Here is a 55,848-nt window from a genome sequence, read left to right as displayed (position 1 = left end):
CTTCACCGCCAGCTGGATCACCACCGGGATCATCACCGCCACCAGCGGCGTGTTGTTCATGAAGGCCGAGGCCAGCGCGGTCGCGCCGATCAGCAGCACCACCGTCGTCTTCGGCCGGTCCCCCGCATGCCGCCCCAGCGCGCTGATCACTGCCTCGACCGCGCCGGTCCGGACCAGCCCGCCCATCACCAGGAACATCAGCGCGATGGTCCAGGGCGCGGGGTTGGACAGGACCTCGGTCGCCTCCTTCACCGGCAGGATGCCCAGCACCAGCATCGATGTCGCGCCGCCGATGGCGGTGACCTCGACCGGCGTGCGCTCCAGCACGAACAGCACGAACATCATCGCCAGGATCGCCATCGCGACCCAGGGCGCCGCCTCGGCGGAAACCGAAAGGCCGAACATCAGACCGCCCGCCGCAGGCTCATGGGGTCGCCTCCTGCAAACGCCCGCCGACCCGGATCATCCGCGCCTTCTGCGCCAGCCCGGTCCTGTCGTCGGTCTCGACAAAGACCCCCGACAGCGTCGCCTCGCCCGCCGCCGGCTCGAACCGGCCCTTCGCCATCCCGGTCAGGAAGCGGCGCAGGGGCTCCAGCTTCTCCATCCCGATGACGCTGTCATAATCGCCGCACATGCCGGCATCGGACTGATAGGCGGTGCCCTTGCCCAGGATCATCGTGTCGCTGGTCGGCACATGGGTATGCGTGCCCACCACCAGGCTCGCCATCCCGTCGCACCAATGCCCCATCCCCATCTTCTCGCTGGTCGCCTCGGCATGGAAATCGACCACCGCCGCCTGCACCACGCCGCCCAGCCTATGCGCCTTCAGCACCTGCTCCAGCGCGCTGAACGGATCATCGAACGGCCGCTTCATGAAGACCTGGCCCAGCGCCTGCGTCACCAGAACCTTGCGCCCCTGCGTCGCCTCGAAGACCCGGAACCCCTTGCCCGGCGCGACCTTCGAGAAGTTCAGCGGCCGCACGATCCGCGGCTCCTGCTCGATGAAGCTCAGCATGTCCTTCTGGTCGAAGGCATGGTCGCCCAGCGTCAGGCAATCCGCCCCCGCCGCCAGCAACTCCTTCGCATGGTCGCCGGTGATCCCGGCCCCCTGGCTTGCATTCTCGCCGTTCACCACGACGAAATCCAACCCCCAGGCCTGCCGGAGCCCCGGCAGCCTCTCGATCACCGCCGCCCGGCCCGAGCGGCCGACGACATCACCCAGAAAAAGCAGTCTCATGCGCTCCGATTAGGCGCGGGGCCGGGTCCGGGCAAGCGAATTGGCGGTCCGGTGGGAAGAAATTTCGCGGAAAAGCCCAAGCTCCCGTTTTTCGCCGCCCCCCTCGGGAAAACCGCCCGCAAAGAAGAATTTTCGCCGAAAATTCTTCGCTGCACCGCCGCGCCCGCCTTCCAGCCCACAACGCCGATTCGCCCCCATGGTCAATGCGGCCCGGCCCAAAACCCCTGCCAGCCCCCAGCCATACACATGGCAGACAGCGGGCAGACGGATCGCAGCCCAAAAATCCGCAGCCGGATCAACGGGTTACCACAGCGCACGCCGCCCCCCGTTCCCGAACCCCCGCCGCCGCATTATCTCTTCATTCATGACGACGCTCCCCCCAACCCTTTCCGACTGGTTCGCCGCCAAGGGCTGGACGCTCCACCCCCACCAGACCGAAATGCTGGCGCGGGCGCCGGACCCCGCCACCCTCCTCATCGCGCCGACCGGCGGCGGCAAGACCCTCGCCGGCTTCCTGCCCAGCCTCGCCGAACTCGGGCCGAACCCGCCCCCCGGCCTCCACACCCTCTACGTCTCGCCCCTCAAGGCCCTCACCGCCGACATCCGCCGCAACCTCGGCCGTCCCATCGAGGGCGCGGGCCTGAAGATCCGGGTCGAGGACCGCACCGGCGACACCTCCTACAGCCAGCGCCGCCGCCAGCGCGCCGACCCGCCGCATATTTTGCTGACCACCCCCGAAAGCCTGGCCCTCCTCCTCTCCTACGAGGACGCCCCCCGCATTTTCGCTGGATTACAAAGGGTTATCATCGACGAACTTCACGCCTTGGCCGAGTCGAAGCGCGGCGACCAGCTCGTCCTGCAACTCGCCCGCCTGCAAAGCCTCACCCCCGGCCTGCGCCGCGTCGGCCTCTCCGCCACCGTCGAGAACCCGCCCGCCCTCGCCCGCTTCCTCAGCCCCCGGACGACGATCCTCGAGGCCGACCCCGGCCCCGATCCCGACATTTCCATGCTGGAAACCGAGGCCCCGCCGCCCTGGTCCGGCGGCGGCGGCCGCTACGCCATCCCGGCGATCCTGAACGAGATCACCCGCCACAAGACCACCCTCATCTTCCACAACACCCGCGCCCAGGCGGAACTCTTCTTTCACGATCTCTGGCTACAGAACGCGCAGGACCTGCCCATCGGCATCCACCACGGCTCGCTTTCCCGCGAACAGCGCGAACGCGTCGAACAGGCGATGACCGCGGGCGCACTTAGGGCCGTCGTCTGTACCGGCTCGCTCGACCTCGGCATCGACTGGGGAGACGTGGACCTCGTGATCCAGGTCGGCGCGCCAAAGAACGTGAAACGCCTGGTGCAAAGGATCGGCCGTGCCAACCACCGCTACAACGCCCCGTCGAAGGCCCTCCTCGTCCCGGCGAACCGCTTCGAGGTCGTCGAGTGTCAGGCCGCCCTCGACGCCGTCCGCGACCACGACCTGGACGGCGAGCCGCGCGGCCCCGGACCGAAGGACGTGCTCTGCCAGCACATCCTCGCCACTGCCTGCGCCGGGCCGTTCGATGCCGAAAGCCTCTATGCCGAGGTCATCACCGCCGGCCCCTATACCCTTCTGACCAAACAGGAATTCGACGCCTGCCTCGATTTCGCCGCCACCGGCGGCTATGCGCTGAAAGCCTACGACCGCTGGCAGCGATTGAAGTTAACGAATGGTAAATGGCACCTGCGCGACCCCCGCGCCGCCGCCCTGATCCGCCAGAACCTCGGCACGATCATCGACATCGAGACCCTGAAGGTCCGCCTGCGCAACCAGGGCGCGCCGCTCGGCGAGGTCGAGGAAAGCTTCGCCGCCTCCCTCACCCCCGGCGACACCTTCCTGATCGGCGGCCAGGTCGTCCGCTACGAGAGCTTGCGCGAGATGACGGTCGAGGTCTCGAAAACCCCCGGCCGCGAGCCCAAGATCGCCGTCTTCTCCGGCACCAAATTCGCCACCTCCACCCTCCTCGCCGACCGGATTCTCCAGATCTTCCAACAGGAAAGCTGGCCCTCCCTCCCCGCCCACACCGCCGCCTGGCTAAGCCTCCAGCGCGAGGTCTCCCGCCTCCCCGATCCCCATTCCCTCCTCCTGGAAAGCTTCCCCCACGACGGCCGCGAGCATCTGGCGATCTACGGCTTCGCGGGCCGGAACGCCCAGCAGACGCTCGGCCTTCTCGTCACGAAACAGATGGAATCCCAGGGCCTTGCCCCCCTCGGCTTCGTCGCCACCGACTACGCCACGCTGATCTGGGGCCTCGAGCCCGTCACCGACCCGAAACCCCTCTTCGACCTCGCCACCCTGCGCGAGGGCCTCGACGCCTGGCTCGCCGGCAACGCCGTGATGAAACGCACCTTCCGCGACACCGCCATCATCGCCGGCCTGATCGAGCGCAGCCACCAGGGCCGGCGCAAGACCGGGCGGCAGGCCACCTTCTCCTCCGACATCCTCTACGACACGCTGCGCCGCTACGACCCCGATCACCTCCTGCTGCGGATCACCCGCGAGGAGGCCCTGCGCGGCCTGATCGACTTCTCCCGCATCGAACAGCTCCTCGCCCGCGCAGGCCCCCGCATCGACCTCAAACGCCTCCCCCGCGTCACCCCGCTTGCCGCACCCCTCTTCTTCGAACCCAGCCGCATCCCCGTCGAAGGCGCCGGCCGCGACCGCCTCGCCGCCGCCCAGGCCCAGGCCCTGATGGAAGCCGCCGGTCTCGCTTGAGCCTTTCATCTTTGCCCAAATATCCCCGCCGGAGGCTCGACCCTTGCCACCGCCCCGCCGCCACGGCATTCAGCACCCATGCACAAGCTCTTCTTCCACGGCCAGACGCTGCACCTGCTGCCCTCCGGCGCCCTCTACTGGCCCGCCCGCAAGACCCTGACGGTCTCCGACCTGCATCTCGGCAAGTCCGAACGCCTCGCCCGCCGCGGCGGATCGCTGCTGCCGCCCTACGAGACGCAGGCCACGCTGGAAAAGCTCGACCGCGACCTGGAAGCGACCGGGGCCGAAACCGTGATCTGCCTCGGCGACAGCTTCGACGACCTCGCCGCCGCCGACGGGATCGAGGAGGCCTCCCGCCTCTGGCTGGTCCGTCTCATGGCCGGAAAGGACTGGACCTGGATCACCGGCAACCACGACCCCGGTCCCATCGACCTTGGCGGCACCCACCGGGCCGAGCTGAAGGCCCTGCCCTTCACCTTCCGCCATATCGCCGAGCCGCAGGAAAGGGCCGAGATTTCAGGCCATTACCACCCGAAGGCCAGCCTTGCCGGCCAGTCGCGTCCCTGTTTCCTCGCCGATGCCGCCCGGCTGATCCTGCCCGCCTACGGCACCTATACCGGCGGGCTGCGCAGCAAGGACGCCAGCCTCGTCACCCTGATGGCAAAGGACGCGCTGGCCATCCTCACCGGCCCGCGCGTCCTTGCGATTCCCATGCCCCGTTGATCCCGGATCAAAAATTTTCGCGAAAATTTTTGGTCCGCCTCAAGCCGTCAGCCCTTCCGGTTCGGCCAGCCCGTTCGCCCGGCAGCAGGCGGTCAGCGTGTTGGCCAAGAGGCAGGCGATGGTCATCGGCCCCACCCCGCCCGGAACCGGCGTGATCGCCCCCGCCACCGCCGCCGCGCTGTCGTAATGGACGTCGCCGACCAGCCTGGCCTTGCCGTCGCGCTCGATCCGGTTGATGCCGACGTCGATCACCGTGGCGCCCGGCTTGACCATGTCGCCGGTGATCATTTCCGGCCGCCCCACCGCGGCCACGAGGATGTCCGCCCGCTTGCAGACCTCGGCCAGGTCCTTGGTCCGGCTGTGCGCGATCGTCACCGTGCAGCTGTCGCCCAGCAGAAGCTGCGCCATCGGCTTGCCGACGATGTTCGACCGGCCCACCACCACCGCATTCAGGCCCGCCAGCTTGCCATGATGGTCGCGCAGCATCATCAGGCAACCCAGCGGCGTGCAGGGCACCATCGACTTCTGCCCGGTCCCCAGAAGCCCGACGTTCGAAATGTGGAATCCGTCCACATCCTTGGCCGGCGCGATCCGGTTGATCACCAGTTCAGAGTTCAGATGCCCCGGCAGCGGCAACTGCACCAGAATTCCGTGCACCGCAGGGTCAGCGTTCAGCTGGTCGATCAGCGCCAGCAGCTCGGCCTCGGAGGTGTTCGCCTCCAGCCGATGTTCGAAAGATGCCATCCCGACCTCGATGGTCGAGGCATGCTTGTTCTTCACATAGACCTTCGAGGCCGGGTCCTCGCCCACCAGCACCACGGCGAGGCCGGGGGTCAGCCCGTTCTCCTCCTTCAGCCGCGCCACATGCTCTGCCACCTGCGCCCGCACATTCGCCGCGAAGGCCTTGCCGTCGATCACCTTGGCCGTCATCCCATACCCTCCGTTACACCGCCGCCGCAAAGGCGCTGCGGTAATGGTCCATCTGCATCGCCGTCGCCAGCACCGCGTTCTTCATCAGGATCGAGACCGTCACCGGCCCGACCCCGCCGGGGACCGGAGTGATCCAGCCCGCCACATCCTTGCAGCTGGCGAAATCCGCGTCGCCCACCGTCTTGCCATCGACCCGGTTGATCCCGATGTCGATCAGCGCCGCCCCCGGCTTCAGCATCTCGCCCCGCACGAGGCCGGGCTTGCCCACCGCCACGAAGACCGCATCCGCCGCGCGGGAGTGGACCGCAACCTGCCGGGTCATGTGGTGGCAGACCGTGACGGTCGCGCCCAGGCCCATCATCAGGAAGGCGATCGGCTTGCCGACGATCTCGGAATGACCGATCACACAGACGTCCAGCCCCTCCATCTTCAGGGGCAGGGTCTTCAGAATCTCCACCGCCGCGACCGCCGTGCAGGGGCCGAGCGTCAGGTCGTTGTAGACGATGTTGCCGATGGACGAAGGGTGCATCCCCTCCACGTCCTTCATCGGATGCACCGCCTTCTGCAGCGCCTTGACCGGAATATGCGCCGGAAGCGGCCGCTGGATGATGATGCCGTTGACGCGCGGGTCGGCGTTCAGGCCCGCCAACACGCCCTGCAACTGTTCCAGGCTGATGCTTTCGGGATAATTCCGCGCCTCGAAGCCGACGCCCGCCGCTTCGGCCGATTTCTGCTGGTTGCGGACGTAAAGCTCGGCCGCCGCCACGTCGCCGACCGAGATCGACACCAGTTTCGGGGCCCAGCCCAGCGCCGTCAGCCGCGCGGCCTCGGCCCTGGTTTCGTCACGCATCCGGGCCGCGATGGCCTTGCCGTCGATCAGGGTGGCAGTCATCGGGCCTTCATTCCTTCCGCAAAGAGTCCGGGCCCAGGCGGCTTTCCTCGCGCGCGATGGACCAGTCGATCAGCCGCCGCCAGAGCTTTTCCACCAGATCGGGCGGCAGGCCATGGGTTTCGGCGTGGTCGCGCACATTCTGCACCACCTCCTCGACCCGGCTTCCGATCCGTGCGGGCAGGTCGACCTCGGCCTTGATCTCGGCCGCACGGTCGATATAGCCCGCCCGTTCCGCGAACAGCCGGACGAGGCTCTCGTCCAGCCGGTCGATCTCGGCCCGGATCTCGGCCATGGTCGTGCAGTCGGCGGGCTTGCGCATCCTCGTCTCCCCTTCTGGCTGCCCCCGAGATACGGGGACAGCCGGGAAAGGGCAATGCGACCTTAGAACAGGCCTTCGACCTGGCCCGCGTCGTTCAGGCGGATCACTTCGGCCGACGGGACCTTGGGCAGGCCCGGCATGGTCATGATCTCACCGCAGATCACCACGATGAAGCCGGCACCGGCCGAGAGCCGCACTTCGCGGACCGGGATGGTGTGGCCCGTCGGCGCGCCGCGCAGGTTCGGGTCGGTCGAGAAGGAGTACTGGGTCTTGGCCATGCAGACCGGCAGATGGCCATAGCCCGCCGCCTCCCAGGCCTTCAGCTGGTCGCGAACCGACTTGTCGGCGATCACCTCGTCGGCGTGGTAGATGCGCTTGGCGATGGTCTCGACCTTCTGGAACAGGCCCATCTCGTCCGGGTAGAGCGGGGCGAAGTTCGAGGTCCCCGATTCGGCCAGCTTGACGACCGCATGGGCCAGATCCTCGACCCCGGCCGAGCCGTTGGCCCAGTGCTTGCACAGCACCGCCTCCGCGCCCTGTTCGGCGACATAGGCCTTCACCGCCGCCACTTCGGCATCGGTGTCGCTGTAGAAGTGGTTGATCGCCACGACCACCGGCACGCCGAAGGACTTCACGTTGGCGATGTGGCGGCCGAGGTTCGGGCAGCCCTTCTTGACCGCCTCGACGTTCTCGGCCCCGAGGTCGGCCTTGGCGACGCCGCCGTTCATCTTCATCGCGCGGACCGTGGCCACGATCACCGCCGCCGCTGGTTTCAGCCCGGCCTTGCGGCACTTGATGTCGAAGAACTTCTCGGCCCCGAGGTCGGCGCCGAAACCGGCTTCGGTCACGACATACTCACCCAGCTTCAGCGCGGTCTTGGTCGCGATGACCGAGTTGCAGCCATGGGCGATGTTGGCGAAGGGGCCGCCGTGCACGAAGGCCGGGTTGTTCTCCAGCGTCTGCACCAGGTTCGGCTGCATCGCGTCCTTGAGGAGCACGGTCATCGCGCCGTCGGCCTTGATGTCGCGGCAATAGATCGCCTTCTTGTCGCGGGTATAGGCCACGACGATGTCGCCCAGGCGCTTCTGCAGGTCTTCCAGGTCGTTCGAGAGGCAGAGGATCGCCATGACTTCCGAAGCCACGGTGATGTCAAAGCCGGTCTGGCGCGGGAAGCCGTTCGACACGCCGCCGAGGTTGACGACGATGTCGCGGAGCGCGCGGTCGTTCATGTCCATGACCCGGCGCCACACCACGCGGCGGGCGTCGATGTTCAACTCGTTGCCCCAGTAGATGTGGTTGTCGATCATCGCCGACAGCAGGTTGTGGGCGCTGGTAATCGCATGGAAGTCGCCGGTGAAGTGGAGGTTCATCTCCTCCATCGGCACGACCTGGGCCATGCCGCCGCCGGCCGCGCCGCCCTTCATCCCGAAGTTCGGGCCGAGGCTGGCTTCGCGGATGCAGATCACCGCCTTCTTGCCGATCCGGTTCAGCCCGTCGCCCAGGCCCACGGTGGTGGTGGTCTTGCCCTCGCCCGCCGGGGTCGGGTTGATCGCGGTCACCAGCACCAGCTTGCCATCGGGCTTGCCCGCGAGGCTCTTGATGAACTCCTGGCTCACCTTGGCCTTGTCGTGGCCATAGGGCAGCAGGTGCTCCGCCGGGATGCCCAGCTTGGAACCGATCTCCATGATCGGCTTCTTCTTCGCTTCGCGCGCAATCTCGATGTCGGTCTTGAAGGCCATATGCGTCTCCCAGGGGCTAACTTGTGCCGTTTGCGACGTGATACCGGGCCGAACCCGCTTTCCTGCGGCGGATTCCGACCTGAAATCCGCAAATTTCGCCGCAAGAGGTTTCCTATCGGAAACTCCCGCCCCCACAAGGCCAAAGCGCGCAATTCGATTAAAATTTGCCTGCTCTTTCGGGAAATGCTCCATGGGGGCGTGAAACCCTCCGGAGGGGCGCCGGAAGGGCTTTTTCAGGAAGAATGCGCCCAGGCCCTTTGCACCGGCACATGCAGCCTCAGCACGTCGCCCAGCCGCAGGATCCCCTCGCGTTCGACCCAGGCGGTGAACCCGCGCTTGCCCTCGGCCGCGCGCTTGAAGCCCTTGCCCTGGCCGGGCCGGGCCTTCTCGATCGTCACGGCGGGTTCCTGGCAGGGCAGGTTTTCCATGTCGACGACCAGCGTCACCCCGTCCGGCCCCTGCAACCGGCTGGAGGGCGGCAGATGCGTCAGGTCGGGGATCCCCTCCAGCACCAGAGAGGCGCCGACCCAGGCATAGTCCATCCGCTCCAGTCCCATGTCGCGGGCGACCTCGGCCATCTCCTCGGCGCTGACCACGCTCAGCTGGCGGGTGTTGCGGATCTCGGTGTCGCGCGGATGCTGCTTCAGCACGCGGCTGCAGGAAGGCCGCGTCAGCCCGGCATGAACCTCGCCCTCGAAGCCGGCGAAACCCAGCGGCATCACCTCCAACGGCACCGAGGTGATCACCAGCCTTTCCACCGGCACCGGCTGGAAGCCCAGCCAGGTGACGCGGGCGCTGTGGGTCGTGGGCATCAGGGGTGGCATCGGGAACGCTCCAGAATGAAGAAGACGCGGGTGAAGGGGAACAGTACGCGACCGTCCGGCAGGGACGGATAGGCGTCGGCCAGCGCGGCATCATATGCGGTGACATAGGTTTGCGCCTCGTCCGGCGACAGCGCCTGCACGAAGGGCCGCATCGCCGTGCTTTCGGTGAAGGCGCGCACCGCATGGCCCTGCGGCACCGGGTCGAGCATCTGGACATAGTCCGTCGTCCAGGCGGTGACCTCGCCCAAGGGTAGCAGCATCCGCGCGTAGTCCCCCGCCGGCAGCACGGGCGAGGGTGTGGCCGGGACGCGCCCCGGGAACAGCGCCTCCGCCACCTCTCGCAGCAGGCGGTGCGACGGGGCATCCCCCTGCCGCGGCATCTGCACCGCCAGCACGCCGCCGGGGGCCAGCATCGCCGCCAGCCGGGGCATCAGGGCGGCATGGTCGGGCAACCAGTTCAGCGCGGCGTTGGAGAAGATCAGCGCAGGGGGTGTATGGGCGGACCAGAGCCTGATGTCAGCCTGCGTCAGCCCGTCATACAGCCGGTTCCCCCGCTGCGTCAGACGCTCGCCTGCCTTCTCCAGCATCGCAGGCGAAGCATCGACGCCGATCAGATGGTGGTCCGGCTTGAACCGGGCGGCCAGCGCCGGCCCCACCGCCCCGTCGCCGCAGCCGAGGTCGATCACATCGCCGTTCGGCACCTCTCCCACCTGCGCCAGAAGGTCCAGCGCCGGGCGCAGCCGCAGGTCGCGGAACGCGCCGTAGCGGGCGGGGTCCCAGTCCTTCACAGCCATTTCTTCCACCGGAAGATCGCCCAGGGCACCAGCGCCGAAACCACCATCAGTCCCAGCGCCATCGGATAGCCCCAGGTCCATTTCAGCTCGGGCATGTGGACGAAGTTCATGCCGTAGATGCTGGCGATCAGCGTCGGCGGCAGGAAGACGAAGGCCACGACCGAGAAGATCTTGATCACGTCCGACTGCCGGATGTTGATCACCCCCAGCGTCGCATCCAGGAGGAACCGCACCTTCTCGGCCTGCGCCGCCGCCACCTCGCGCAGGCTGCGCAGGTCCTGCAATTGCGCCAGCGCAACCGGCATCTGGCGGGCATGCAGGCAGGGTCCCTCCTCGGTCTCGGGGGTCGAGGTCAGATAGGTCAGCAGGCGCAGGATCGTGGCCAGGCTTTCCGTCACCTTGCCGTTCATCGCCTCGGCCCGGCCGATCCGCTGCAGGACCGCGCCCAGGGTCTCGGCCTTGCCCGAGGGCCGGTGCGCCGCGAAGATCGCCTTCGACAGGATCTCGTGGCTGCGCGCCTCGCCCTCCAGGATGTCGGCCAGCCGGTCCACCACCGCCTCCAGCAGGCCCATCAGCGCATCCAGCCCCGTCTCCAGCGCCGTGTCGTGCCGCGCCGCCCAATCGGCGAAATAGCTCAGCGAGCGGGGGTGGTGGTAATGCACCGTCACCAGCCGGTCGGGCAGCACGGCGAAGGTCACGGGGCCGATCTCGGCCTCGCGCGCCTCGGGGCTGGCGATCACCTGCGCGGTCAGGAACAGCACGCCCCCCTCGCGGTAGATGCGGGACGAGACCTCGATCTCCTGCATGTCCTCGCGCGTGGGGATGTCCAGGCCCAGCGCCGCCTCGACCGCGTCCTCCTCGGCCTCGGTCGGGGCCTCCAGATCGACCCAGAGCGCCTCGGACAGGTGCCGCTGCGTGAGGTCCAGCGCCTCCAGCCGGGCGCCGCGCCTTGCATATGCCGTGATCATCCGCCGCCTCCCTGGCCCCGATGGCAGGTTGGGGGCAGGTTAGCGGCAGGGCCCGCAAAGCAAAAGGCCCCGCCGATGCGGGGCCTTCTCCTTGCCTAGAGTGGCGCGGGCTCGGGATCCGTCCCCGGCTTCGCGCGCCCCCGCGTCTTCGGGATCGCCGCGATCGAGGCCGACCCGCCGCCGGACGAGGGCTTGTCGGCGTTGTCGTCACCGCCCAGGGGCTCTCCGGCGATGACCTTGCGGATCTCGTCCCCGGTCAGCGTCTCGTATTCCAGCAGGCCCTTGGCCAGCCGTTCCCATTCGTCCTGCTTTTCCAGCAGGATGCGGCGGGCGGTCTCATAGCCCTCGTCGATGAACCGCTTCACTTCCTGCTCGATCAGCCGCTTGGTCTCGGCCGAAACCGAGAAGCCGCCGGTGTTGCCCTGATAGCCCTCGGCCGCCTCGGCATAGTCGATGTTGCCGACCACGTCCGACATGCCCCAGCGCAGGACCATGGCGCGGGCCAGGGCGCTGGCCTGCTGGATGTCGCCCGAGGGCCCGTTCGAGACCGAATCCGCGCCGTACTTGATGATCTCGGCCGCCTTGCCGGCCATGGTCATCGCGATCCGCTCCTCGCACTGGTCACGGTGCCAGTTCAGGCGATCCATTTCCGGCAGGCTCATCACCATGCCAAGCGCGCCGCCGCGCGGGATGATCGTGGCCTTGTAGACCGGATCGCACTTCGGCAGCGACATGCCGACGATGGCGTGGCCGGCCTCGTGATAGGCGGTCATCTCCTTCTGCTCGGGCGTCAGCACCATGGAGCGGCGTTCCGCCCCCATCATCACCTTGTCCTTGGCGTTCTCGAAATCCAGCATGGTGACAAAGCGCCGGCCCGCCCGCGCCGCCATCAGCGCGGCCTCGTTCACCAGGTTCATCAGGTCGGCGCCGGAGAAGCCGGGGCTGCCGCGCGCGATCGTCCGCAGGTCGACATCCGGCCCCAGCGGCACCTTGCGGGCATGGACCGAGAGGATCTTCTCGCGGCCCTTGATGTCGGGGTTCGGCACATGGATCTGCCGGTCGAAGCGGCCGGGACGCAAGAGCGCGGGGTCCAGCACGTCCTTGCGATTGGTGGCGGCGATGATGATCACGCCCTCGTTCGCCTCGAACCCGTCCATTTCCACCAGAAGCTGGTTCAGCGTCTGCTCGCGCTCGTCGTTGCCGCCGCCGATGCCGACGCCCCGAGCCCGCCCGACAGCGTCGATCTCGTCGATGAAGACGATGCAGGGCGCGTTCTTCTTCGCCTGCTCGAACATGTCGCGCACGCGGGAGGCACCGACGCCGACGAACATTTCCACGAAGTCCGAGCCGGAGATGGTGAAGAACGGCACCCCCGCCTCACCCGCGATGGCGCGGGCCAGCAAGGTCTTGCCGGTGCCCGGAGGGCCGACCAGCAGCGCGCCCTTGGGGATCTTGCCGCCGAGACGGCTGAACTTCTGCGGATTGCGCAGGAATTCGACGATCTCCTCGAGCTCTTCCTTGGCCTCGTCGATCCCGGCCACGTCGTCGAAGGTCACCCGGCCGTGTTTTTCGGTCAGGAGCTTGGCCCGCGACTTGCCGAAACCCATCGCGCCGCCCCGACCGCCGCCCTGCATCCGGTTCATGAAGAAGAACCAGATCCCGATCAGGATGATGAAGGGCAGCCACATCGCCAGGAGCGACATGAAGCCCGACTGCGCCTGCGGCTCGGCCTCGACGGCGACGCCCTTGGCCATCAGGTCGCGGGTCAGGTTGTCGGTGACCATGTCGCCCTGCGGCTTGATCGCGACATAGGTATTGCCGTCCTTGGCGCGCAGGATGATCCGCTCTCCGTCCAGCGTCACCCGGTCGACCTGGCCGCTGTTCGCCCGCTCGACGAATTCCGAATAGCTGAGGGTGCGCGACGACATCGTCGTCTGGTTGCCCGAAAACAGCTGAAACAGCGCCATCACAAGGATCAGCAGCACGACCCAGAAAGCGATATTGCGTGCGTTGCCCAAAAGGATCTCCCGATTGCTCCGCGCAAGCGTCAGGGGCGCGCGGTCTTGGCTCTAAGATAGACTTTTGCGGTCGGGGTTCAATCCGATAGTCCGAAAAGGTGGAAGGGGCGGGCGACGGTCGCGGTCGCTGCGCCGAATCCCGCCGCAGGGGCGGCCAGCAGCCGGTCGCCCTGCCAGAGGCCCGGCGTCACCGCCATGACCGCGCGCGGCAGGCCCGTGGCCCGCCAGTCGCACAGGCGCAGCCCCGCGTCGCCCAGCGCCCGCACCTCGCCCGCCCCGGTGACGCGCCAGCGCCCGTCCCAGAGGCCGCCCTCGATCCCGCGCAGCGCCCGCGCCTCGCGCAAAAGCCAACCCCTGCGGTGGCGGCAGCCCGCCAGCGTTGCGTCGCGCCCCTCGCGCATCGCCGCCAGGAAGCGCGCCAGATCGGCCGCGCGCGGCGGGTAGTCCGCGCCGGCGAGCCAGCCGACTGCCGCCAGCACCAGTTGCCGCCTGATCTCCTCGGGCTCGTCCCGGAATTCCGGCCCGAGCTGCAAGGCCCCCGCCGCCTCGCGCAGGTGCCGGCCGGCGGCGCGGACCTGCAGCGCCAGCGCGGCCTGCGCCCGGGCCAGGTTCCCCGCCACCGTGGCCAGCCCCGCGGCCGTGATCCCCAGGGGCTCCAGCGCCGTCAGCGCCCGCCGCGCCCTGACCCGCTGATAGCGCGCATCCTCGTTGCTCGGATCGTCGACCCAGGGGATCCCCCGCCCCCGCAGCCAGTCGCGCAGTTCCGCGCGCCCGGCCGCGAGCAGCGGCCGCAGGAAGCGCACCCCGTCCAACGCGAACCCCGGCCGCATCCCCGACAGCCCCGTCAGCCCGGCCGAGCGCGCGAGGCCCATCAGCAGCGTCTCGGCCTGGTCGTCCCGCGTATGGCCCAGGGCAACGCAGCCGATCCCCCGCCCCCGCGCCCAGTCGGCGACCAACGCCATCCGCGCCCGCCGCGCCGCGTCCATCACGTTGCCGGCAAGCGCCCCATGCTCCCAGACGCGCACCTCGTGCCGGAGGCCCAGGGCGGCGCAGGCCGCCGCCACCCCCGCGGCCTCGGCGGCGCTTTCGGCGCGCAGGCGGTGGTCCACCGTCACCGCCTCGACCCGCAGCCCGGCGGCAAGGCACAGATGCAGAAGGGCGGTGGAATCCCCACCGCCCGACAAGGCCACCCCGATCACTTCTCCCGCCGGCAAGCCGTCACGCAGCAGCCCGACCAGCCGGTCGCCGGTCACTGGCACCGAAAGCCCTGCATCGCCACCGTCGCCTGGGTCGCCGCCATGCTGCCGGGAAAGCGCAGGCCGACCTCTCCCAGGGTCACGCAGGCCTCGGGCACCTGGCCCAGCTTGCCCAGCCCCTCGCCCAGTTTCAGCAGCGCATCGGCCGCGAACGTCCCCTCGGGCGCGGCCGAGAAGGCGTCCAGATAGGCCCGCGCCGCGCCCGCGGTATCGCCGAGGCCGGTCAGCGCCTCGCCGCGCAGGTAATGCGCCTCCTGGGTCAGCGGCCCGCCAGGATAGGATTGGGTAAAGGTCGCAAGGAGGTCTGCGGCGGTGCGAAAGTCACCCGTACCGAGCACCTCCTTGGCCCGGTCGAAGTCCTGCTGCTCGCTTACCGCCAGTTCCGCCCCTCCCGTAGCGGGGGCCGTCGTCACCCCCGCCGCCACCGGATCGGCCGCAGGCGCGGGCGTCGCCGCCGCAACCTCGCCCCCCAGGGCGGGCGTCGAACCCAGCGTGGCCGGATCGCAGCCCTCGGTCGCCTCGCACAGCCGGTATTCGATGTCGCCGATCCGGTTGGTCCCGTCCGAGACCACCCGGTTCAGCTTCAGCTCGACCTCCTCGGTCCGCGCGGTCAGGCGGGCAAGGGTGGCCTCGATCGTGTCCATCCGGGTCAGCGCATCGCCCCCCGCCGCCCCGCTGGTGGCCGCGCCCGAGGAGACGAGCTCGGCCTTCAGCGCGTTGAACTCGGCCGCCAGCGCCGAAAGCTCGGCGCGGATGTCGGCCAGGGTCTGCGTGCGGTCCTGGGCATGACCCAGGACCGGCAGCAGCGTCAGGATCAGGGCAAGGCCGAGCCGCATCACTTACATGCCCACGCCGGCCGAGAGCACCGTCACCGAGCGGCGGTTCTTGGAATAGCATTCCTCGGTCGAGCAGACCTCGATCGGGCGCTCCTTGCCATAGGAGATCGTGCGCAGCCGGTTCGCCGGAACGCCCTGGCTGATCAGGAAGTTCTGCACCGCCGCCGCGCGACGCGCGCCAAGCGCAAGGTTGTATTCCCGGGTGCCCTGCTCGTCGGCATGGCCTTCGATGATCGCGGCATAGCCGGTATTGGTGTTCAGCCACTGCGCCTGTCCGGACAGGATCGTGCGCGCCTCGGGCGAGAGGGTGGACTGGTCGACCGCGAACAGCACCCGGTCGCCGACGCGCTGGTTGAAATAGGCGATCGAGGTCGGGTTGTTCGGATCGCCAAGGCCGGTGGTGTCGATCCCGCCCATGCCGCCAGCGCCTCCGGCACCGCCCGCGCCGCCGGGGCCGCCCGCACCGTAGCGGTCGGGATTGTTGCAGGCCGCAAGGCCCAGGACGGCGATCAGGAGCAGGGACTTCGCAGCAAGGCTCATCGGGGGGATCCTTCTTGTTGGCTCGATTGCGGGCACAGTATCAGCTTTGCGCCGCCAGGCAAATCCGGCGGCGCGTCACGTTTCACGGCAAAAGCGGCGACCAGGCCGGGTCCGAGGCCGGGCCGTCGGTCGGGATCTGCTTGAGGTTGCGCCCGGTGATGTCGACCGACCACAGGCTCGCCTGACCGCCGCCGCCCGAGGTCTCGCGGGTGAACATCAGCACGCGGCCGTTCGGCGCCCAGGTCGGGCCCTCGTCCAGGAAGCTGGCGGTCAGGAGCCGCTCTTCCGACCCGTCGGTGCGCATCACGCCGATGTGGAAGCGGCCCTCGTTCTGCTTGGTGAAGGCGATGTAATCGCCGCGCGGGCTCCAGACCGGGGTGCCGTAGCGCCCCGCCCCGCCCGAGATCCGCGTGCCCTCGCCGCCGCCCGCCGGCATGACATAGATCTGCGGCACGCCGGAACGGTCGCTCTCGAACACGATCTGGCTGCCATCCGGGCTGAACGAGGGCGCGGTCTCGATCGAGGGTGCGTTGGTCAGCTGCGTGAGCTGCCCCGAGCCGACCGACAGCGCATAGATGTCAGTATTGCCGCCGCGCTCCAGGCTGAAGACCACGGTGCCGCCGTCGGGGCTGAAGCGCGGCGCAAAGGTCATCGTGCCCGGCTGCTCGGCCAGGGTCTGCCGGCCGAGGCTGGCCACGTCCATCAGCGTGATCCGGGGAAAGCCGGTCTCGTAGCTGGTGTAGAGGATCCGGTCGCCCTGCGGCGAGAAGCGCGGCGCCAGCACGATCGAGGAGGAATCGGTCAGGAAGGCCACGTTGGCCCCGTCGTAATCCATCACCGCCAGCCGCTTCAGCCGCTGGTTCTTCGGCCCGCTCTCGCTGACAAAGACCACGCGGCTGTCGAAATAGCCGCCCTCGCCGGTGATCTTGGAATAGACCACGTCCGCGACCTTGTGCGCCATCCGCCGCCAGCCCTGGGTCGTGCCGGCGAACTGCAGCGCGGCGCCCTCCATCGTGGTGCCGTTGAACACGTCATAGGCGCGGAACTTCACCGTGATCCGGTCGCCGCTGACCGTGACCGCGCCGGTGACCAGCACCTGGGCATTGATCGCCTTCCAGTCCTCGAAGGCCACCGGGGCGTCGAAGCCCGTCACCCGGCTGATATAGGCCTCTTCGCCGATGTTGCGGAAGAAGCCGGTCCCCTCCAGGTCCGAGATCACCACCCGGCCGATCTCGCGCGCATAGTCGCCCGCGCCGCCCTCGTCGATGAAGGTCGGCACCGCGATCGGCATCGGCTCGATCACGCCGGGGCCGATCACGATGCGGGGCGGCGCGTTCTGCGCCAGCACCGCCGAGGCCCCGGCCAGGCCGAGCGTTAGCGCCAGAAGTGCGGCGATTGCTTGTCTCATGGGTCTGATCATCGGCCTCATGCTCCGTTCGTTGCTGTCCTTGCCCGCCTGCCCTGCGGGAGAAAGGGGAATTCGCGGCTTTGGTTCCCGGTCATCTTGCCCGCATCCCATTGGCATCGAAGACCAGGTCAAGCACGCGCCAGGTGTCGTATTTGTCCGGCGGCAGCGGAAGTCCGCCGTCGGCATGGGCCCGGTTCACCGCCCGGCGCGCCGTCTCATACAGCTTGTCGACCCCGGTCTGGCTCGGCCCGCTGGATTCGAGCAGTTCGAAATTCGTCGGTTTGCCGTCCGGCGCGAAACTCACCCGCAGCACGATCGTCGAGCTCAGCGCCTCGGTCGAGGCCGCGCCGAGGTTCCACTTCCGCGAGATGGCGCTGGAGATGTTGCCCATCTCTCCGCCCGTCAGCGGCGGGCCCTGCGGCAGGTCCTGCCCGCCCGAGGCGGCAGGCTCCTCCACCGGCTCGGCCGCCGCCTCGCCCAGCAGCGCGTCGATCGCATCCTCGGTCGCGGCATCGTCCACCGGCTGGGCCTCCGGCTCGGCCGGGGTCTCCCGCGCCGGCTCGGCGGCGGCGACCTCCTGCTCGGGTTCAGGCTCCGGCTCGGGCTGCGGCGTCGGGCGCGCGGGCTTGGCCCTCGGCCGCAGCGAGGTGGTCATCCCGGTCTCCGCCTGCTGGTCCTCGTTCGCCTCGGTCCGGGTGATGTCGCCGGTATCCTCGGGGACGGTCGCCTCGGTCTGCTCCTGCTGGATGATCTCCTCCGCCGCCGGCTCCTCGCTCACCGCGGGCTCGGGCGTGTCCGAGGTCTCGGCCTCGGTCTCCGGCTGCACCGGATCGGGGGCGACGATCGCCTCGGCTTCCGCCTCGGGCTGGATCTCGGTCGATTCCGACGGCAGAAGCTGCTCGGTCTCCGCCTGCACCGCGTCGCTCGGCGCGGGCGCGGGCTCGGGTTCCGGCTCGGGCACGGGCGCAGGTTCGGGCTGGGGCTCAGGTTCCGGCTCGGGCGCGGGCTCGGGCGCGGGCTCGGGCTCGGGCACCACCGCCTCCTCCGGCCGGGATTGCGGGCGGACCGGCGCGGGCTCCTCGGCGGGCGTCTCGGTCGCCGCAGCCTGCATCGCGTCGAACTCGGCGCTGGTCACGAAATCGACCGAGGTCAGCACGATCTCCTGCGGCGGCTCGGGCGCGAACAGCCAGTCGCCGAGCAGCACCCAGAGGATCACCCCCGCGTGCCCGATCGCCGAGACCACCGTCCCCGTCTGGAACCGCCGCTCCATCCGCCTCAGCCGCCCGACCCGCCGTCAGCCGCCCCGAAGGCAGGCCCCTCGGCATCGGTGACCAGGCCGATCTCGTTGAACCCGCCCGCGTTCAGCGCCCCCATCACCTGGGCCACCCGCTCATAGGGCACCGCGCCATCGGCGCGCAGGAACACCTTCTTCGAGGTCCGCTCGGCCGCGATCGCCTTCAGCTTCGGGATCATCTCGCCATCCGCCACCTCGGTGGTCTGGATCGTGATCCCGCCGGTGGCGGTGACCGTCACCGTCAGCGGCTCCTCCTGCTCGGTCGGCAGCGCCGCGGCCGCCGTCTTCGGCAGTTCCACCGGCACGCCCACCGTCAGCATCGGCGCCGCCACCATGAAGATGATCAGCAGCACCAGCATCACGTCGACCATCGGCGTGATGTTGATCTCGTGCATCGAGGCGGAACGCCCCCCGCGCCGGCGACGCCGCCCGCCGCCCGCCGATCCCGAAACCCCCATGCCCATGGCTTACGAATCCAGCTGGCGCGACAGGATCGTCGCGAATTCGTCGGCGAAGGCCTCATAGCCGCCGAGCACGCGGTCGATGTCGGCCGACAGCTTGTTGTAGAAGACCGCCGCCGGGATCGCCGCGACCAGGCCCACGCCGGTCGCCAGGAGCGCCTCGGCGATGCCGGGGGCCACGACGGCCAGGCTGGTGTTCTGGCTGATCGCGATCTGCTCGAAACTGTGCTTGATCCCCCAGACCGTGCCGAAGAGTCCGATGAAGGTCGCGGTCGAGCCGGTGGTGGCCAGGAAGCTCAGCCCCCGGTTCATGAACTCGCTCTCGCGCGCGATGGCCACGTTCATCGCCCGGTCGATCCGGCTTTGCGCCCCGGCGATCAGCCCGCCGTCCTGCTTGTGGCTGCGCCGCCATTCCAGCATCCCGGCCGAGAAAATCTTTTCCGACTGGCCCTGCGGCTCGGATCCGATCTTCTCGAAAAGCTCGTCCAGCGGCTCGCCCGACCAGAAGGCCCGGTCGAAGATCGAGGCCTCGCCCTGCGCCTTCCGCAGCATGATGTGCTTCTGGATGATGATTGCCCAGGACCAGAACGACATGATCATCAGCATGATCATGACGATCTTCACCGTGAAGGTCGCTCGCAAGAAAAGGGCGACCATGGAGAAATCAATCTCCTGCGCCATCGCAAGGGTGTCCGTGTCCATACGCCTGCTCTTGTGTGTCGGGCCGTTGATCGGCTCCGTTATCGCTGATTCTATCAAGATTGCAGGGGGAATGCCAACACAACTCTGTCAGCGGCAGGCATCCGCCATCCGCCCCCTCCTCGTTCGACTTCGTCTCCTCCTCGGCGGTTCCCCCCGCGAGGAGCGACAAAGTCATCGACGAGCGGCCGGGACGGCGATCAATGCAGCGGCCCCGCCAGCCTCGCCCGCAGCTCCGGCGGCAGCCGCGCCGCATGGCCCGCCTCGGTCAGGCAGACCAGCGTCACCACCGCGGCGAACAGCCGCTCGCCCCCGCGCAGCACCAGTTGCTCCAGCACGATCCGCGCCCCGCCCAGGCCCTGCAGCCTGGTCTCCACCACCAGGTCATCGCCGAACCTCGCCGGGCGCAGGAAATCCGCCTCCACCCGCCGCACGGCAAAGACGATCCCGTCCCGCGCCTTCAGCGCCATCTGGTCGACGCCCAGCGAGGCCACCCATTCCGTCCGCGCCCGTTCGATGAACTTCAGATAGTTCGCGTAATAGACGATCCCGGCAAGATCGGTGTCCTCGTAATAGACGCGGGTGCGGAACTGGTGCGGAGTCATGCGGTTTCCAGGGTTGGTGACAGCCACCCGTTTGCTCTCCCGAAGCGGGGGCTGCCGTCAAGCACCTCCCCTCCCCCTCGTGGGGAGGGGATGGGGGTGGGGGGGCGCCGCCGGCTCTCCGCAAGATGTCAACAATCCCTGAATACCCGCAGGGAAGCCCTTGAAGTTCCTGCCTGCGCCAGACGGCCTGCGCGCGGGCGGCTCAGCCCACCCGCGCCGCCAGCCGCAGCGCGTGAGAGGGATCGCGCGCCACCCCCGGCATCACCGGATCATACCCTGCCCGGATCACCGCCCCGATCTCCGGCCGCAGGATCACCCGCTCTCCCGCCCGCGCCAGCGGCGAGGTCCCGTCGAAGGCCCGGTCCGACCACAAGAGGATCACCTGCACCGCCTGGGCCAGCGCCAGCGTCTCCGCCTCCATCGCCGCCAGCGCCGCATCCATCCGCAGGAAGACGAAGGCCGCCTTGATCGTCCCCGCCGCATCGAAGCGGAAGATCCGGTACTGGTTCGCCCCCGCCGCCTCCAGCCGCGCCACCAGCGCCGGCAGTTCCGGCACCAGCCGACCGAGGTCCTTCACCTCCAGAAGCTCCGCCCAGTCCCGGAAACAGAACACCATCAGGTTCGCCCCGAGCTCCGGGTCCGTCTCGGCCATCCGGTGACCCGCCAGCGCCACGACCGCCTCGAAGGCGCCCTTGAACACCGCCAGGCTCGCATCGTCCACCCCGAAGACCACCGGCACCACCGGGCGCCCCCAGCGCGCGAACAGATACTGCCCGTCGCCCCGCGTGAACAAAGCCTCGATCTCCGCCGGTCCCATACTTCCCCGTTCCTCTTGGTCCAAATACTCTCGGGATATGCCAGAGGTTTCGCCATCGGTTCAAGAAACCGCTGGCATGGGGGGTGAACCCCCAACATCCGAGGAGGAGGCGAAGCCCGACGACGAGACAAAAGCCTTGCGCGGAACGCGCGCCGCCTACTTGTCCCCGAACAGGTCCGCCTGCCCCGGTCTTCCCGCATCAGGCACCTTCGGCGCCTCCAGCCCCAGATGCCGCCAGGCCTTCGCCCCCAGCATCCGGCCGCGCGGGGTGCGCAGGATCAGGCCCTGCTGCAACAGGTAGGGCTCGATCACCTCCTCGATCGCATCGCGCGGCTCGCTCAAGGCCGCGGCGATCGTCTCCACCCCCACCGGCCCGCCGCCATAATTCCCGGCCAGAAGCGTCAGATAGCGCCGGTCCGCGCCATCGAGCCCCAGGTTGTCCACCTGCAACCGCGTCAGCGCCCGGTCCGCCAGCTCGCGGCTGATCCGGCCCCCGGCCTCGACCAGCGCGAAATCCGCCACCCTGCGCAGAAGCCGCCCGGCGATCCGGGGCGTCCCCCGCGCCCGCCGCGCGATCTCGCGGCAGCCCTCCGGCTCCGCCGCCAGCCCCATCAGCCGCGCGCCCCGGGCGACGATCTCGTAAAGCTCGGCCTCGGAATAGAACTCCAGCCGCGTCGGGATGCCGAACCGATCCCGCAGCGGCGTCGTCAGCAGGCCCAGCCGCGTCGTCGCGCCGACCAGGGTGAAGGGTTGCAGGTCGATCCGCACCGTCCGCGCCGCCGGTCCCTCGCCGATCACCAGGTCCAGCGCGAAATCCTCCAGCGCCGGATACAGCACCTCCTCCACCACGGGGGAAAGCCGGTGGATCTCGTCGATGAACAGGACATCCCGCGGCTCCAGATTGGTCAGGATCGCCGCCAGGTCCCCCGGCTTGGCCAGGACAGGGCCCGAGGTCATCCGGAACCCCACCCCCAGCTCGCGCGCCATAATCTGCGCCAGCGTGGTCTTGCCCAGGCCCGGCGGCCCGTGGAACAGCGTGTGGTCCATCGCCTCGCCCCGCATCCGGGCCGACTCGATGAAGACGGCGAGGTTCGCCCGCGCCTCGGCCTGACCGATGAATTCGCCCAGCATCTGCGGCCTGAGCGCGCGGTCGGTGTCCTCGGGCAGCTTCTCGGGGCGCAGGGTCGGGTCGGAACTCATTTCGGCGCCAGCAGTTTCAGGGCCGCCCGGATCAGCCCGGCCGCTTCCAGGTCGGGCTCGCCGCCCATCACCGTCGCCACCGCCTGCGCCGCGTCGCTCTGGCCATAGCCGAGGTTGACCAGCGCCGACAGCGCATCCGCCGAGGCCGAGGCCCGCCGCGCCGCGCCCTCATCGACCTTCGCCGGCTTCCACGCGGGCGCCGGCGCGCTCTCCTCGATGACCACATCCTCGGCCCCGGCCTTGGCCGCCAGGCCCGCGCCCGCCGCCATCACGCCGGGGGCCTTGGCCTTGAGTTCCAGGATAACCCGCTGCGCCAGTTTCGGCCCCACGCCCGGCGCCGCCTGCACCGCCCGCGCGTCGCCAAGCGTGATCGCCCGGCCCACGCCCTCGGCCCCGAGCGTTCCAAGGATCGCCATCGCGGCCTTGGCGCCCACGCCCTGCACGGTCATGAGAAGCTTGTGCCACTCCTTCTCCAGCATGGTCGGAAAGCCGAACAGCTGCAGCAGGTCCTCGCGCACCAGAAGCTCGGTATAAAGGCTGATCGCCTCGCCCGCCGCAGGCATCCCGGCCAGCGTCCGCTCGCTGACATGGACGATGTAGCCCACGCCGCGCACGTCGATCAGCACATGGTCCGGCCCGCGCCAGTCCAGCCGCCCCGAGATCCGTCCGATCACGAAAAGCCCCTCATTCCGCCGCCCTCAACGCCGCCTGCAACCGGCCCGCGCTTTGCACATGATGCGCGTGGCAGATCGCCACCGCCAGCGCATCCGCCGCGTCCGGTCCGGCGACCTTCACGCCGGGGAACTGCAGCTTCACCATATGATCCACCTGCACCTTCGCCGCATGACCCACGCCCACCACCGTCTTCTTCACCGCATTCGGCGCATATTCCCCGACGCTCAGGCCGAACTGCGCCGGGACCAGAAGCGCGATCCCCCGCGCCTGGCCCAGCTTCAGCGTCGCCACCGCATCCTTGTTGACGAAGGTATGCTCCACCGCCGCCGATTCGGGCTGCCAGGCGCGCAGGACCTCGGTCAGCTGGAGATGCAGCGACAGAAGCCGCACCGCGAGATCCCCCTCGCCGCCATCGGAATGGCAGATGCCGTTGGCGACATGGGTCAGGCGCGAGCCCGCGACGTCGATCACCCCCCAGCCCAGGTTTCGCAGCCCCGGATCGATGCCGATGACCCGCATCTTGCCCCCGTCCTTCCCTTTGCCACAAGGGCTAGCACGAAAAGGGAACATCCGCCAATGGCTTTTCCGGCTGCCGGGCAGGGCGGCCGCATCATTTTGCACTTGCAGAATGCGACGCAACGGCGCATGAATTCGACGAAGGCGCGAAAACATCCTGAAAAAGATGAAAAAATCGTGACGCCAGCCATGCAGCGGCTGCATTGCGGCCTTGTCCGGGCGTCAGTTGCTTTGCATTCGCAGCAAGACTAGATCGTCAAGGGCAAGGGAATAGGCCCTTGCGATGTGAAGTATGAACAGGATGAACGCCATGGCCGCTGTCGAGACGACCCGCCCGGCGCCCTACGGCGCCATCACCACCTTCCGCGCGATCAACGCGGTGACGAATGTCTTCGGCGCTCTTGCCGCATGGAACGATGCGCGCGTGACCCGCAATTCGCTGAACAAGCTTTCCGACCGCGAGCTGGACGATATCGGTCTGTGCCGCGGCGACATCGAGTTCATCGGTCGCTGAGCGACGGGTGAGGCGCCTAGCCGGAATGTGAAAGGCCGCACCGGGGTGCGGCCTTTTTGCGTTGCCCTCGGGCCTCAGCGCGGCAGCAGCGCGCGCAGCTGGCTTGAGACCCAGAGCATCCCCGGATCGGCATGCATCAGCCAAGCCCCGACCGGATCGAAGCCGCTTCCCGCCGCAAGCGCGCTGACGCGGCTTTCATAGGTCTGCGGCCCGACATAGTAATGGATCACGCCCTTCAGCCCGATCCCCACCGCCAAGGCCAGCACCAAGGGCTTCGCCAGCCGCAACAGACGCGAGCCGTGCCGGGTCGAGGCCTTGCGGCCCAGGGTTCCGGCGGCTTCGAAGCCATAGCCCTTGGCATGGGCCTTCTCGATCCGCGAGACGCGGCTGTAGAAATCATTAAGGTTGGGATCTACCCACATGGTCTGCTCCCCGAAACTCGGACAAGGCAATGTTGCTGCGGTTTTATGGCCAAAATGCGGCATGTTGCCTTGGGTGCACCCAACACGCCCCTCCGTCAAGGATTGTCCACGACTTCAGGGTTTCCGCAGAACAAGCACCGACCATTCGCCAAGATCGTCGCGACTTTGCAGACAAAGTCCGGCGGCCTCGTAAGCCGCCTTCACCGAATCTGCTTGCACAGCGAGCAAACCCGACAGGATGGCTCTACCTCCGGCTGCAAGCTGAGTCGCGATTCCCGGCGCCAGTTCGATCAGCGGGCCCTTCAGGATGTTGGCGAAGATCAGGTCGTAGGGGCCGGCTGCCACGATTCGCGCGTGATCCAGCCCGGCCGCCTCCAGGCATTCGACCCGGCCCTCAAGCCCGTTGATCGCGACATTGGCCTCGGCCACGTCCACCGCGACCCGGTCGATATCGCTGGCGATGACCAGCGCCCCGGGCAGCACCGCCGCCGCCGCCATGGCCAGGACCGCCGTGCCGCAGCCGATATCGGCCACCCTGGCGGGCCGCCAGCCTTCGGTCAGAAGCCGGTCGAAGGCCAGGAGGCAACCCAGCGTCGTGCCATGGTGGCCGGTGCCGAAGGCGACCGTCGCCTCGATCTGCAACGCCACGCGCCCCTGGGGCACCTTGTCCGCGTCATGGCTGCCATAGACGAAGAATCGCCCCGCCTCGACCGGGGAAAGCTCGCGCCGGACCTTGGCGACCCAGTCGATCTCGGGCAGTTCCGACAGCGCGAAGGGCCGCGCGCCGAAGGCGGTGGCCAGGACCTCCAGTATCACCTCGTCCGGCGGCTCCAGGAAATAGCCGCCGACCTCCCAGAGGCCCGAGCCGTCCTCGATCTCGAAGACGCCGACCCCGGTCGGTTCCGGGTCCATCCGCTCCATGGCGGCGGCAAGGGATTGCGCGGCCTCCTCGCCGGGCAGGGTGGTCAGGGCGGAATAGGTCGGCATGGCGGCACTCCTTTGCCTCCGGCCTTACGCGGAAGGCCGCGCCCCGACAAGTTTCGCCCGGAGGAGACGGCCTAAAATTTTTCGTCGAAAAATTTTAGGCCCCGGTTCTCAGGCCCCCGCCCGCACGCCGGTCCCGATCGGGCAGCTCACGCCCGTGCCGCCGATGCCGCAATAGCCGTCCAGGTTTTTCGCCAGATATTGCTGGTGATAATCCTCGGCGAAATAGAACACGGGCGCGGGCAGGATCTCGGTGGTGATCGGCCCCTTCCCCGCCGCCGTCAGCGCCTGCTGGTAGACCGCCCTCGAGGCCGTCGCGGCCTCCATCTGCGCCGGGGTATAGGTGTAGATCCCCGAGCGATAGGTCGAGCCCAGGTCGTTGCCCTGCCGCATCCCCTGCGTCGGATCGTGGTTTTCCCAGAACAGCTGCAAAAGCTCCTCATAGCTGACCACCGCGGGGTCATGGATCACCCGCACCACCTCGTTATGGCCGGTAAGCTGGGTGCAGGTCTCCTTGTAGGTCGGGTTCGGCGTGAAGCCCCCGGCATAGCCCACCATGGTCAGCCAGACGCCCGGCCGGTTCCAGAACTTCCGCTCCACGCCCCAGAAGCAGCCCATGCCGAACATCGCCTCCTCCATCCCCGGAGGTACCGGGGACTTCAGCGGCAGGCCGCTCAGGAAATGCCGCTCGGCCGTGGGGAGCGGCTCGGCCCGCCCCGGCAGGGCGTTCCCGGGTGTGACCATCTCCATCTTCGCGCGGTTGAACAGCATCTGCGACCTCCGTTTCCCCCGAATATAGGCAACCCGCCCGCCGCGCCAGCCTACTCGGCCGGTTGCGGCAGGGCGCGCGAGAACAGCGTCTCGTTCCCCGGCGCGGGATGGCGCGGGATCAGGCAGATCAGCCCGAAGGCGACCAGCGCCATGCCCGCGCCCAAGAGGAACACATGGTCGGGCGACTGCGCCCACATGTAGCCCAGCGCCGCCGGCAGGAAGACCGCCGCGATATGGTTGATGGTGAAGGCCACCGCCGCGGTGGGCGCGATGTCGCGCGGATCGGCGATCTTCTGGAAATAGGTCCGCAGCGCGAAGGAAAGCGCGAAGAACAGCTGGTCCAGGATGTAAAGCCCGCCCGCGACCACGATACCCCAGCCGAACCAGTAAAGCCCGCCGTAAGCCAGGAACACCAGCGTGAGCCCGACATATTCGAAGCCCATCACGCTGCGCTCGCCGTATTTGCCCAGCGCCCGGCCCATGGCGGGCGCGATGGCCATGTTGATCAGGTAGTTGACCAGGAGAAGCGCGGTCATCTCGCCGACCTTCATCCCGAAACGCTCCACCATCATGAAGCCCGCGAAGACGACGAAGATCTGCCGCCGCGCCCCGGCCATGAACTGCAGCGCATAATACAGCCAGTAGCGCCGGCGCAGGACCATGTGCCTGTGCTGCGGATGCGGGTTCTCGAACTGCGGATAGGCCAGCGCGGCGACAAGGACGATGGCCAGCGTCAAGCCGCCCGAGGCGAGGTAGACCATGTTGTAGTCCAGCCCCAGCGCCTCCCACAGCGCGACGATCGCGCCATAGGCCGCGAGCGACGCCCCCGCCCCCACCGCCAGGATCCGCCCCAGCACGATGGGCGCGCGGTCCTTGTCGATCCATTGCAGCTGCAGCGACTGGTTCACCGTCTCGAAATAATGGAACCCGATCGAGGACAGGAGCGTGCAGACCAGGATCCCGGTGAAGGACGGAAACCAGGCCGTCACCCCCGAGGCCGCGCCGAGGAGCGCCAGCGCGACCAGCGCCAGCACCTGCTCGCGCATCACCAGCAGGATCAGGATGACGCCGATGGCCAGGAAACCGGGGATCTCGCGCACCGTGTGCAGCCAGCCGATCTCCTTGCCGGTGAAGGCGGCCGCCTCGATGACGAAGTTGTTCAGAAGCGCCGACCAGGTGGCGAAACTCAGCGGCATCGCCGCCGCCATGAGGTAGAGGAGAGCCTCCGGCCGCCGCCACGCGGGCAGATCGTGGACTTCGGCAAGGGACATCGGCGCGCGCAACATGCTCCCCGCTTACTCCCTGCGCGCAGGGCAGGCAAAGCGAAAGCTTGTGTCAGTCACAATCCAGAGCCGCCATCGTACAGTCACAATCCAGAGCCGCCATCGTAGGGTGCGCTACAGCGCACCGTCCGAAGGTGCGCTGTAGCGCACCCGACGGTGGTCGCCGGCCGGTTTGCCCCCGCGCCCCCTCACAGAAAACTCTGCGGGTCGATGTCCACCGCCAGCCGCAGATCCCTCGGCGGCTTGAATTGCCCCAGCCATTCCGCCAGCGCCGCCTGCAATGGTGCCGCCTTCTCCGCCTTCACCAGCAGCCGCACCCGGTGCCGGCCCCGCACCTTGGCGATGGGCGCGGGCGCCGGGCCCCAGACCTCGGCCCCGATCCGGCGCAGGGGCCCGTCCCGCCGCGCCAGCTCCGCCCCGAAGTCGAACACCTGCGCCACGTCCGGCGAGGACAGGATGATCCCCGCCATCCGGCCATAGGGCGGCACGCCCGCAGCCTTCCGTTCCGCCGCCTCCGCTGCCCAGAAGGCCTCCTCGTCGCCGCCCAGGATCGCCCGGATCACCGGATGCTCCGGCTGGTGGGTCTGAAGCCAGGCCTCGCCCTTCCGCTCGGCCGTCCGGCCTGCCCGTCCCGCCACCTGCCGCATCAGCTGGAAGGTCCGCTCCGCCGCGCGGAGGTCCGAGCCCTGCAAGCCGAGGTCGGCGTCGATCACCCCGACCAGCGTCAGCAGGGGAAAGTTGTGCCCCTTGGCCACGATCTGCGTGCCGATGATGATATCCGCGCCACCCGCCGCGATCCCGGCGATCTTCTCCTTCAACGCCCGGGCGCTGCCGAACAGGTCCGACGAGAGCACCGCCACCCGGGCCTCCGGGAAGCGTGCCGCCACCTCCTCGGCCAGCCGCTCCACCCCCGGCCCCACGGCGGCCATCCTGCCCTCGACCCCGCAGGCAGGACAGGCCAGCGGCACCGGCTTCGTCGCGCCGCACTGGTGGCAGACCAGCCGTTTCTGGAAGCGATGCTCGACCATCCGCGCGTCGCAGTGGTCGCAGCCGACCTGATGCCCGCAGGCCCGGCAGAGCGTCACCGGCGCGAAGCCCCGCCGGTTCAGGAACAACAAAGCCTGTTCCCCGCGCCCGACCACCGCATCGACCTTGGCCGCCAGCGTGGGCGAGATCCAGCGGTCCCCCGGCAGCTTCTCGGCCCGCATGTCGATCGCCCGCATCTCCGGCAGCTCCGCCGCGCCGAAGCGGCTTCCAAGGTCCAGCCGCCGATACTTCCCCGCCTCGACATTGGCCCAGGTCTCCAGGGACGGCGTGGCCGAGGCCAGCACCACCGGGCAGCCGCAGATCGCCGCCCGCAGCACCGCCATGTCGCGGGCGTTGTAGAGAACCCCGTCCTCCTGCTTGTAGGAGGTGTCGTGCTCCTCGTCGACGACGACCAGGCCGAGGTCCCGGAACGGCAGGAACAGCGCCGAGCGCGCGCCGACGACCAGCCCCGCCTCGCCCTCGGCCGCCATCTTCCACAGCCGCCGCCGCTCGGTCATCGTGACGCCGGAATGCCACTCTGCCGGCTTCGCCCCGAACCGCGCCTCCACGCGGGTCAGGAACTCCGCCGTCAGCGCGATCTCCGGCAGCAGCACCAGCGCCTGCCGGTGCGCCCGCAGGCACTCCGCCACCGCCTCCAGATAGACCTCGGTCTTGCCCGACCCCGTGACGCCCTTCAGCAGCGTCGCCGCATAGCCCCCCCGCGCCACATCGGCCACCAGCGCATCCCCGGCCTCGACCTGATCGCCCGCCAGCCGCATCCCCCGGTCCGCCTTCAGCCGCGGATAGGGCGTGTCGCGCGGCGTGTCCTCCTCGGCCACCACGCCCAGCTTCACCAGCCCCTTGACCACCGAGGCGCCGCAGCCCGCCGCCTCGGCCAGCTCGCCCAGCGTGACCGGAGCCCCGCCGAACGCGCGCAGGGCCTCGATCACCCGGTGCCGGGCTTCGGTCAGCTGGTTCGGCACCGGCCCCGCCAGCCGGTAGACCCGCCGCGTCGAGGGCGGCGCCCCCAGACCCGGCGCCCGCGTCGCCAGCCGCAGCATCGCCGGCAGCGGCGTCAGCGTGTAGTCCGCCGCCTTCGCCAGAAACGCCCGCAACTCCGCCCGCATCGGCCTTGCGTCCAGCACACGGGTGACGGGCCGGATCCGGGAGGGGTCGAACCTCCCCTCGCCCGGTCCCCAGACCACGCCCAGCACCCGGCGCGGACCCAGCGGCACCTCGACGAAATCCCCGTCGCCGCAGCCGCCCTCCGGCGCGCGATAGTCGAGGACGCGGCCCAGGGGCTCGGTCGTCAGCACCCCCACGAGGTCGCCCGCCTGATAGACCCGATCCGCCAAGCTGCAACCTTTCGCTCACCAGCCGTTTGGGGTAAACCGCGCCCCGAGAGCATTCAACCCCCGCGCGGCACCCCCCGCAACCGCCGAAGGAGCGACCCCCATGAAATTCTTCATCGACACCGCCGACGTCGACGCCATCCGCGAACTGCACGCCCTGGGCATGGTGGACGGCGTCACCACCAACCCCTCGCTGATCCTGAAATCCGGCCGCGACATCCTGGAAGTGACCAAGGAAATCTGCAGCTTCGTCGAAGGCCCGGTCTCGGCCGAGGTCGTGGCGATGAAAGCCGACGACATGATCGCCGAGGGCCGGAAACTCGCCGCCATCGCCCAGAACATCGCGGTCAAGGTGCCGCTGACCTGGGACGGGCTCAAGGCCTGCAAGGTGCTGTCGGGCGAAGGTTTCATGGTCAACGTGACGCTCTGCTTCAGCGCCAACCAGGCGCTGATCGCCGCCAAGGCGGGCGCGACCTTCATCTCGCCCTTCATCGGCCGGCTGGACGACATCCACCTCGACGGCATCGACCTGATCGGCGACATCCGCACGATCTACGACAACTACGGCTTCGACACCCAGATCCTTGCCGCCTCGATCCGCAACCCGAACCACGTCAAGGACTGTGCCCTGATCGGGGCCGACGTGGTGACCGCGCCCCCGGCCGTGATCAAGGCGCTGGCGAACCATGTCCTGACCGACAAGGGGCTGGAGCAGTTCAACGCCGACTGGGCCAAGACCGGCCAGAAGATCCTCTGACCCCGGCGGCATCGCCGCATGTCGCAGGTCGGGCTTCGGCCCGGCTCCCCGGCGGGCCAAGCTTTCGGCCCCCGGATCACCCGGCGGGACGGCGGCGAGGCGGATTGTTGCATCCCTGCCGATCCCGGCCGCCCTTGCGCCAGAAACCAGTCGCCAGACGGATCAGCTTCCGCCTATAATGCGCGGGATTTCCTGTCCAAACCGGCTGGCTGACCCATGATCGAACCCGACCTGCGCGACCTGATCCTGGCCGAACCCGAACGGCTTCTGGAAGACCGCGACGTGATGAACGCCCTCGTCGCCGCCAACGAGCGCGCGATGGGCGCCAATATCGTCGACCTGCGCGGCATCGCCATGCGCCGCCTGGAAACCCGGCTCGACCGGCTGGAGGATACCCACCGTTCCGTCATCGCGGCGGCCTACGAGAATCTCGCCGGCACCAATCAGATCCACCGTGCCGTCCTGCAACTCCTGGAGCCCGCCAGCTTCGAGGGCTTCATCGCCGCCCTGAAGGGCGAGGTCGCCCAGACCCTGCGCGTCGATGCCGTCCGCCTGGTGCTGGAAACCGCGCAGGAGGACGGCCGCTCGGACCCCGCGCTGCAGAAACAGGGCGAGGTGATGCAGGTCGGTCCGCGCGGCCATGTCGGCCAGTATCTCTCGAACGGCCGCAGCGGCACCGCCCGGCCGGTCGTCCTGCGCGCCACCACCGCGCTTGCCGCCACCGTCTTCGGGCCGCAGGCCGCCGAACTGCGCTCCGAGGCGCTGATGCAGCTCGACCTCGGCAAGGGACGGTTGCCCGGACTGCTGGCCTTCGGCTCGGAAGACCCGCACATGTTCCGGCCGACGCATGGCACCGACCTGCTCACCTTCTTCGCCGGGGTGTTCGAGCGGCAAGTGCAGCGGTGGCTGGCCTGATCCCCTTCCTGGCCCCGGCGCTGGGGCAGGCGCTGGCGGACTGGCTGGCGCAGCTGGCCGCGCTGGAGGGCGCCGCCCCCAACACCATCGCCGCCTATCGCCGCGACGTCGCGCGCTATCTCGTCTTTCTCGCGCAGCACCAGGGCGGGACCGGGGGGCTGGCCCGCGTCGCCGCCACCAGCCAGGCCGACCTGCGCGCCTGGATGGCCGAGGAACGCGCGCAGGGCCTCTCCTCGCGCTCGCTGGCCCGGGCGCTGTCGGCGGTCAAGACCTTCACCGCCTGGGCCGCCGACCGCAGCGGGGCCGAGGCGACCACCGTCCTCTCGGCCCGTTCGCCGCGCTATCGCCGCACCCTGCCCCGCCCCCTCACCGAGGACGGCGCGAGCGCCATGCTGGACGAGATCGGCCAGGACGCGCGTGCGGACTGGATCGTCGCCCGCGATACGGCCATCGCCACGCTGCTCTACGGCCTCGGCCTGCGCATCTCCGAGGCGCTGGCCCTGACCGGCGCCGACCATCCGCTGCCGCAAAGCCTCCGCGTCACCGGCAAGGGCGGCCGGACCCGCATCGTCCCGGTGATCCCCGCCGCCGCCGAGGCCGTCGCCGCCTATGCCGCACTCTGCCCCCACGACCTCGTCCCGTCCGACCCCCTGTTCCGCGGCGCGCGCGGCGGCCCGGTCAATCCCCGCCTGATCCAGGCCGCGATGGAGCGCGCCCGCCTGCGCCTCGGCCTGCCCGCCTCGGCCACGCCGCATGCGCTGCGCCACAGCTTCGCCACCCATCTCCTTGCGGCCGGCGGCGACCTCCGCGCGATCCAGGAGCTTCTGGGCCATGCCTCGCTTTCCACCACCCAGGGCTACACCGCCGTCGATGCCGCGCAGCTGATGGAGGTCTACGAAAAAGCCCACCCGAGAGCCTGACTTGACGCCCAAGCCCTGTTGCGCACGGAAGCGTTATCCGCCATCAAGAAACCGATGAGCCCACGTCTGAAAGCCCTCTCGGTCCACCTGCTCACCGCCACCGGGGCGGTGCTGTCGATGTTCGCCATGCTGGCGGCCGTCGAGGAGAAGTGGAGCCTGATGTTCCTCTGGCTGGTGGCCGCGCTGATCGTCGACGGGATCGACGGGCCGCTGGCGCGGCGCTACCATGTGAAGACCAACTGGCCGAACTATGACGGGATCCTGATGGACCTGATCATCGACTACCTCACCTATGTCTTCATCCCGGCCTTTGCCCTCTTCAAGTCCGGCCTGCTGCCCGGGTGGACCGGATGGCTGGCGATCATCATGATCTGCTACGGCTCGGTGATCTATTTCGTCGACACCAGGATGAAGACCAAGGACAAGAGCTTTGCGGGCTTCCCCGGCTGCTGGAACATGGTGGTCCTGGTGCTTTTCGCCACCCAGCCCAGCCAGACGGTGATCCTTCTGGTGGTGATCCTGCTGACGGTGACGATGTTCACCAACCTCAAGTTCATCCACCCGGTCCGCACGAACCGCTGGCACGAGATCTCGCTGGCCGTGACGGTCGCCTGGATCGTCCTGGCCAGCTGGGCCGCCTGGTGGGATTTCCAGGAAGGGCCCGTGGCCAAATGGCTGCTGGTGCTGACCTCGCTCTACCTCGCCCTCGCCGGCATCGCCCAGCAGCTGGTCCCCGAAGGCATCCGCCGGGTCCGCTGACTCCCGCTCGTCGATGACTTCGTCACTCCTCGCTGCGCCGCGACGAGAAGACGAAGTCGCACGAGGAGCCGTCACAGCCGCATCAGCATCACCCCCGCCACGATGGTGACCGCCGCCAGCGCCTTCTCGCCGCTCATGCGCTCGCCGAAGACCAGCCAGCCGATCAGCACCGCGAACAGGATCGAGGTCTCGCGCAGCGCCGCCACCACCGCGATCGGAGCCAGCGTCATCGCCCAGATCGACACCGCATAGGCCCCGTAGCTCGCCGCCGAGGCGAAGGTCCCCATCCGCCAGGCGCGCCAGTCCCGCGGGATCACGTCCAGCCCGCGCAGCGCCACCATCCCCAACGTGAAGAAGCAGCCATCCGCCACGAAGACCCAGGCCACATAGGCCACCGGCGCGCCCGAGACCCGCGCCCCCATCCCGTCGATCAGCGTATAGGTCGCCGTCGCCAGCGCCGAACCCAGCGCAAAGGGCAGAAGCCTGCGGTTCTCGCCCGAGGCGAAGACCCCCCGCGCCATCAGCAGGATCCCCCCCGCCAGCACCGCGATCGCCAGATATTCCTGCCCGCTGACCGCATCCGACAGGAACAGCGCGCCGACCAGCGCCACCACCATCGGCGCGGCCCCGCGCGCGATCGGATAGACCCGGCTCAGGTCGCCCCGATCATAGGCATAGGTCAGGAAGAACTTGTAGGCGAAATGCGTGCAGCCCGCCGCGATCACCCAGGGAATGGCCGCCGGGTCGATCGGCGCGGCGAAGGCCGCCACCGCCAGGCCGATCGGTACTTCGACGATCGACAGGATCACCATCCCGCCGACCTTGGACGTGCCAAGCTTGATCAGCGCGTTCCACAGCGCATGCAGGAAGGCCGCGCCAAGGACCGCCAGGAAGATGCCAAGGGTCAAGACGCACCCGCAAGAAGACCGTTGACCAATGGCTAACCCCCGGCCCGGCTCCGCACAAGCGGGCGCATGGCTCCAGAGCCGCCCTTTCGACAGGGCCCAGGCCTAGAGAAGCAGCGCCCCCTCGTGCCGCAGGAGCGCGGCCTTGGTCTCTACCCCGCCCGGCGCGGAAAAGCCGCCGAACCAGTCGGTGCCGGTGACCCGGTGACAGGGGATCAGGATCGGCAGCGGGTTCGCGCCGCAGGCCTGCCCCACCGCCTGGGCCGGGGCGCCGACTGCGCGGGCGATCTGGCCATAGGTCCGCGTCTCGCCCAGGGGGATGTCGGCCATCGCCCGGCGCACGGCGGCATCGAGCCCCTCGCCCCAGTCGAAGGGCAGGTCGAAGCGGAGAAGGCGGCGGTCGAAATAGGCCCGAAGCTGGGCCGCCGCCTCGTCCAGCAGGTCCGAGCCCTCGCCCGGATCGGCCCTCCAGTCCAGCCGGACCAGGAGGCCGTCCGCCTCGACCAGCGTCACCGGCCCGAAGGGGGTCGGGACCACGGCCCGCGTAGGGTGGGCAATATTGCCCACGTTCACCCCAGCGCGTCGTTGCAGCGCCGGCAGGTGCCCGGATGCCGATGCGTCCCCACATCCGGCAGCACCTTCCAGCAGCGTTCGCATTTCGCGCCCGTCGCTGCATGGAACACCACCGCCACCTGCGGCACATCGGCCAGCGCAAAGGCCCCCTCCGGCGCCTCCGCCGTGGACAGCTTCAGGTCCGAGGTGATGCACAACTCGGCGAAATCCACGCTGCCCAGCACCCCCGCCAGCACCGGCGAGACGAAGACCTCCGGCGCGGCCTCGAGGCTCGCCCCGATCACCTTGGCGGTCCGCTGCACCTCCAGCGCCCCGGTCACCACCCGCCGCGCATCGCGCAAGGAGTCCCATTTCGTCGCCAGCGCCTCATCCCGCCAGCTGGCCGGCGTTTCCGGGAAGTCGACCAGATGGACCGAGCTTTCCTCGCCCGGGAACCGCTCCAGCCAGACCTCCTCCATGGTGAAGACCAGCACCGGGGCGAGCCAGGTGGTCAGCCGGTGGAAGAGGAGGTCCATCACCGTCCGGCAGGCCCGCCGCCGCAGCGAGGACGGCGCGTCGCAGTAGAGCGCATCCTTGCGGATGTCGAAATAGACCGCCGAAAGATCCGTGGTGCAGAAGGTGAACAGTTTCTGGAACACCCCCTGGAAGTCGTAGGCTGCATAGCCCGCCCGCACCTCGGCATCCAGCTCGGCAAGCCGGTGCAGCACCCAGCGCTCCAGCTCGGGCATCTCGGCCACATCGACCCGCTCCGCCTCGCTGAATCCGGCCAGCGCGCCCAGCATGTAGCGCATGGTGTTGCGCAGCCGGCGATAGCTGTCGGCAACGCCTTTCAGGATCTCCTTCCCGATCCGCAGGTCGACCGTATAGTCCGACTGCGCCACCCAGAGCCGCAGGATATCCGCGCCGTAGTCCTTGATCACCTCTTCGGGCGCGACGGTGTTGCCGAGAGACTTGGACATCTTCATGCCCTTCTCGTCCAGCGTGAAGCCGTGCGTCAGCACGCCCCGATAGGGCGCCCGCCCCTTGGTCCCGCAGGCCTGCAGCATCGAGGAATGGAACCAGCCGCGATGCTGGTCGGTGCCTTCCAGATAGAGGTCCGCGATCCCGTCCGCCGTCCCGTCCTCGCGGTCGCGCAACACGAAGGCATGGGTCGAGCCGGAATCGAACCAGACGTCCAGCACATCGTAGACCTGTTCATAATCCGACGGATCCACGATGCCATCCAGCACCCGCTCCTTGAATCCTTGCACATACCACACATCCGCGCCCTCGGCCTCGAAGGCCGCCCTGACCCGCGCGTTGACCTCGGCGTTGCGCAGCAGGAAGTCCGCCGCATCCGGCCGCGTGCCCTTCCTGACGAAACAGGTCAGCGGCACGCCCCAGGCGCGCTGGCGCGACAGCACCCAGTCCGGCCGTGCCTCGATCATCGAATGCAGGCGGTTGCGGCCGGTCGCGGGCGTCCACTCGACCAGTTGATTGATCGAATTGAGCGCGCGGCTGCGGATCGTGTCGCCATAGGTCGACATCCCGTCATCCAGCTTTCGGTCGATGGCGACGAACCACTGCGGCGTGTTGCGGTAGATCACCGGCGCCTTCGAGCGCCAGGAATGCGGATAGGAATGCTTCAGCTTCCCCTTGGCAAAGAGCGCGCCGGAGTAGGCCAGCTGCTTGATGACCGACACGTTCGCCGGCCCCTCCTTGCCTTCGGGCGTGATGATGTGCTGCCCGCCGAACAAGGGCAGGTCCGAGCGGTAGGACCCGTCCGCCTCGACATTGTAGGTCATCGGCAGGCCGAACTTCACGCCCAGCTGATAGTCGTCATCCCCGTGGGAGGGCGCAGTATGCACGAACCCGGTCCCGGCATCGTCGGTGACATGCTCGCCCGGCAACATGGGGACGTCGTAGTCCCACTCACGATTGCCGCCTTCAACGCCCCGGAATGGATGGGCGAGAAGGAACGGGAACAAATCCAGATGCCTCGCGTCGAGTGCAAAAAGCTTCTCCACGCCCTCAACCTTTGCTGATCCAAACACGGCATCAGCCAGAGCGTCTGCAACGATGACTTTCTCACCAACTCTTGCAGCACTGTTCTCACCGACGGCTTTGATCTCAAACACTGAATAGTCAATTTCAGGATTGAAGGCGACGGCTCTATTCTGTGGGATAGTCCAAGGGGTTGTCGTCCAGATTACGACGCTTGCGGACATCAGCGCATCGTGATGAGACTTCGGGAACGCTGGACCGCAATGCGCGCCCCGAACCGGAAACCGCACCCACACCTGATGGCTCGTATGGTCGTGATACTCCACCTCCGCCTCGGCCAAAGCGGTCTTCTCCACCGGCGACCACATCACCGGCTTCGAGCCCTGGTAGAGCGTCCCGTTCATCAGGAACTTCATGAACTCGTCGGCGATCACCGCCTCGGCGTGGTAGTCCATCGTCAGGTAGGGCCGGTCCCATTTCCCCGTCACCCCCAGCCGCTTGAACTCCTCGCGCTGGACGTCGATCCAGCCCTCGGCGAAGCGGCGGCACTCCTGGCGGAAGGCGACCGTGTCCACGTCGTCCTTGTTCAGCCCCTTGGCGCGGTACTGCTCCTCGATCTTCCACTCGATCGGCAACCCGTGGCAGTCCCAGCCCGGCACATAGCGGGCATCGCGGCCCATCATCTGCTGGCTGCGCACCACCATGTCCTTCAGCACCTTGTTCAGCGCATGGCCGATGTGCAGGTGGCCGTTGGCATAGGGCGGGCCGTCATGCAGCACGAAGGGCGCCCGCCCCGCCGCCGAAGCGCGCAGCCGGTCATAGACCCCGATCCGCTCCCACCGCGCCAGCCAGCCCGGCTCGCGCTGGGGCAGGCCCGCGCGCATCGGGAACTGGGTCTCGGGCAGGAAGACGGTGTCGCGGTAGTCGGGGGCGTCGGAAGGCAGAGTGGTATCGGCACACATGGCGGATCGGTCCCAGGATCAAGAGGCAGGTCGGCCCGCACCTGCGGGCCGGGGCAATCGTCGAAAACCCGGCGGCTGAAGCTCAGCCCGCCGGGCCGGTAATTCGCGCGGTGCGGGCCCAAGTCTGCATGGGCGGCGTTATAGACAATGCCCCGGCAAGGGTCCAGTGCGGCGACCCTTGGACAATGGCCCGCGGGGCGCTACCCTCACGGGTGAAAGGAGGCCGCATGAAACTCCCCTCGCTCAACGTCCTTGGCCAGCCGCTGGAACCCTGCTCGACCGAGCCGGTCACCGGCTTCTTCCGCGACGGCTGCTGCAATACCGGACCGATGGACCGCGGGCTGCACACGGTCTGCGCCGTCATGACGGCCGAGTTCCTGGCGCTGTCGAAATACCTGGGCAACGACCTTTCGACCCCGCGCCCGGAATACGGTTTCAAGGGGCTGAAGCCCGGTGACCAGTGGTGCCTCTGCGCCGCCCGCTTCCTGCAGGCGCATGAGGAGGGCGCCGCCCCGCAGCTGCGCCTTGCCGCCACCCATCAGGCCACGCTGGCCGTCGTCCCGCTGGAGATCCTGCGCGAATACGCGACGGACGCGACCTGATCAGGCCGCGTCGCCGGTCTGGTTCGCCGCCAGACGCACCGCCCCGTCCTCGCGCATCAGGTCGTCGATGAACAGGCTGAGAAGCTGCGGCCGTCCGCTCACCCCCGCCTTGCGATAGATCGCATTGGTCTGCGCCTTGACCGTGCCCTCGCTGGTCGTGCGCAGGCCCGCGATCTCGGCCGTGGACAGGCCCTTGATCGCGAACAGCGCCACGTCCTTTTCCGACGGCGTGAGGCCCCATTCGGCAAAGCGTTCGTGCAAGAGGTCCATGAAGGCGCCCGAGGCGCGGCGCAGGCGCTCCTCGGCCTCGTTGCGGTCGCGCAGCGCATGGGTCCGGTCGCGCAGCGCCCGGTGCAGCATCAGTCCGCCGACCACGACGCCCAGGACCAGCCCGACCGAGGCGCCGATCTCCATCAACTCGCGCGTCTCCCAGCTGACCGGCGTGGTCTCGACGCCCAGGACCGAGGCGAGGATGTCGGACACGAAGAAGAAGGCGCAGACCGCCTGGATGACGAAGATCGTCAGGAAGGGCGCCGCGCGTCTCACCGGGCGCCCCGATCCGGCGCGGCCTCAGTCCTTGTCGTCATCACGGTCTTCCCGATCATCGTCGCGGTCGTCATCGTCGTCATCGTCGTCGTCGTCGTCGTCATCATCGCTGCCGCCCTTGCCCTTGCCTTTGCCCTTGCCGGGCTTGCGGTCGTCGATGATCGTCACCTCGGCAACGCCGTTCCCGCTGGGCGACCACAGATCCCGCAGGATCTCGCCGTTGTTGGGGTTGACGATGATCTCGCGCCGACCGTCTCCGCTGACCGCGACGATCCTGACGCGCCCCAGGAGGGTGCGTTCCTCGGTGACCGAGGCGAAGCCCTGCTGTCGCAGTTGACGGACGATGCTCCGGACGTAGTCCTGCGCCAAGGCGGGGTCTGCGGCCGCCAGGCCCGCCGCGAGGACAGTCAGAAAATCCCGGCGTTTCATGTCGATCCCCTCGGGCCCGTCTCGGGCAAGTATGGAACAGGCCGGAGGCCCCGGCAAGACCGGGACCCCCGCTTCGCTCGGGCCAGGGCTTCAGTCCTCGCCGCCCTTGTCGTCGCTGCCGTCGTCGCCACGGTCGTCACTCCCGTCGTCGTCACCGCCATGGTCGTCGCTGCTGCCGTCGTCGTCGTCCTGATCGTCGTCCTCGTCGTCATCGCTGCCGTCATCATCGCCGTCCTCGAAGTCGCGCCCGACCGTCGTGATCTCCGAGCCGGTCTTGCCCAGGTCGTCGCCCTCCGCAACTTCCTGCTCCTGCTTGAGGATGCCGCCGGTCTCGTTGTCATAGACCACTTCCACCTTGGCAGAGCCCTTCACCGCCTCGACCTTGGTCTGCGTCGGGCCGACCTTCACCTCGACATAATCGTAGCCCTGCGCCAGGTAGGCTTGGGCCAGGTCGTCGCCGCTGATCGCGGCATGGGCCATGTTCGCCGACACCGCGGCGGCGGCGAACAGCATCAGTCCGGTCTTGAGCTTCATCGGTCTTTTCCCTTTGCGATCTGCCTGGCCAGCTCGGCGGCAAGAGCCCCGACCTGACCGCCGCATATCGCGCAAAGAAATTGCACCAGGGTTTAGCCCCCAGTCCATAAGCCGATGGATTGTTCCCCTAAACTCGGGTTTATGGCCAAAATCCGCCGCCCGATCCGGGCATCACACCGTCATCTGCACGCCCAGGTGCTTGGCGACGGTGAAGATGTCCTTGTCGCCGCGGCCGCACATGTTCATCACGACGATCTTGTCGCGCGACAGCGTCGGCGCCAGCTTCATCACCTGGGCCAGGGCGTGGCTCGGCTCCAGCGCCGGGATGATGCCCTCCAGCTTGCAGCAGAGCTGGAACGCCTCCAGCGCCTCGGCATCGGTGATGCTGACATATTCCGCCCGGCCCACGTCATGCAGCCAGGAATGTTCCGGCCCGATGCCGGGATAGTCGAGCCCCGCAGAGATCGAGAAGCCTTCCAGGATCTGCCCGTCGCCGTCCTGCAACAGATAGGTCCGGTTGCCGTGCAGCACCCCCGGCCGCCCGCCCGTCAGGCTGGCGCAATGCTCCATCCGGTCGTCCACGCCCTTGCCGCCCGCCTCGACGCCGACGATCCGCACCGAGGGGTCGTCGAGGAAGGGGAAGAACAGCCCCATCGCATTCGACCCGCCGCCGATGGCCGCGACCACCACGTCGGGCAGCCGCCCCTCGCCTTCCTGCTCGGCCAGCTGCCAGCGCACCTCCTTGCCGATGATCGACTGGAAGTCGCGCACCATGGCCGGATAGGGATGCGGCCCCGCCACCGTGCCGATGCAGTAGAAGGTGTCGCGGACGTTCGTCACCCAGTCGCGCAGCGCGTCGTTCATCGCGTCCTTCAGCGTGCCGCGGCCGCTCGTCACCGGGATCACCTCGGCCCCCAGCAGCTTCATCCGGAAGACGTTGGGCGCCTGCCGCTCCACGTCATGCGCGCCCATGTAGACCACGCATTTCAGCCCGAACTTGGCGCAGACCGTCGCCGTCGCCACGCCGTGCTGGCCAGCGCCCGTCTCGGCGATGATCCGGGTCTTGCCCATCCGCCGCGCCAGGATGATCTGGCCCAGCACGTTGTTGATCTTGTGCGCGCCGGTGTGGTTCAGCTCGTCGCGCTTCATGTAGACCTTGGCGCCGCCCAGATGCTCGGTCAGGCGGGGCGCGAAATACAGGGGAGAGGGCCGGCCGACATAATGCTTCCAGAGGTCGTCCATCTCGGCCCAGAAGCTCGGGTCGGTCTTGGCATGGTTGTAGCGCTCTTCCAGCTCCAGGATCAGCGGCATCAGCGTCTCGGACACGAAGCGCCCGCCGAAGATCCCGAAGCGCCCCGCCTCGTCCGGCCCCGTCATGAAGCTGTTCAACCCGTCCTCGGCCATGGCGCACCCCCGTTGTTCCAGAAGCGATGTAGCGCCATTGGCGGCGCGGGGAAAGGGGTTGGGCGCCGCACCGGAATTTTCCAAATTCCGGACCGGAAATCGAAGATTTCCGAGGCGATTTCTTCAAGAAATCGGGCTACCGCAGGATGGGAACGCCGTCCCTCACCCCCTGCGCCGCCTGGACGAAGGCCGCGATCCTGGCCGGGTCCTTCACCCCCGGCGCGCTTTCCACGCCCGAGGAGACATCCACCTGCCGCGCCCCGGTCAGCCGCACCGCCTGCGCCACGTTCTCCGGCGTCAGCCCCCCGGCCAGCATCCAGGGCCGCAGCCACTTGCGCCCGACCAGCAGCCGCCAGTCGAAGGCGAGCCCGTTGCCCCCCGGCAGCGCCGCGCCCTTCGGCGGCTTCGCGTCGATCAGCAGCTGGTCCGCCGCCAGGCTCATCTCCAAGAGCCCGGCCAGATCGCCCTCGTCCGCCACACCGATCGCCTTCATCACCGGCAGGCCATAGCGCGCCTTGACCTCGGCCACCCGCTCCGGCGCCTCGCGGCCGTGAAGCTGCAGCATGTCCAGCGGCACCGCCCCGACGATGGCGTCCAGCGTCGCGTCGTCGGCATCGACCGTCAGCGCCACCTTGCACAGCCCCTCCGGCGCCCCCAGCGCCAGCGCGCGCGCGGCTTCGACCGTCAGGTGGCGCGGGCTTTTCGGGAAGAAGACGAAGCCCGCATAGGCCGCCCCGGCCGCTGCCGCCGCCACGACATCCGCCGCCCTGCGCAGCCCGCAGATCTTGACCCGGACCTCCATCTCAGCCCTTGTCCAGCAGCGCCAGCACCTCGTCCTTCGGCGGAACCGAGGTCGAGTCCCGCAGCACCGCCAGTTCCCGCTCCAGCCGCGCTACCTCGCGCGATTTCTGGCTGGCGGTGGCGCGGTGGCCATGCTCGCGGAACCATTCCCAGACGAAGCCGATCAGCACCCCCGCCAGGATCCCGGCGAAGATCACCAGGAACAGCGGCAGTTGCATCCCCCAGGTCAGCCCGGTCAGCGCCGCCAGGTCGCCCGGCAAGAGCCGCACCTCGACAGGGGCGCGGTTGGCCAGGGCCAGCGTCAGCAGGATCAGGCCCAGAAGGCCAAGGAGGATCAGTCTCAAGGTGCGGATCATGTCGGGCCCCAGCGTCTTCGGACCAATATCGGCCCGTTCCCGCCCGGGCGCAAGCCGCAGGGCTATTTCGTGTTCAGCCGGTCGCGCAGAAGCTTGCCGGTCTTGAAGAACGGCACCTTCTTGTCATCGACCTGCACCGCCTCGCCGGTGCGGGGATTGCGGCCCACGCGGCCGTCCCGCGCCTTGACGGAAAAGGCGCCGAAGCCGCGCAATTCCACCCGGTCGCCCTTGGCCAGGGCGTCGATGATCGCCTCGAAGACCGTGTTCACGATCCGCTCGACATGGCGCTGTGTCAGATGCGGGTTTTCGTCGGCGATCTTCTGGATCAGTTCGGACCTAATCATCCGTGTCCCCCCTGTGGTCGGCCCAATGGCAGCGGCCGCCACGATTTTTCTCGCCTGACTATAACGGCAGGATTTGGCATCTGACAAATAAAAACGGGGACTTGGCCGGGGTCGACCAAAGGAAAAGGCCCCGCACGGGGGCGGGGCCTTTCCGATTTCAGCCCTTGATATGGGCTCAGCCGCGATCCTTGAGCGCCGCGCCCAGAATGTCGCCCAGCGAGGCGCCCGAATCGGACGAGCCATACTGTTCGACGGCTTCCTTCTCTTCCGCGATCTCGCGCGCCTTGATCGACAGGCCCAGCTTGCGGGTCTTCGGGTCGATGTTGGTCACGCGGACGTCCACGTGGTCGCCCACCTGGAAGCGTTCGGGACGCTGGTCGGCGCGGTCGCGCGACAGGTCCGAGCGGCGGATGAAGGATTTCTGGCCGTTGTACTCGACCTCGACGCCGCCGTCCTCGATCGCCGAGACGGTGACGGTGATGATCGCCCCCCGCTTCACGCCATCGACCGCATCGGTGAAGGTGTCGTCGCCCAGAGCCTTGATCGAGAGCGAGATCCGCTCCTTCTCGACGTCCACCTCGGTGACGGCGGCCTTGACCGTGTCGCCCTTGCGGTAGTTCTGGATCGCTTCCTCGCCGCGCTGGTCCCAGCTGAGGTCGGAGAGGTGAACCATCCCGTCGATGTCGTTGTCGAGGCCGACGAACAGACCGAATTCGGTGATGTTCTTGACTTCGCCCTCGATGGCCGAACCGACCGGATGGGTTTCGGCAAAGACTTCCCACGGGTTGCGCTGGGTCTGCTTCAGGCCCAGAGAAACACGGCGCTTGGCGCTGTCGATCTCCAGCACCATGACGTCGACCTCCTGCGAGGTCGAGACGATCTTGCCGGGGTGCACGTTCTTCTTGGTCCAGGACATTTCCGAGACGTGGACCAGGCCCTCGACACCGGCTTCCAGCTCCACGAAGGCGCCGTAGTCGGTGATGTTGGTCACGCGGCCCTTGTGGACCGAGCCGATGGGATACATCTTCTCGACGGCATCCCACGGGTCGGACTGGAGCTGCTTCATGCCCAGGCTGATGCGGTGGGTTTCCTTGTTGATCTTGATGACCTGGACCTTGACGGTCTCGCCGATCGACAGGATCTCCGACGGATGGTTGACCCGGCGCCAGGCCATGTCGGTGACGTGCAGCAGGCCGTCAACGCCGCCGAGATCGACGAAGGCGCCGTATTCGGTGATGTTCTTGACCACGCCGTCGACGGTCTGGCCTTCGGACAGGTTGCCGATGACCTCGGCGCGCTGCTCGGCCCGCGATTCTTCCAGGATCGCGCGGCGCGACACGACGATGTTGCCGCGGCGACGGTCCATCTTCAGGATCTGGAACGGCTGCTTCATGCCCATCAGCGGGCCGGCGTCACGCACCGGACGGACATCGACCTGCGAGCCCGGCAGGAAGGCCACGGCGCCGCCCAGGTCGACCGTGAAGCCGCCCTTGACGCGGCCGAAGATCGCGCCGTCGACGCGCTGCTCGGCGGCATAGGCTTTTTCCAGACGGTCCCAGGCTTCCTCGCGGCGGGCCTTCTCGCGCGAGATCTGGGCCTCGCCACGGGCGTTCTCGACGCGGTCCAGATAGACCTCGACGGTGTCGCCGACATTGATCGACGGAGCCTCGCCGGGATTTGCGAATTCCTTGAGGTCGATGCGGCCTTCCATCTTGTAGCCGACATCGATGATGGCCTGGCCCGCCTCGATGGCGATGACCTTGCCCTTGACGACAGTGCCCTCTTCGGGCGTGTCGATCTCGAAGCTCTCCTTCAGAAGGGCTTCGAATTCGTCCATGGATGCTTTAGCGCACATGTAGTTCAGTTTCCTTTTCTCGTGTTTTCACTGGCCATGCGGTTGGCTCCGCCGGTCTTGGCCCCGAATGAAAAGACCCACCCTCCGGTCAGGACCGGCGGCGGGGATGTCTTCGGGATGGGGCGGCTATAGACCCAATGCCGCCCCGGCGCAAGGAAAGTCAACGCCGGCTGCGCCGGTCAAGCTCGGCGTTCAGCTCGGCTCCGACCAGCACCATCATGGTCGAAAGCCAGATCCACAGCATCAGAACCACCACCGCGGCCAGAGAGCCATAGGTCTCGTCGTAACTGCCGAAATTGGCGACATACCAGCTCATGCCGCCCGAAATCAGCACCAGACCCAGCGAGGCCAGCACCGCCCCCGGCGTGATCCAGCGCCATTCGGCACCCGGCCGGTCCGGGCCCCAGCGATAGAGCACCGCCAGCACCAGGAGAAGCAGCGCCAGGATCACCGGCCAGCGCAGGATCAGGACCAGCGCCTCGGCCATGCCCCCCAGCCGCTCGACCAGGAAGGGCAGCGCCGCCACCGCCCCGCCCAGCAGGATGACCAGCACCAGCGCGCCCAGCGTAAAGCCCAGCGCGACCAGCGTCAGCCGGACGAAACTCCGCGTCTCGCGCACGTCATAGGCGATGCCCAGCGCCTCGATCAGCGCCTTGGTGCCGCCATTGGCCGACCAGAGCGCGATCAGCAGCGCGACCAGCGCGGTCAGCGACAGCGCGTCATCCGCCTTGGCCGCGATCCGCGTGGCCTGATCGGTCACCAGCACCGCCGCCTCCTCGGGCAAGAGGCCGTAGAGCGGCGCCAGCAGCTCCGGCACCTCCGACGGCGCCAGGATCAGGCCAAAGACCGAGATCAGCGCCGTGATCGCCGGAACGATCGCCAGCAGCGCATAGAAGGTCACCCCCGCCGCCACCGCCAGCACCCGGTCGCGCAGGATCTCGTCCTTGAGGTCGCGCAGGATGCCGCGCAGGTCGGGAAGCCTGAAGATCGCCATGGCCGGGTCCTCCTTCCGGAGGGAACCGCCGGACGGCGCGCATGGTTCCGCTCAAAGCCCCAGCCGGTCCTTCGGAAAGCCCACGCGGGCAAAGGCCGCGAAGGCACGGGCCTTGAAATCCGGGGCGTCCAGTTCCAGCGCGTGGCGGCTGTAATACCAGTGCAGCATCCGGGCGAAGGGCCAGCTTCGCCCCAGCGCCGCTTCCAGCGCCTGCGGGAAATCCGCCTCCTCCGTCGCCCGCACCGCCAGCGAGGGGAAATCCGACCGCCCGAACAGGATCGCGGGCTTGCGATGCAGGAATCCCTCCATCGCCACCGCCGAATTGACCGAGACGGTGACGGCAGCGGCCGCCAGCACGTCATGCACATTGGCCTCGGTCACCCGCACCCGCGCGCCCTGCGCAACGGCGGCCGCGATCGCCGCGTGGCCCTCCTCCAGCGCCTGCGGATGCGGCTTGACCAGCACCGGCCGCCCGCCCGATCCCGCCGCGACCGCCCGGATCATCCGCTCCATCGGCAGGGCGCAGCGCCCGTTGTGATAGGCCGACCGCCCTTGCAGGAACAGCGCGACCGCGCCCTCCGGCAGGCCCTGTGCAAGATCCCGCGGCTGGTGAAAGCGCGACAGGCGCGGCGCGACGAAGCGGCGGCGCAACCGGCGCAGGAAGCGCAGCGCCGCCTCCTGCTCCACCATTGCCGGGTCGAAGACCGCCCGCCCGGCGCTGCTCTCCGCCTGGATCCCCTCGGGGTCCAGCTGCCAGAACCCCTGCAGATAGGCGAGCGCGGTGTTCAGCCAGCCCTCGCCCCGCATCCGGCCGTTCTCGACGATATGCAGGTTGCCGTCCGCTGCGCCCGCCTGCGCGGTCATCTCGTGGCCGGGCCGGGCCATGGCGCGAAAGGTCAGGCCATGCGCCTCGCACAGCAGCGCGAGGCGCGTGAAGACCGCCAGCCGCTCCTTGCCGCGCCAGACGCGGGCCTGCCGCGGGTTGATGTGGAAATGGACCTCGGGCCGCCGGGCCATGTCAGCCGGCGCCGGCCCGGCGCAGCGCCGCCTCGACCACGCCGGCGGCAAGTTCCACCGCCTCGCCGATGGACATGGCGCTGGTGTCGATCAGCACCGCATCCGCCGCCGGGCGCAGCGGGGCATCGGCCCGGCCCATGTCGCGGGCGTCGCGTTCCTTCACCTCGGCCAGGACCTGCGCCTCGTCACCGCCAAGCTCCAGCCAGCGCCGGTGCGCGCGGACCTCGGGGCTTGCGGTGACGTAAAGCTTCACCTCGGCCTCCGGGCAGATCACCGTGCCGATGTCGCGCCCGTCCAGCACCGCGCCCAGCCCCTCGCGGGCGAAGCGGCGCTGGAACGCGACCAGCGCGGCGCGCACCTCGGGGATCGCGGCCACCCGGCTCGCCGCCTGTCCGGCCGCAAGGCTGCGCAGGTCGTCGCGCCGCAGGTCCTCCGGCGCAAGGGCGCGCGCCGCCGCGACCGGATCGCCGCCCAGCGCCCCCACCGCGCGATAGAGAAGGCCCGTGTCCAGATGCCTCAACCCGAACCGCCCCGCGATATCCCGCGCGATGGTCCCCTTGCCCGCCGCCGCCGGCCCGTCGATCGCCACCGTGAAGCCCAATGCCATCCGCCCGTCCTGCCCGACCATTGCGCTGCACATAGCGCAGATCGCCCCGGCCCGGAAGGCGCAGCCGTCAGCGCCGGTCCTCCGGCCAGATCCCGCGATAGGGCCGGTGCCGCCACGCCTCGCCCCACTGCCAGTCCAGCTCGGGCGGGTCGATCGCGGCCAGGCCGCTGGAGCGGTACAGCGTCAGCTCGTTCACCCGGAAGCCCCCGGCCCCATCCAGCAGGTCCACCCGGATATAGTCGAAGTCCCGGCCGATCTCCTCGGCCAGCGCGACCATCTCGGCCAGCCGGGCGGGCGGCGGGCGATGGCTCCCGACCGGATTGCGCCCCATCGCCACCTCCAGCGGCTGCCAGTCCGGCGTGTAATAGCTCAGCCGATGCGCCGAGAACCTGTCCGCCTCGACGAACAGATAGACCGCGCGCCCCTGCATCACCGCGATCTTGATGTCGTCCGCCGGCGCGCCGTCCGCCTTCAGGATCAGCTCCTCGACCACGATCTGCGGCGTGATCCGCCAATAGGCCCATTCCTGCCGCGTCTGGCCGTAGACCTGGCGCAGCCAGCCCCGCGCCTCGGCCGCCAGCGCCCGCCAGTCCGGGCTTTCCCCCGCCGCCACGATCCGCACCCAGCCCGAGCCGTGGCTGGCCTTGATCGCCACCCCCGTCCCCGCCGCCGCCAGATTGGCGGCGGTCGGCCTGGCCGTGACTAGACGCCGCGGCGGAACCAGCGCCGCGGCGCGTTCCGCACCGAAGCGCAGCGCCAGATACTCCGGCATGCGGGCCTTGTCGCTGATCACCGGATAGACGCTGGCCCGGTCGTGCAGCTTCCGCCAGTTGATCTTTTCGTTGAAGCTGCGCGGATTGTCGAAATCCGGCGCATAGCCCACCCGGCGCCGGAACCGGCGGCGCAGATGCGGATAACCCAGGGCCGCATCCACCCGCGCGACCAGTCCCCGCGCCAGCGACCCCGCCCGCTGGGCCGCCGCCGCCAGCCATTCCGGCCGGCGCGCGGGATCCCGCTGCATCATCCGGCGGTCAGGCTCGCCCCCAGCCCGTTCATCAGCGGCAGGAACACCGGGAACGAGGTCTGGATCGGCGAGCCGTCGTCCACCGCGATCTCGGCCTTGGCCGCCAGCCCGCAGACCAGGAAGCTCATCGCGATCCGGTGGTCGATATGGGTGGCGCAGGTGGCCCCGCCCGGCACGCCGCCCGGCCCCATGCCGTGCACGATCAGCGTATCCTCGTCCTCCTCGATCCGCACGCCGCAGGCCTCCAGCCCCCTGGCCATCGCGTCGATCCGGTCGCTCTCCTTGACCCGCAGCTCCTTCACGCCGCGCATCACCGTCTTGCCGGTCGCGAAGGCCGCGACCACCGACAGCACCGGATATTCGTCGATCATCGACGGCGCCCGCTCCGGCGGCACCTCGATCCCCTTCATCTCCCCGCTGAACCGCACCCGGAGGTCCGCCACCGGCTCGCCCCCCTCCTCGCGCGGGTTCAGGAAGTCGATCTCCGCCCCCATCTCGACAAGGGTCAGGTAAAGCCCGTTCCGGGTCAGGTTCTGGCTGACCCCCGGCACGGTGATGTCCGATCCTTCCACGATCAGCGCCGCGCAGACCGGAAAGGCGGCCGAGGACGGATCGCGCGGCACCGCCACGGTCTGCGGCCGCAACTCCGGCTGGCCCGTCAGGGTGATCACATGCCCCTCGCCGGTCTTTTCCACCGACAACCGCGCCCCGAAGCCCAGGAGCATCCGCTCGGAATGGTCGCGCGTTGGCTCCTTCTCGATCACCACCGTCTCGCCGGGGGCATTCAGCCCCGCCAGCAGCACCGCCGACTTCACCTGCGCCGAGGCCACCGGCAGGGCATAGCGCACCGGCACCGGGTTCGCCGCGCCGACCACGGTCATCGGCAGCCGCCCGCCCTGCCGCCCATAGGCCCGCGCCCCGAACAGCGCCAGGGGGTCCGTCACCCGCCCCATCGGCCGCTTGCGCAGGCTCGCGTCCCCGGTGAAGGTCGCCGTGATCGGCGCCGTCGCCATCGTCCCCATGATCAGCCGCACCCCGGTGCCCGAGTTGCCGCAGTCGATCACATCCTCCGGCTCGCGGAAGCCGCCGACGCCGACCCCGTTCACCGTCCAGGCGCCCTCGCCCAGCCGCGTGACCGTCGCCCCGAAGGCCCGCATCGCCTTTGCCGTGTCCAGCACGTCCTGCCCTTCGAGGAGGCCCGTGATCCGCGTCTCCCCCACCGCCATCGCCCCGAAGATCAGCGAGCGGTGCGAGATCGACTTGTCGCCCGGCACTTCGGCCACGCCCCGCAAGGGCCCCGACTTGCGGGATTTCATCGGTTGCGCTTCGCCATGGCCGGACATCTGGGACTCCCTCACATTCCGGCTCGCCTGATAGCGCAAGCGGCGGGGGCGGTCCATGGGGCGCGGCGGTCAGGACAGCGACAGCAGGATCACCCCGGCGATCACCACCGCGCAGCCTGCCAGCCGCCAGCGCCCGACCGCCTCGCGCAGGATCAGCATGCCCATCACGGCGCCGACCATCATCGACATCTCGCGCATCGGCGCGACGAGGCTGAGCGGCGCGCCGCCGGAGAGCGCCGCCAGCACGAGGATATAGGACAGCGGCGACAAGAGGCCCACGCCGAGCGCCAGCCCCCAATGCCCCCGCATCACCTCGGCGGCGCGGCGGGGGTCGGCCAGGACCAGCGGCAAGAGCAGGAAGAACCGCAGCAGGTTCGAGAACCAGTCCAGCACCACCGGCGCGATGCCCAGCGCCCTGACCGCATAGGCATCGACCACCGTATAGCAGGCGATCAGCCCGCCGGTCGCCGTGCCCCATCTGAGCCCCGCCTGCCCGCCCGGCCGGGCGAAGGCGGCCAGCCTGCCCTGCGTGGCGATCAGCAGGATGCCGGCCACCACCAGGACCAGCCCGGCAAGCCCGCTCGCCCTGGGGGTCTCCCCCAGGATCAGGAAGGCCCCGAGGGTCGAGAGCATCGGCCCGGTGCCGCGCGCCACCGGATAGACCACCGACAGGTCGGCGAGCTGATAGCCGCGCTGCAGGCAGAGGCTGTAGGCCAGATGGATCAGCCCGCTCGCGAGGACGAAACCCGCCCCGGCCCGGGTCCAGGCGACGCCGCCCTGCGCCAGCAGCCAGATCACCCAGGGCGCATAGGCGAGGCAGGAGATCAGGTTGTAGGCGAAGACGAAGACCGGCCCGACAGGGGCGGCCCGCTTGGCCAGGAGGTTCCAGCCGGCATGGATGAAGGCTGCGAGGACGACGAGGGAAAGCGAGGCAAGCGTCATTGAGACCCCCTTCTGCGCCTGTCGGCGCGGTTGATCTCGACGTCTCCTCCCCTGGGCTTTTTCCCCTTGGGTGCAGCCGGGGAACTCCCCCGGTCTCTGCAACGCTCGGTCCTGCGGCGGCCCATTCCTGGATCGGCCCGGAACCCTAGTTGCCACTCGGTCGATGACGGCAGCCTAGCCGCTGCCGGGCCGGGACGGCAAGCCCCGCCTGACCGGATTTCGCCGTGCGGCGGTTGTCTCAGCCCTCGCGCCGGAAGGTCAGGTAATGCGGCGCCCGGCCCTCGCGCAGCGCCTTCCTTTCGTAGCGGGTGGAAAGCCAGTCCTCCCAGGCCCCGCCCTCGCCCGCCTGATGCACCAGCTCGAACCCGGCGGCGGGAACCTCCTCCAGCGTCTGGCGCACGTAATCGGGGATGTCGGTGGCCACCCGGAACTCGGCCCCCGGCGCGCAGACACGGGCGAGGGCCTGAAGGTAGCCGGGAGAGACGAAGCGCCGGCGGTGGTGGCGGGCTTTGGGCCAGGGGTCGGGATAGTTGAGGAAGACCTTCGTCAGGCAGCCGCCGGGCAGCACGTCGAACAGGTCGCGCACGTCGCCGGGGTGGATCGCGACGTTGGAGACCTTCCCGTCCCGCAGCTTGCCCAGCAGCATGGCGACCCCGTTCACGAAGGGCTCGCAGCCGATCAGGAAGATGCCGGGATTGCGGGCCGCCATGTGCACCAGATGCTCGCCGCCGCCGAAGCCGACCTCCAGCCACAGGGGCCGCCCGCCGGCAAAGGACAGGTCCAGGGCCGCGCGGGAGGGGTTGTCCTCGCGCGTGACGCCCTTCAGGGCCAGGGCCGCCAGCCCGGTCTCGAGATCCGCCTTCTGCTGCGCGCGCAGCGTCTTGCCGTGGATGCGGCCGTAGAAGTTGCGGTGTTCGCCCGCCTCGGACATGGAAAGACCCCGGTTTGATCCGGGGCCTTCAAGCAGAGCAGGGCGGGCGGGTCAAGCAACCCTCCTCATGCGCCTTCGGCTTTTCGTCGGGGTTGCCCGCGACGAGTGACGAAGTCATCGAGGAGCGTGCCTCACACCGCCTTCTTCAGCGCCTCGACCAGATCGGTGCGCTCCCACGAGAACCCGCCGTCCGCCCCGGGCGCGCGGCCGAAATGGCCGTAGGCGGCCGTGCGCTGGTAGATCGGCCGGTTCAGATCCAGATGGGTGCGGATGCCGCGCGGGGTCAGGTCCATGACCTCGGCCACCGCCTTCTCGATGCGGCTGGCCTCGACCTGCCCGGTGCCATGGGTGTCGACGTAGATCGAGAGCGGCTTCGCCACGCCGATCGCATAGCTGACCTGCAGCGTGCAGCGTTCCGCCAGCCCCGCCGCCACCACGTTCTTCGCCAGATAGCGCGCCGCATAGGCGGCCGAGCGGTCGACCTTGGTCGGGTCCTTGCCGCTGAACGCGCCGCCGCCATGCGGGGCCGCGCCGCCATAGGTGTCGACGATGATCTTGCGCCCCGTCAGCCCCGCGTCGCCGTCCGGCCCGCCGATCACGAAGGTCCCGGTCGGGTTCACATGCCATTCGGTCTTCTTCGTGATCCAGCCCTCGGGCAGGACCTCGCGGATATAGGGCTCCACGATCTTGCGGATGACCTTCGAGGTCTGGCGCTTGGATGTGTGCTGGGTCGAAAGCACGATCGAGGTCACTTCCACCGGCTTGCCATCGGCATAGCGCAGCGTCAGCTGGCTTTTCGCATCCGGCCCCAGCGTCGGCTCGGCGCCCGTTTTGCGCGCCTCGGCCAGGCGGCGCAGGATCGCATGGGCATACTGGATCGGCGCCGGCATGAACTCGGGCGTCTCGGTCGTGGCATAGCCGAACATGATGCCTTGGTCGCCCGCCCCGTCGCGGTCCACGCCCTGCGCGATATGGGCCGACTGTTCGTGCAGGTAGTTGTGGACCTTGATCTTGTCCCAGTGGAACTTCTTCTGCTCGTAGCCGATGTCCTTGACGCAGTCGCGGACAATGCCGTCGACCCGCTTCAGCATCGCCGCCGTCGCCTCTTTCGACGACAGGCCCACCTCGCCGCCGACGACCACGCGGTTGGTGGTGGCGAAGGTCTCGCAGGCGACGCGGGCATTCGGCTCCTCGGTCAGGAAGGCGTCCAGAACGGCGTCCGAAATGCGGTCGCAGACCTTGTCGGGGTGACCCTCCGAGACGGACTCGGAAGTGAAGACGTAATCTTTGCGGCTCATGGAAGTGCTCCGTTGGGGGATCCCCGCCACGCCAGGAAGCCGTTGTGGCGGTTCAAGATGCGTCTGACTAGACCTCGGGGGTCAGGGCGTCAATGGGAGTTGCGGGGGGAGTTGCGGGGGGAGTTGCGGCGCGGGCGGCGCAGGGACAGCAGGGAAAGGCCCGCCAGCAACAGCAGCACCGGCCCGTCGCCCCAGCGCGCATAGGGCGTCGGCGGCAGCGCGCCCGGCAGGGCTGCGTCCAGCGCCGCCATCGTGCCGAAGGGCAGCGCCGCCACCACCCGGCCGCGCGCATCGACCACTGCCGTCACCCCGGTATTGGCCACCCGGACCAGCGGCAGGCCCTGTTCCACCGCACGCAGCCGGGCCTGGGCGACATGCTGGAACGGCCCGGTCCAGACCCCGAACCAGGCGTCGTTGGTGGCCTGAAGCATCCAGTCCGCGCGCTCGGGCGCGGCATTGACGAAGCGCGGGAAGATCGCCTCGTAGCAGATCAGCGGCAGCACCTTGCCCATCGCGCCGAGGTCCAGCACCATCGGCCCCGGCCCCGCCGAATAGGTCGCCCCGGCCTGTGCGGCAAAGGCGCGCAGGCCGAACCAGTCATAGGCCAGGTCGCCGAAGGGGATGTATTCGCCGAAGGGCACCAGATGCGCCTTGTCATAGCGCACCCGCTCGACCCCCTCGCCCTCCAGGATGCGCAGGCTGTTGTAGTAGCGCCCCGCCTCCTCGCGCTGGATCCCCGCCACGACCGGCCGCCCGCCCGAGGCCGCCGTCACCATCCCCGCGACCATGGGCGCATATTCCAGCATGAAGGGCACCGCCGTCTCGGGCCAGAGCGTCAGGTCGGCGGGCGTCCCCTCGGCCGTCAGGTCCAGGAGCCGGCCCAGGAATTCGTCCGCCAGCGCCTGGTCCCATTTCAGCGACTGCTCGGCATCGGGTTGCACCAGCCGCAGGCTCACGGCCCGGTCCTCGGGCATGGGCTGGCCCAGCCGCCAGAGGCCGAAGCCGAAGGCCAGCGCCAGCAGCAGGGCCGAGGCCGCCAGCCCCCGCCAGCGCCACATGACCGGCAGCGCGGCGGCCAGGAGCGCCAGCAGGCTCAGCCCGGAAGGCCCGGCCAGCGCGGCCAGCTGGTCCGGGGGCGTGCCGATCCAGACATGGCCGGCCATCGCCCAGGGAAAGCCGGTGAAGATCACCCCCCGCAGCCATTCCAGCGCCGTAAAACCCGCGACGAAACCCAGCGCCGGAACCCGCGTGCGCCGGGCCAGCGCCGCCGCCAGCGCCCAGAACAGGCCAAGGCCGACCGACAGGAACAGGACCGCGAAGGGCGCCATCCAGCCGTGCCGGGCGATGTCGATCAGGAAGGGCTCGACGATCCAGGACAGCGCCAGCGCGAAATGCCCCGTCCCCGCCGCGAGGCCGATCCAGAACGCCGGCCGCGCGCCTTCCGCCCGCGCCACCAGCCAGACCAGCCCCGCCAGCCCCGCCAGCGTCAGCGGCCAAAGGCCCCAGGGCGCCTGCCCCAGCGCCGCCAGCACCCCCAGCCCGAAGGCAAGCGCCAACCGCCGCCGACCGGCCAGCCGATGCGCCATCTCAGGCCGCGCCGGACTGGGCCGAGGGCAGCCGCACCCGCAGCCGCTTGATCCGGCGCGGATCGGCATCGACGATCTCGAACTGGACGCCGCTTTCGTGCGCGATCACCTCGCCCCGCGCCGGCACCCGGCCCGAGCGCAGGAAGACCAGCCCGCCCAGCGTGTCGATCTCCTCGTCCTCCTCGCCCGCGCGCAGGGGCAGGCCGATGGCCGCCTCGATCTCCTCCAGGGGCGCGGTGGACTGCGCCAGGATCACCCCCGGCTTCTCCTCCTTCCACAGCGCCCCCTCGTCCTCGTCATGCTCGTCCTCGATCTCGCCGATCACCGTCTCGATCAGGTCCTCGATGGTGACAAGGCCGTCGACCCCGCCGTATTCGTCGATCACCAGCGCCATATGCGCGCGCTCCTTCTGCATCTTCTGCAGAAGGACGCCGGTGGGCATCGAGGGCGGCGCGTAAAGGATCGGGCGGAGAAGCCGCTTCAGGCTGAACCGCCCGCCCGCGCCGAAACCGTGCTGCAGCGCCAGGTCCTTCAGCAGCACCAGCCCCTGCGGATGGTCCAGCGTGCCCTTGTAGACCGGCACCCGGCTGAAACCGTGTTCGCGGAAGACCGCGACCAGCTCGTCCTTGCCGATGTCCAGCGGCACGGCCACGATCTCGGCCTTGGGAATCGCCACGTCGTCGACCCGCATCCGGCGCAGGACATGCAGCCCCTGCGGCGCGGCGGGTCCGCCGGGCTGGGCCTCGGCGCCTTGCGGTTCGGAAGCGGGGCTGAAAGCGGAAAGAAGCCTGCCGAAAAAGCCGCGTTGGCCCTGGTCAGGGGAGGGTTCATCGGCCGACCCGTCCAGCGCGCCCTGCGCTGCGGGTGACCCGTCGGTGCTACTGCCCATCGGTCCTTTGTCCAGCAACCACCCGTCACGCGGGTGCAGCCGCTAATATGGGTCAGAAACCCCGAGGCTGGCAAGTATCCGCACCTCCAGCCCCTCCATCAGCGCGGCATCCTCGTCCTCGATATGGTCGTAGCCCAGGAGATGCAGCACCCCATGCACGATCAGATGGGTCACATGCTCCCCCATCGGCTTGCCCTGCGCCTCGGCCTCGGCCGCGCAGGTCTCCCAGGCGATGGCGATGTCGCCCAGGGATTCGGGATCATCCGCCGCGCCCGGCTCCGGCAGGTCCGGCGCCTCGCCGGCGAATTCCGCCCCCCGCTCCTCCGAGGGCCAGCTGAGCACATTCGTCGGCTGCGGCTTGCCGCGGAAATCGGCGTTCAGCACCGCGATCCGGGCATCGTCGCAGCCCATCAGGCCGATCGCGAAGCCCTCGCCCGACAGCCCCACCCCCGCCAGCGCCGCCCGCGCCGCCCGTTCCGCCAGCCGGGCAAGGCCAAGCCCGTCCCAGCGCGCATCCTCGATCAAGGTCTCGACCAGTTCCATGCCCGCGCCCTAACGCCTGCCTCTCCTCTCTGCAAGCAGCTTGCTCCTTCCACAAATACGCCCCGCGGAGCGTCCGCCCCCCCCCCCCCCCCCCCCCCCCCCCCCAAACCACCCCGGCCGCCCCCGGCCGGGGGGGGCGCGGGCCCCCCCGGCAGCGCCCCCCCCCGGGAAAAA

At 68.9% G+C, this 55,848-nt stretch carries 58 protein-coding genes and 1 riboswitch (1 of these 59 running past the window's edge); of the genes, 9 read left to right on the top strand and 49 right to left on the bottom strand.

All coding sequences use genetic code 11. The features are described from left to right. Together I7S92_RS18870 and I7S92_RS18865 are read right to left on the bottom strand one after the other, a co-directional pair. On the bottom strand, positions 1–405 hold the start of the coding sequence (locus tag I7S92_RS18870; RefSeq protein ID WP_197647072.1) for an SLC13 family permease. 1,374 nt of this gene lie to the left of the window's left edge; the window shows 405 of its 1,779 coding nt (coding positions 1–405); the start codon lies at positions 403–405; its stop codon lies off the left edge, out of view. A gap of 19 nt (positions 406–424) precedes the next feature. Beyond that, positions 425–1,237, bottom strand: a complete 813-nt coding sequence (locus tag I7S92_RS18865) for a TIGR00282 family metallophosphoesterase (RefSeq protein WP_197647071.1) — start codon at positions 1,235–1,237, stop codon at positions 425–427. Between the two features lie 364 nt (positions 1,238–1,601). Here I7S92_RS18865 and I7S92_RS18860 point away from each other — a divergent pair, with 364 nt between their 5' ends. Together I7S92_RS18860 and pdeM are read left to right on the top strand one after the other, a co-directional pair. Beyond that, entirely contained in the window at positions 1,602–3,989 is a 2,388-nt protein-coding gene (locus tag I7S92_RS18860; RefSeq protein ID WP_197647070.1) for a ligase-associated DNA damage response DEXH box helicase, read from the top strand. 78 nt (positions 3,990–4,067) lie between these two features. Then, positions 4,068–4,712, top strand: coding sequence for a ligase-associated DNA damage response endonuclease PdeM (gene pdeM, locus I7S92_RS18855; RefSeq protein WP_197647069.1), 645 nt, complete (start codon positions 4,068–4,070; stop codon positions 4,710–4,712). A 39-nt stretch (positions 4,713–4,751) separates the two neighbouring features. Here the strand turns inward: pdeM and folD are convergent, their stop codons facing one another. The 20 genes from folD to ruvC form a co-directional block, all read right to left on the bottom strand. After that, positions 4,752–5,642: a bifunctional methylenetetrahydrofolate dehydrogenase/methenyltetrahydrofolate cyclohydrolase FolD gene (folD, locus tag I7S92_RS18850; RefSeq protein ID WP_197647068.1), complete on the bottom strand. Its 891-nt coding sequence runs from the start codon at positions 5,640–5,642 to the stop codon at positions 4,752–4,754. A gap of 13 nt (positions 5,643–5,655) precedes the next feature. Beyond that, a complete protein-coding gene (locus I7S92_RS18845) occupies positions 5,656–6,534 on the bottom strand; it encodes a bifunctional 5,10-methylenetetrahydrofolate dehydrogenase/5,10-methenyltetrahydrofolate cyclohydrolase (RefSeq protein WP_197647067.1) in 879 nt (292 codons plus the stop codon). A 7-nt stretch (positions 6,535–6,541) separates the two neighbouring features. Beyond that, on the bottom strand, positions 6,542–6,853 hold the full coding sequence (locus I7S92_RS18840) for a chorismate mutase (protein ID WP_197647066.1): 312 nt from the start codon (positions 6,851–6,853) through the stop codon (positions 6,542–6,544). A gap of 62 nt (positions 6,854–6,915) precedes the next feature. Beyond that, on the bottom strand, positions 6,916–8,592 hold the full coding sequence (locus I7S92_RS18835) for a formate--tetrahydrofolate ligase (RefSeq protein ID WP_197647065.1): 1,677 nt from the start codon (positions 8,590–8,592) through the stop codon (positions 6,916–6,918). 233 nt (positions 8,593–8,825) lie between these two features. Continuing rightward, the gene (locus tag I7S92_RS18830) at positions 8,826–9,416 is read right to left on the bottom strand and encodes an MOSC domain-containing protein (protein ID WP_197647064.1); all 591 of its coding nucleotides are present in this window, start codon (positions 9,414–9,416) and stop codon (positions 8,826–8,828) included. After that, a complete protein-coding gene (locus tag I7S92_RS18825; RefSeq protein WP_197647063.1) occupies positions 9,404–10,210 on the bottom strand; it encodes a methyltransferase domain-containing protein in 807 nt (268 codons plus the stop codon). Before I7S92_RS18825 ends, I7S92_RS18830 begins: the two co-directional genes overlap by 13 nt. Continuing rightward, on the bottom strand, positions 10,201–11,178 hold the full coding sequence (locus tag I7S92_RS18820) for a magnesium transporter CorA family protein (protein ID WP_197647062.1): 978 nt from the start codon (positions 11,176–11,178) through the stop codon (positions 10,201–10,203). The genes I7S92_RS18825 and I7S92_RS18820 overlap by 10 nt, the downstream gene beginning before the upstream one ends. A 95-nt stretch (positions 11,179–11,273) precedes the next feature. Then, on the bottom strand, positions 11,274–13,196 hold the full coding sequence (ftsH, locus tag I7S92_RS18815; protein ID WP_197647061.1) for an ATP-dependent zinc metalloprotease FtsH: 1,923 nt from the start codon (positions 13,194–13,196) through the stop codon (positions 11,274–11,276). A 77-nt stretch (positions 13,197–13,273) separates the two neighbouring features. Then, positions 13,274–14,455, bottom strand: coding sequence for a tRNA lysidine(34) synthetase TilS (gene tilS / locus I7S92_RS18810; protein ID WP_197647060.1), 1,182 nt, complete (start codon positions 14,453–14,455; stop codon positions 13,274–13,276). Next, positions 14,446–15,291, bottom strand: coding sequence for a tol-pal system protein YbgF (gene ybgF / locus I7S92_RS18805; protein WP_386002093.1), 846 nt, complete (start codon positions 15,289–15,291; stop codon positions 14,446–14,448). Before ybgF ends, tilS begins: the two co-directional genes overlap by 10 nt. Beyond that, complete coding sequence (gene pal, locus I7S92_RS18800) at positions 15,292–15,828, bottom strand: peptidoglycan-associated lipoprotein Pal (protein WP_197647059.1); 537 nt, start codon at positions 15,826–15,828, stop codon at positions 15,292–15,294. Positions 15,829–15,910: 82 nt separating this feature from the next. Beyond that, positions 15,911–17,236: a Tol-Pal system beta propeller repeat protein TolB gene (gene tolB, locus I7S92_RS18795; protein ID WP_197647058.1), complete on the bottom strand. Its 1,326-nt coding sequence runs from the start codon at positions 17,234–17,236 to the stop codon at positions 15,911–15,913. Between the two features lie 91 nt (positions 17,237–17,327). Next, positions 17,328–18,506: an energy transducer TonB gene (locus I7S92_RS18790; RefSeq protein ID WP_197647057.1), complete on the bottom strand. Its 1,179-nt coding sequence runs from the start codon at positions 18,504–18,506 to the stop codon at positions 17,328–17,330. Positions 18,507–18,511: 5 nt separating this feature from the next. Continuing rightward, a complete protein-coding gene (gene tolR / locus I7S92_RS18785; protein ID WP_197647056.1) occupies positions 18,512–18,994 on the bottom strand; it encodes a protein TolR in 483 nt (160 codons plus the stop codon). Positions 18,995–18,997: 3 nt separating this feature from the next. Then, entirely contained in the window at positions 18,998–19,693 is a 696-nt protein-coding gene (gene tolQ / locus I7S92_RS18780; RefSeq protein WP_197647055.1) for a protein TolQ, read from the bottom strand. Between the two features lie 197 nt (positions 19,694–19,890). Further along, entirely contained in the window at positions 19,891–20,295 is a 405-nt protein-coding gene (gene ybgC, locus I7S92_RS18775; protein ID WP_197647054.1) for a tol-pal system-associated acyl-CoA thioesterase, read from the bottom strand. Between the two features lie 202 nt (positions 20,296–20,497). After that, positions 20,498–21,112 (bottom strand): hypothetical protein, encoded by a 615-nt coding sequence (locus I7S92_RS18770; RefSeq protein ID WP_197647053.1) that lies wholly within the window; start codon positions 21,110–21,112, stop codon positions 20,498–20,500. A gap of 156 nt (positions 21,113–21,268) precedes the next feature. Beyond that, positions 21,269–22,312, bottom strand: coding sequence for a Holliday junction branch migration DNA helicase RuvB (gene ruvB, locus I7S92_RS18765; protein ID WP_197647052.1), 1,044 nt, complete (start codon positions 22,310–22,312; stop codon positions 21,269–21,271). Continuing rightward, complete coding sequence (gene ruvA, locus I7S92_RS18760) at positions 22,309–22,986, bottom strand: Holliday junction branch migration protein RuvA (protein ID WP_197647051.1); 678 nt, start codon at positions 22,984–22,986, stop codon at positions 22,309–22,311. The genes ruvB and ruvA overlap by 4 nt, the downstream gene beginning before the upstream one ends. A 10-nt stretch (positions 22,987–22,996) precedes the next feature. Further along, positions 22,997–23,506, bottom strand: coding sequence for a crossover junction endodeoxyribonuclease RuvC (gene ruvC / locus I7S92_RS18755; RefSeq protein WP_197647050.1), 510 nt, complete (start codon positions 23,504–23,506; stop codon positions 22,997–22,999). 57 nt (positions 23,507–23,563) lie between these two features. Between ruvC and I7S92_RS18750 the strand changes: the two genes are divergently transcribed. Then, on the top strand, positions 23,564–23,755 hold the full coding sequence (locus I7S92_RS18750; protein WP_197647049.1) for a hypothetical protein: 192 nt from the start codon (positions 23,564–23,566) through the stop codon (positions 23,753–23,755). Between the two features lie 58 nt (positions 23,756–23,813). After that, entirely contained in the window at positions 23,814–24,017 is a 204-nt protein-coding gene (locus I7S92_RS18745; RefSeq protein WP_197647048.1) for a DUF1127 domain-containing protein, read from the top strand. A 74-nt stretch (positions 24,018–24,091) separates the two neighbouring features. Here I7S92_RS18745 and I7S92_RS18740 read toward each other — a convergent pair whose 3' ends face one another. From I7S92_RS18740 to I7S92_RS18720, 5 genes are all read right to left on the bottom strand, one after another. Continuing rightward, positions 24,092–24,439: a hypothetical protein gene (locus I7S92_RS18740; RefSeq protein WP_197647047.1), complete on the bottom strand. Its 348-nt coding sequence runs from the start codon at positions 24,437–24,439 to the stop codon at positions 24,092–24,094. A 114-nt stretch (positions 24,440–24,553) separates the two neighbouring features. After that, positions 24,554–25,426 carry a 50S ribosomal protein L11 methyltransferase gene (locus tag I7S92_RS18735; protein ID WP_197647046.1) on the bottom strand — a complete coding sequence of 291 codons (873 nt, stop codon included), beginning with the start codon at positions 25,424–25,426 and terminating at the stop codon, positions 24,554–24,556. 108 nt (positions 25,427–25,534) lie between these two features. Continuing rightward, positions 25,535–26,194, bottom strand: a complete 660-nt coding sequence (gene msrA / locus I7S92_RS18730) for a peptide-methionine (S)-S-oxide reductase MsrA (protein WP_197647045.1) — start codon at positions 26,192–26,194, stop codon at positions 25,535–25,537. A gap of 50 nt (positions 26,195–26,244) precedes the next feature. Further along, positions 26,245–27,480 (bottom strand): MFS transporter, encoded by a 1,236-nt coding sequence (locus I7S92_RS18725; protein WP_197647044.1) that lies wholly within the window; start codon positions 27,478–27,480, stop codon positions 26,245–26,247. A 185-nt stretch (positions 27,481–27,665) separates the two neighbouring features. After that, on the bottom strand, positions 27,666–29,825 hold the full coding sequence (locus I7S92_RS18720) for a primosomal protein N' (RefSeq protein WP_197647080.1): 2,160 nt from the start codon (positions 29,823–29,825) through the stop codon (positions 27,666–27,668). Between the two features lie 133 nt (positions 29,826–29,958). Between I7S92_RS18720 and fsa the strand changes: the two genes are divergently transcribed. The 4 genes from fsa to I7S92_RS18700 all read left to right on the top strand — a co-directional run bounded on the left by fsa (position 29,959) and on the right by I7S92_RS18700 (position 33,206). Then, on the top strand, positions 29,959–30,612 hold the full coding sequence (gene fsa, locus I7S92_RS18715; protein ID WP_197647043.1) for a fructose-6-phosphate aldolase: 654 nt from the start codon (positions 29,959–29,961) through the stop codon (positions 30,610–30,612). Between the two features lie 216 nt (positions 30,613–30,828). Beyond that, on the top strand, positions 30,829–31,527 hold the full coding sequence (locus tag I7S92_RS18710; RefSeq protein ID WP_197647042.1) for a DUF484 family protein: 699 nt from the start codon (positions 30,829–30,831) through the stop codon (positions 31,525–31,527). After that, positions 31,524–32,447 (top strand): tyrosine recombinase XerC, encoded by a 924-nt coding sequence (locus I7S92_RS18705; protein WP_197647079.1) that lies wholly within the window; start codon positions 31,524–31,526, stop codon positions 32,445–32,447. Before I7S92_RS18710 ends, I7S92_RS18705 begins: the two co-directional genes overlap by 4 nt. A 54-nt stretch (positions 32,448–32,501) precedes the next feature. Further along, positions 32,502–33,206: a CDP-alcohol phosphatidyltransferase family protein gene (locus tag I7S92_RS18700; RefSeq protein ID WP_197647041.1), complete on the top strand. Its 705-nt coding sequence runs from the start codon at positions 32,502–32,504 to the stop codon at positions 33,204–33,206. A gap of 71 nt (positions 33,207–33,277) precedes the next feature. Here I7S92_RS18700 and I7S92_RS18695 read toward each other — a convergent pair whose 3' ends face one another. The 3 genes from I7S92_RS18695 to ileS form a co-directional block, all read right to left on the bottom strand. Beyond that, positions 33,278–34,114, bottom strand: coding sequence for an EamA family transporter (locus I7S92_RS18695; RefSeq protein WP_197647040.1), 837 nt, complete (start codon positions 34,112–34,114; stop codon positions 33,278–33,280). Between the two features lie 102 nt (positions 34,115–34,216). Beyond that, positions 34,217–34,648, bottom strand: a complete 432-nt coding sequence (locus tag I7S92_RS18690; protein WP_287865836.1) for a methylated-DNA--[protein]-cysteine S-methyltransferase — start codon at positions 34,646–34,648, stop codon at positions 34,217–34,219. Between the two features lie 32 nt (positions 34,649–34,680). Next, positions 34,681–37,629 carry an isoleucine--tRNA ligase gene (ileS, locus tag I7S92_RS18685; protein ID WP_197647038.1) on the bottom strand — a complete coding sequence of 983 codons (2,949 nt, stop codon included), beginning with the start codon at positions 37,627–37,629 and terminating at the stop codon, positions 34,681–34,683. A 227-nt stretch (positions 37,630–37,856) separates the two neighbouring features. Here ileS and I7S92_RS18680 point away from each other — a divergent pair, with 227 nt between their 5' ends. Beyond that, positions 37,857–38,231 (top strand): DUF2237 family protein, encoded by a 375-nt coding sequence (locus I7S92_RS18680; RefSeq protein WP_197647037.1) that lies wholly within the window; start codon positions 37,857–37,859, stop codon positions 38,229–38,231. Here I7S92_RS18680 and I7S92_RS18675 read toward each other — a convergent pair whose 3' ends face one another. The 19 genes from I7S92_RS18675 to ybeY form a co-directional block, all read right to left on the bottom strand. Continuing rightward, positions 38,232–38,777, bottom strand: a complete 546-nt coding sequence (locus tag I7S92_RS18675; RefSeq protein ID WP_197647036.1) for a helix-turn-helix transcriptional regulator — start codon at positions 38,775–38,777, stop codon at positions 38,232–38,234. It abuts the gene before it with no gap. A 24-nt stretch (positions 38,778–38,801) separates the two neighbouring features. Further along, positions 38,802–39,206, bottom strand: a complete 405-nt coding sequence (locus I7S92_RS18670) for a hypothetical protein (protein ID WP_197647035.1) — start codon at positions 39,204–39,206, stop codon at positions 38,802–38,804. 90 nt (positions 39,207–39,296) lie between these two features. Beyond that, positions 39,297–39,740, bottom strand: coding sequence for a PepSY domain-containing protein (locus I7S92_RS18665; RefSeq protein WP_197647034.1), 444 nt, complete (start codon positions 39,738–39,740; stop codon positions 39,297–39,299). Positions 39,741–39,911: 171 nt separating this feature from the next. After that, on the bottom strand, positions 39,912–41,144 hold the full coding sequence (gene trpB, locus I7S92_RS18660) for a tryptophan synthase subunit beta (protein ID WP_197647033.1): 1,233 nt from the start codon (positions 41,142–41,144) through the stop codon (positions 39,912–39,914). 136 nt (positions 41,145–41,280) lie between these two features. Beyond that, the gene (locus I7S92_RS18655) at positions 41,281–41,946 is read right to left on the bottom strand and encodes a phosphoribosylanthranilate isomerase (RefSeq protein ID WP_197647032.1); all 666 of its coding nucleotides are present in this window, start codon (positions 41,944–41,946) and stop codon (positions 41,281–41,283) included. A gap of 1 nt (position 41,947) precedes the next feature. Continuing rightward, a complete protein-coding gene (locus I7S92_RS18650; protein ID WP_197647031.1) occupies positions 41,948–42,301 on the bottom strand; it encodes a LapA family protein in 354 nt (117 codons plus the stop codon). Between the two features lie 62 nt (positions 42,302–42,363). Then, complete coding sequence (gene ihfB, locus I7S92_RS18645; RefSeq protein WP_197647030.1) at positions 42,364–42,645, bottom strand: integration host factor subunit beta; 282 nt, start codon at positions 42,643–42,645, stop codon at positions 42,364–42,366. 175 nt (positions 42,646–42,820) lie between these two features. After that, positions 42,821–44,500 (bottom strand): 30S ribosomal protein S1, encoded by a 1,680-nt coding sequence (rpsA, locus tag I7S92_RS18640; protein ID WP_197647029.1) that lies wholly within the window; start codon positions 44,498–44,500, stop codon positions 42,821–42,823. 160 nt (positions 44,501–44,660) lie between these two features. Beyond that, positions 44,661–45,494: a YihY/virulence factor BrkB family protein gene (locus I7S92_RS18635; RefSeq protein WP_197647028.1), complete on the bottom strand. Its 834-nt coding sequence runs from the start codon at positions 45,492–45,494 to the stop codon at positions 44,661–44,663. Positions 45,495–45,545: 51 nt separating this feature from the next. Beyond that, a complete protein-coding gene (locus tag I7S92_RS18630; protein ID WP_197647027.1) occupies positions 45,546–46,511 on the bottom strand; it encodes a hypothetical protein in 966 nt (321 codons plus the stop codon). Between the two features lies 1 nt (position 46,512). Continuing rightward, complete coding sequence (locus tag I7S92_RS18625) at positions 46,513–47,112, bottom strand: (d)CMP kinase (protein WP_197647078.1); 600 nt, start codon at positions 47,110–47,112, stop codon at positions 46,513–46,515. A 73-nt stretch (positions 47,113–47,185) separates the two neighbouring features. Further along, complete coding sequence (locus I7S92_RS18620; protein ID WP_197647026.1) at positions 47,186–48,139, bottom strand: ATP-grasp fold amidoligase family protein; 954 nt, start codon at positions 48,137–48,139, stop codon at positions 47,186–47,188. Continuing rightward, positions 48,139–49,485, bottom strand: a complete 1,347-nt coding sequence (gene aroA / locus I7S92_RS18615; protein ID WP_197647025.1) for a 3-phosphoshikimate 1-carboxyvinyltransferase — start codon at positions 49,483–49,485, stop codon at positions 48,139–48,141. Before aroA ends, I7S92_RS18620 begins: the two co-directional genes overlap by 1 nt. Positions 49,486–49,554: 69 nt before the next feature. Next, entirely contained in the window at positions 49,555–50,427 is an 873-nt protein-coding gene (locus I7S92_RS18610; RefSeq protein WP_197647024.1) for an EamA family transporter, read from the bottom strand. Positions 50,428–50,665: 238 nt separating this feature from the next. Continuing rightward, positions 50,666–51,358 carry a tRNA (guanine(46)-N(7))-methyltransferase TrmB gene (trmB, locus tag I7S92_RS18605; protein WP_197647023.1) on the bottom strand — a complete coding sequence of 231 codons (693 nt, stop codon included), beginning with the start codon at positions 51,356–51,358 and terminating at the stop codon, positions 50,666–50,668. 131 nt (positions 51,359–51,489) lie between these two features. Further along, positions 51,490–52,656 (bottom strand): methionine adenosyltransferase, encoded by a 1,167-nt coding sequence (gene metK, locus I7S92_RS18600; RefSeq protein WP_197647022.1) that lies wholly within the window; start codon positions 52,654–52,656, stop codon positions 51,490–51,492. Between the two features lie 5 nt (positions 52,657–52,661). Beyond that, positions 52,662–52,710, bottom strand: a riboswitch (SAM-SAH riboswitch). A gap of 35 nt (positions 52,711–52,745) precedes the next feature. Beyond that, positions 52,746–54,242, bottom strand: a complete 1,497-nt coding sequence (gene lnt, locus I7S92_RS18595; RefSeq protein WP_197647021.1) for an apolipoprotein N-acyltransferase — start codon at positions 54,240–54,242, stop codon at positions 52,746–52,748. A gap of 1 nt (position 54,243) precedes the next feature. After that, on the bottom strand, positions 54,244–55,131 hold the full coding sequence (locus tag I7S92_RS18590) for a transporter associated domain-containing protein (RefSeq protein ID WP_197647020.1): 888 nt from the start codon (positions 55,129–55,131) through the stop codon (positions 54,244–54,246). Between the two features lie 42 nt (positions 55,132–55,173). Beyond that, complete coding sequence (ybeY, locus tag I7S92_RS18585) at positions 55,174–55,674, bottom strand: rRNA maturation RNase YbeY (RefSeq protein ID WP_197647019.1); 501 nt, start codon at positions 55,672–55,674, stop codon at positions 55,174–55,176. Between the last annotated feature and the right edge of the window lie 174 nt (positions 55,675–55,848).

Origin of the sequence: Tabrizicola soli (assembly GCF_015999335.1) — a bacterium.
GTDB lineage: Bacteria > Pseudomonadota > Alphaproteobacteria > Rhodobacterales > Rhodobacteraceae > Tabrizicola > Tabrizicola soli.
The sequence above is the reverse complement of the archived record's forward strand: the minus strand, read 5'-3'. Positions and strand labels throughout refer to the sequence as shown.

Coding starts and splice junctions, on each gene's coding strand:
- I7S92_RS18865 (WP_197647071.1), bottom strand. CDS start 1,237: ATGAGACTGCTTTTTCTGGGTGATGTCGTCGGCCGCTCGGGCCGGGCG.
- I7S92_RS18860 (WP_197647070.1), top strand. CDS start 1,602: ATGACGACGCTCCCCCCAACCCTTTCCGACTGGTTCGCCGCCAAGGGC.
- pdeM (WP_197647069.1), top strand. CDS start 4,068: ATGCACAAGCTCTTCTTCCACGGCCAGACGCTGCACCTGCTGCCCTCC.
- folD (WP_197647068.1), bottom strand. CDS start 5,642: ATGACGGCCAAGGTGATCGACGGCAAGGCCTTCGCGGCGAATGTGCGG.
- I7S92_RS18845 (WP_197647067.1), bottom strand. CDS start 6,534: ATGACTGCCACCCTGATCGACGGCAAGGCCATCGCGGCCCGGATGCGT.
- I7S92_RS18840 (WP_197647066.1), bottom strand. CDS start 6,853: ATGCGCAAGCCCGCCGACTGCACGACCATGGCCGAGATCCGGGCCGAG.
- I7S92_RS18835 (WP_197647065.1), bottom strand. CDS start 8,592: ATGGCCTTCAAGACCGACATCGAGATTGCGCGCGAAGCGAAGAAGAAG.
- I7S92_RS18830 (WP_197647064.1), bottom strand. CDS start 9,416: ATGCCACCCCTGATGCCCACGACCCACAGCGCCCGCGTCACCTGGCTG.
- I7S92_RS18825 (WP_197647063.1), bottom strand. CDS start 10,210: ATGGCTGTGAAGGACTGGGACCCCGCCCGCTACGGCGCGTTCCGCGAC.
- I7S92_RS18820 (WP_197647062.1), bottom strand. CDS start 11,178: ATGATCACGGCATATGCAAGGCGCGGCGCCCGGCTGGAGGCGCTGGAC.
- pal (WP_197647059.1), bottom strand. CDS start 15,828: ATGAGCCTTGCTGCGAAGTCCCTGCTCCTGATCGCCGTCCTGGGCCTT.
- tolB (WP_197647058.1), bottom strand. CDS start 17,236: ATGAGACAAGCAATCGCCGCACTTCTGGCGCTAACGCTCGGCCTGGCC.
- I7S92_RS18790 (WP_197647057.1), bottom strand. CDS start 18,506: ATGGAGCGGCGGTTCCAGACGGGGACGGTGGTCTCGGCGATCGGGCAC.
- tolR (WP_197647056.1), bottom strand. CDS start 18,994: ATGGGCATGGGGGTTTCGGGATCGGCGGGCGGCGGGCGGCGTCGCCGG.
- tolQ (WP_197647055.1), bottom strand. CDS start 19,693: ATGGACACGGACACCCTTGCGATGGCGCAGGAGATTGATTTCTCCATG.
- ybgC (WP_197647054.1), bottom strand. CDS start 20,295: ATGACTCCGCACCAGTTCCGCACCCGCGTCTATTACGAGGACACCGAT.
- I7S92_RS18770 (WP_197647053.1), bottom strand. CDS start 21,112: ATGGGACCGGCGGAGATCGAGGCTTTGTTCACGCGGGGCGACGGGCAG.
- ruvB (WP_197647052.1), bottom strand. CDS start 22,312: ATGAGTTCCGACCCGACCCTGCGCCCCGAGAAGCTGCCCGAGGACACC.
- ruvC (WP_197647050.1), bottom strand. CDS start 23,506: ATGCGGGTCATCGGCATCGATCCGGGGCTGCGAAACCTGGGCTGGGGG.
- I7S92_RS18750 (WP_197647049.1), top strand. CDS start 23,564: ATGGCTTTTCCGGCTGCCGGGCAGGGCGGCCGCATCATTTTGCACTTG.
- I7S92_RS18745 (WP_197647048.1), top strand. CDS start 23,814: ATGGCCGCTGTCGAGACGACCCGCCCGGCGCCCTACGGCGCCATCACC.
- I7S92_RS18740 (WP_197647047.1), bottom strand. CDS start 24,439: ATGTGGGTAGATCCCAACCTTAATGATTTCTACAGCCGCGTCTCGCGG.
- I7S92_RS18735 (WP_197647046.1), bottom strand. CDS start 25,426: ATGCCGACCTATTCCGCCCTGACCACCCTGCCCGGCGAGGAGGCCGCG.
- msrA (WP_197647045.1), bottom strand. CDS start 26,194: ATGCTGTTCAACCGCGCGAAGATGGAGATGGTCACACCCGGGAACGCC.
- I7S92_RS18725 (WP_197647044.1), bottom strand. CDS start 27,480: ATGTTGCGCGCGCCGATGTCCCTTGCCGAAGTCCACGATCTGCCCGCG.
- fsa (WP_197647043.1), top strand. CDS start 29,959: ATGAAATTCTTCATCGACACCGCCGACGTCGACGCCATCCGCGAACTG.
- I7S92_RS18710 (WP_197647042.1), top strand. CDS start 30,829: ATGATCGAACCCGACCTGCGCGACCTGATCCTGGCCGAACCCGAACGG.
- I7S92_RS18700 (WP_197647041.1), top strand. CDS start 32,502: ATGAGCCCACGTCTGAAAGCCCTCTCGGTCCACCTGCTCACCGCCACC.
- ileS (WP_197647038.1), bottom strand. CDS start 37,629: ATGTGTGCCGATACCACTCTGCCTTCCGACGCCCCCGACTACCGCGAC.
- I7S92_RS18680 (WP_197647037.1), top strand. CDS start 37,857: ATGAAACTCCCCTCGCTCAACGTCCTTGGCCAGCCGCTGGAACCCTGC.
- I7S92_RS18670 (WP_197647035.1), bottom strand. CDS start 39,206: ATGAAACGCCGGGATTTTCTGACTGTCCTCGCGGCGGGCCTGGCGGCC.
- I7S92_RS18665 (WP_197647034.1), bottom strand. CDS start 39,740: ATGAAGCTCAAGACCGGACTGATGCTGTTCGCCGCCGCCGCGGTGTCG.
- trpB (WP_197647033.1), bottom strand. CDS start 41,144: ATGGCCGAGGACGGGTTGAACAGCTTCATGACGGGGCCGGACGAGGCG.
- I7S92_RS18655 (WP_197647032.1), bottom strand. CDS start 41,946: ATGGAGGTCCGGGTCAAGATCTGCGGGCTGCGCAGGGCGGCGGATGTC.
- I7S92_RS18650 (WP_197647031.1), bottom strand. CDS start 42,301: ATGATCCGCACCTTGAGACTGATCCTCCTTGGCCTTCTGGGCCTGATC.
- ihfB (WP_197647030.1), bottom strand. CDS start 42,645: ATGATTAGGTCCGAACTGATCCAGAAGATCGCCGACGAAAACCCGCAT.
- rpsA (WP_197647029.1), bottom strand. CDS start 44,500: ATGTGCGCTAAAGCATCCATGGACGAATTCGAAGCCCTTCTGAAGGAG.
- I7S92_RS18635 (WP_197647028.1), bottom strand. CDS start 45,494: ATGGCGATCTTCAGGCTTCCCGACCTGCGCGGCATCCTGCGCGACCTC.
- I7S92_RS18630 (WP_197647027.1), bottom strand. CDS start 46,511: ATGGCCCGGCGGCCCGAGGTCCATTTCCACATCAACCCGCGGCAGGCC.
- I7S92_RS18620 (WP_197647026.1), bottom strand. CDS start 48,139: ATGCAGCGGGATCCCGCGCGCCGGCCGGAATGGCTGGCGGCGGCGGCC.
- aroA (WP_197647025.1), bottom strand. CDS start 49,485: ATGTCCGGCCATGGCGAAGCGCAACCGATGAAATCCCGCAAGTCGGGG.
- I7S92_RS18610 (WP_197647024.1), bottom strand. CDS start 50,427: ATGACGCTTGCCTCGCTTTCCCTCGTCGTCCTCGCAGCCTTCATCCAT.
- trmB (WP_197647023.1), bottom strand. CDS start 51,358: ATGTCCGAGGCGGGCGAACACCGCAACTTCTACGGCCGCATCCACGGC.
- metK (WP_197647022.1), bottom strand. CDS start 52,656: ATGAGCCGCAAAGATTACGTCTTCACTTCCGAGTCCGTCTCGGAGGGT.
- lnt (WP_197647021.1), bottom strand. CDS start 54,242: ATGGCGCATCGGCTGGCCGGTCGGCGGCGGTTGGCGCTTGCCTTCGGG.
- I7S92_RS18590 (WP_197647020.1), bottom strand. CDS start 55,131: ATGGGCAGTAGCACCGACGGGTCACCCGCAGCGCAGGGCGCGCTGGAC.
- ybeY (WP_197647019.1), bottom strand. CDS start 55,674: ATGGAACTGGTCGAGACCTTGATCGAGGATGCGCGCTGGGACGGGCTT.